Raw genomic sequence first — 55051 nt, forward strand, 5'->3', positions numbered from 1 at the left:
GTCGCGCATGATCTGCGGCGCGAGCGGCATCACCAGCCAACGATCGAGCCCGACCAGCCCGAACCCCAAGGCGAGCAGCGCGATCGCGCGAAACTCATAGCGGCGGTCGCCGCTCAGGGCGCCGCCATCGGCGGTGGGGGAGGGGGTCATAGCGCCTCCCATGTGCCAGCGTCGGGCAGCGCCGCGCCGAACGGCTCCACCGGGCGGCGCGGCCGGGCGTTCAGCAGCAACCGCGTCGCATCGGCGCGGCAATAATGGCCGGTCGGATCGAGTGCGCTCTTGGCATGGACGATCGCGTCGAAATCGGCATCGGCATAGAGCAGCCCTTCCTCGTCCTCCGGCATCGGCTCGGTCAGCGAGCGGCCGTCGGGGCCGAAGATCATGGAATTGCCCCCGCCCTGCACCGCACCGGCCGCGTTGAGCAGCGCCACCTTGTCGGGCGTGTCGCACAACATGTCATAGACATCGGGCGACATCACGCCGGTCGCATGAAGGACGAAGCAGCCCCCCTCCAGCGCATAGACGCGGCTGGCGGCCAGGTTCGCCTCCGCGCTCAGACCATAGGCGATGCCCTTGTAGAGCGTGAAGGACGGCCAGGAGGCGACATGGATCTGTTCGCCCTGCGCATAGAGGGCGAACTTGCTCAGCGGCTGGACATGCTCGGCGCAGCATAGGGCGCCCAGGCGACCGATGGCGGTGTCGACGACCTTCAGGTCGGACCCGTCGCCCTCGCCGAACACGGTGCGCTCGACATGGGTCGGCTTCAGCTTGCGCCGGTTGAACACCGTCGTACCGGTGTCGTCGATCAGCATCTGGCTGATGTAGAGCGTGCTGTCGGCGCGCTCGACATAGCCGATGACGCAGTGGATGCCGTGCCGCGCGGCGGCCTCGCGGATGCGGCCCAGTTCGGGGCCGTCGGCGGCCAGGGCGTTGCGGTGGTAGCGCGGCAGGAACTGCGCGCCCCATGCCGGTGCGCCCAGCCATATCCACCAGGGATAACCCGGTATCCAGATTTCCGGAAAGGCGATCAGCTTCGCGCCGTTCGCCGCCGCCTGGGCGATCAGGCCGATGGCCTTGTCGGTGGACGCCTGCGCGTCGAGATAGACTGGCGCCGCCTGTACGACGGCGAGCCGAACCATGGGCTTCGTCAACGCACTCTTCCCCCTCGCTGATATGGAATGAAGGCTAGCGGCGGCATCGAACCGCGCTTGCCGCCTGCGGCCCGAAAAATGGCCCGGACCGGCATGGCGCGCCGCCGCATGCGGGCTATTTCGCGGCGGGCGAGGCCGCCCGCCGATAGGGATGAAGCTTTTCGTAGAACGGCCCCACCGGCCAGATCGAGCGCCGGTCCTTGGGCGTGATCATGAAGCATTCGATGTCGAGGATTCGGCCGTCGACGATCTTGAAGATCTCATAGATCACGAAGGTGAAGGGCGCATCGGCCCTGGGGCCGTTGTTGCTGCTGATGCCGGGCACCACGTCCAGATGGCTGATCCCGATGACCAGGCCGCGCGCGGTGTCGACGATCGGGAAGCGGCGTTCGCGGACCACCGGGATCCAGCCGAACTTGGTGACGCCGATGTCGCAACTGTCGGAGGTTATGACGTCGGGCCGGTTGGTATTGGTGGTCGGCGTCCCGTTTTCGGTCCTGTTGCAGTCGGGATGGAACGGCACGATCGTCGGATCATGCTCCTGGATCGACTGGAAATAGAGGTTGGCGATGCGCCGCAACTCAGCGGCGGGGACGCGTTCCTCCGGCGGCAGGACGTCGGACCAGATCGGCTTGGGGAAATGAACGCCGTCCGGATTGAACAGCAGGTCGTCCTTGCCAGCCGTCAGCTGCTCGACCTCGGTGATCCGGCCGCCCGCCACCTTCAATCGGGCGACGTACAGCGCCTGCCCGGCATCCTTGCGCCGGACGATTCCGAAGAAGATCGCCTGCCCGGCCTCGGGGTCGACGATCGTCGATCGGCCGGTGATGATCGTCGCGTCCTTCCACACGCCGTCGTCGAGCCGGCCGGGCCGGCCATTCTCATACACCATCGCGCCGGGGGCGAGGGGCAGGCGGGCGGCGTCATGCGCCTCCAGCGCCAGCAGATAGCGGTTCGTCATGTCGAGCAGGCACCCGCGATCGCAGCCCGAACGGGCGGCGGGCGCGGGGGATGCGGGCGTGCGGGGCGTGGCGGCAGCGGGTGTCGCCGCCGCCGCCACCGCCGCGATGGCCGGGAACCATGGTTTCATCGAATGATCCTCTCTGGCGGACAGGAAGGGGGCCGACGCGCGATCGGCCCCGATGCTTCAGAATTTGCCGCGAATGCCGAAGGTGACGTAGCGTCCGACGACGTCGTGCAGGCTCTGGTTGGCCGGATAGGACAGGCCCGGCAGCGCGCTGGCGTAGAGCGGGGCCTGTCGATCGAACAGGTTGCGCACGTTGACGAAGGGCGAGAACTGGCCGCCCGCGACGTCGTAGCTGATGTTCAGATCGGTGTAGAACACGTTCGGCATCCGGTTGGACGCGTCTGCGATCACATAGCTGGCCCGCGTCGAGCGGTCATAGCGGCCGATCCAGCGTTCCTGCACGTTCAGGTTGAAGCCGCCGTTCGCGTAGTTCACCGACAGGTTGCCCCGCCATTTGGGATAGCCCGCGCCGTTGCCGCCGACGGAGGTGTTCGCGGTGCCCGCCAGTTCCTCGGCCGGCTGCGTCGCGCTCGTCTGCAACCTCAGCACCGGCACATAGCTGGCGAAGGCGCGCAGGGCCAGTTGCCCCTGACCCACGCCGAAGGTGTAGGAGGATTCGAAATCGAACCCCCGCGTCCGCAGCGAGGCGCTGTTCAGCGGCGAGACCAGGATGGCCGTGGGGACGGTCGAGCCGGACGTGCGGACGATCAGGTTGCACACCGGGGCGTTTCCACCGCTGGCCTGGCAATCGTCATAGGCCTGTTGCGCGTCCTGTACGGTGATCGCATCGCGCAGCTTCAGGTCGAAATAGTCGATGGCGAGGCGCGCGCCGGGCAGCCAGGAGGGCGAATAGACGAAGCCCGCGCTGGTGGTCAGCCCCTTCTCGGGCTTGAGCGCGGCGTTGCCGCCGGAGATCGCCTGGGTGGGGAAATTGCCCACGCCGGGGATCGACAGGCCGAAGACGTTAATCGAGCGCGAGGCGAACAGGTCGTACAGGGTGGGCGCCCGGATGTCGCGCGAACGCGTCGCCCGGATGACCAGGTCGTCGACCGGCTGATAGACCAGGCCCGCCTTCCACGTCGTCACGCCGCCGCTGGTGCTATAGCCGGTATAGCGGACCGCGCCGTTCAGGTTGAGCGAGCGGCCGAGCGCGCTGTCCTTGGCCAGCGGAATGTCGACCTCGCCGAACACCTCCTTGACGTCGTAACGGCCCTTGGCGCTGCCGACGTTCGTGAAGCTGTGGCCGAGCGTCCCGCTGGGCACGAAACGGATGCCGGTGAAGTCGGTCGCCACGCCGGGATCGGAATTGCTGGTCTCGACCAGCGACTGGCGCCGATATTCGCCGCCGATCGCCACCGACACCGGCCCCGCCCATGACGAGAAGGGCGAACCCGAGATCGAGCCGCTGACCACGTCCAGTTCGTTGACGACGCGGTAGCGCGAATAGTCGTTGACATAGGCGACCGCCGCGGCCGACGGCGAACCCTCTCCGAACAGGTTGAGCGGAACGCAGCCCGGATACAGGCCGGGATTGGTGAGGCTGACCCGGCAGACGATATTGCCGCTGCCGTCCCTCACCGCGTCGAGCGCGGCGTAGAATTTCTGGTTGTTGACCTCCAGCCCCTTCACGTCGAGCTGGGTGCGGCCATGGGAATAGGCCAGGTTCCAGCGATAATCGCCGAAGCGCCCGTCGACGCCCGCCGTGACATTGTAGCTGCGGTTGAACGCGTCGGACACGCGCTGGCCCAGGTCGCGGCTGTAGCGCGACATCGTGATCGGCGCGCCGCCCGACGCGGCGGTGAGCTGCGCCTGTTGCTGCGCCGACAGGAAGGCGTTGGTCGGCGAGAACAGGATGCTGCCGAAATGGAAGTCGGAGCCGTAATAGCCGATATTGCGCGAGTCGGCGTAGCTGCCCTGGACGAAGGCGTTGACGCCCGGCGCGACGTCCATCGACAGGCGCGCAAAGGCCTGGTTGGTCTTCAGGCTGCCGGTCAGGCCCAGCTGATCGAAATAGGCCCCGTCGCCGCCGATATTGATCGACGGATTGCCCGTCGCCGTCCCCCCGTTGAACGCGGTCAGCGCGCCGCCCGGCTGGAAGGCGAGGCCCAGGGCTGGCAGCAATCCGCCGAACGACGAGAAGCTCAGCCGGGTGTTGGCTGCGGTGACATAGGGATTGGCGGCGGTCCCGGCACCCACCAGGCTGTAGAGATTGCCCGCATAGCGTCGGTCGTAGCGGCTGAAGATACCGGCCGAGTCGTAATGTTCGAAGCTCGCGATCAGGTGCGCCCGGTCGCCGAGCAGCCCCGTCCCGACCGCCACGCCCGCGCGCAGGCTGGGCGCGTCGCCACGCGTCGAGACGCCCTTTTGCAGCGTGTATTTGACGCCCGTGAATGTCTTGTCGAGGACATAGTTGACCACGCCGCTGACCGCGTCCGAACCATAGGTCGCCGACGCACCGGCGGTCACGACATCGACGCGCTGGACCAGCATCTGGGGCAGGGTGTTGACGTCGACGCTGCCGTCGAAGCTGGTCGGGGGCAGTCGCCGCCCGTCGAACAGGATCAGCGCGCGCGCGGGCCCGATGCCGCGCAGGTTCAGATAGTTGCCGTTGCTGGGCGTGTTGGCGTTGGTCTGGCCATAGCTGGTCTGGCTGACCGAATTGCTGAACTGCGGCAGCTGGTTGAGCCCGTCGGCGATGTTGCTGGGCGCGGCGCGGGTCAGTTCGCCCGCGCTCAGGACGGTCACGGGGCTGGGCGACTTGCTGCCGTCGCGCACCACGCGCGATCCGGTGACGACGATGTCCTTCTGCCCATCGGTGTCGTCGTTCGCCGGGCTGGCCTGGGCCTCGATCCCGGTGGCGGTCGTGGATGTCGCCTCCTGCGCTAGTGCCGCGTGCGGCAACGCCATCAGGGAAACACCGGCCAATAACATCGAACTATATTGCACGCGCATAACGCCCCCTTCCTATGAACCAGGACCTCCTGACGGCGCCGCTCGAGCCTCTTTCGGGCTGGATGTCGGCCTATGGTGCGAACCTGCAAAGCCCGACCCACAAGACGGATAGTCTGCGAGGACGATCGGAAAAACTTGTACGGGACGGCCTGTTTTCAGGTTTGGAGCGGCGCAGGACAGGGGCGGCATCGTCGCTGAGGGCCGGTCGGGGCTCTCGCGGTCGGGCCATGGAATAAGGGCTTGCGGCCGAACCGGTCCCTATGAGAGCATCGATCCCTTGAGCCCTCCGGCACACGAGGATGCATCGTGGACGTTGAAAGCATGAAGCGCAGGCAGGTCGATGCCGTCAGCTTTGCAGCTTGGCGGGAGACGGTGCGCGAGCAGATCGTCGATCTCGATTGCGCGCGCGCGGACGATGGCCCGTTCCACGCCTCGATCAGCAGTTGCGACCTGTTGGGAACCCGCATCGCCAAGGTCGCCGCCGGGCGCCACCATGTCTCGCGCGATCGCCGCCGGATCGCATCCGACCATGACGAATATGTTCTGCTGACCGTGCTGGTCGAGGGCCGGGTGACGATCTGCCAGGGCAGCCGCGAGGCGCGTCTTCAGGTCGGCGACATGGCGATCTACGACAGCACGCGGCCCTATGATTTCTTCGTGGAGGAACCCTTCGTCCAGACCGTCCTGCGGCTCAGCCGCAAGGACATGGCCCGCCAGATCCGCAGCCTGGACGATCTGACCGCTTGCCCCATCTCGGGCGCGCGGGGCACCGGACGGCTGGCGGCACGCTTTATCTGCGATCTCGAGGATCAGCTGGGCCATATCGATCCCCGCAGCGCGCCCGCGCTCCACGGTGCGCTGATCGACCTGGTCGGCGCGGCCTTCACCGAACAGACCTCCGACCGGCGCCCGCCGCTGCGCGAACAGCGACACGTGCTGATGACTCGTATCGTCCAGTTCGTCGACACGCATTTCTGCGAAGAGACGCTGACGTGCGAGCGCGTCGCGGAAACCTTCGGCTTGTCGGAACGCTATCTGCGCAAGCTGTTCGCGGAGAGCGAACGGTCGCTGTCGGAACGGATCTGGCACCTCCGGCTGGAAAAGGCCAAGCGCGACCTTCGCGGCAATCTGGCCTATCGGTCGTCCGTCACGTCGGTCGCCTATGATTGCGGGTTCAAGGATCCCGCGCATTTCAGCCGCGCCTTCAAGGAGAAATACGGCATGACCCCGCGCGATTACGCACGGGGCTGACTGCCACTCCGCCGGAATGGCCGATGCCGCGTCCGGGCGTCAGTCGCCCGCGGCCTTGCGATAGGCGCTGGGGGACACGCCCGCATGGCGGCTGAAGAAGCGGGTGAAATAGGCCGGGTCGGAAAAGCCGATCGCATAGCCGACCTCCGCCACCGACATATTGGTATAGAGAAGAGCGCGCTTGGCATCGAGCATGGCACGCTGGTCCAGCATCGCGGCGGGTGAAAGCGCCGCGACCCGCGCGCAGGCGACGCGCAGGCGGCTTTCGCTGGTCCCCAGCGCCTCGGCATAGTCGGCGATCGGCTCGCGCAGGCGGAAACGCTCGTCGATCCTCGCGCGGAAGCGGGCGACCAAGCTGTGGTGATGGCCGGGGATGGCGGGGGCATGGTCGCGCATCCTGTCGAGCGAGCGCAGCGTCTCGACCAGGATCGTCAGCAACGCGGCATCGACCGCCGCGCGGTGCCCCGGTCCCGACCATAGCAGCTCGCGCATCAGCGTCGCGATCTGCGCGCCGATCCGGTCGGCCGGCATATCGTCCGAACCGATGACGCCGGCCTGCTCGAAGACGGCGGCAAGCCCCGGATAGCGGCTGTCGAGCAGCGTCAGATGCCGGACCGACAAGGTCACGACCGCGCCCGCCGACTCATGATGCCAGTCGAAACCATGCACGATCCCCGCCGGTACGATCACCAGCGCGGGCGCACTGACGGCCAGGCTCTTCGTCTCGGCGCGCATGGTGCCGCCGCCTTCTTCGAGCAGGAAGAGCTGGACCAGATCGGCATGGGCGTGGGGCAGGATCGTCCATTCGTGGGGGCGCGAGCGGCTGTCCAGCCGTTCGGCATGGACGAAGCCCTCCTCCACCGCGCGGTGCGGTTCGCCATAGAGATAGAAGCTGGGAATGGCCGCGGACACCATCCGGCCATGCTATTGCGCGGCAACCGGATCGTCCAACTTTTTGCGCGCCCCGTCCATCGCACGCCGCCATCGCAAGGCGCATGATCGGCACAAGTCGGCGAACAGGCCGACAGTCGAGAGGATGGATATGAGGCACCGGACACAGGTGGCGATAATCGGGGCGGGACCGGCGGGCATGTTCCTGGCCCATCTGCTCCACGCCGAAGGGATCGACGCCGTCGTGATCGAACGACGCGACCGTTCCTATGTCGAGGGGCGGGTCCGCGCGGGCGTGCTGGAACAGGGGACGGTCGCGCTGATGCGGCGGCTGGGCCTGTCGGCGCGGCTGGAGCGCGAGGGGCTGGTCCATGGCGGCACCAATCTGGCGCTCGACGGCGAGGTCTTCCGCATCGACATGGCGGCGCTGACGGGCGGATCGACCGTCACCGTCTATGGCCAGCAGGAGGTGATGCGCGACCTGTTCGACGCCGCCGAGGATCGCGGCGTGTCGATCGTCTGGAACGCGGCGGACGTCGCCCTGTCCGGGCTGGACGGCGATCGGCCGAGCGTGACCTGGCGGCAGGATGGCGCGGAACACCGGCTCGATTGCGACTTCGTGGTCGGCTGCGACGGCTTTCACGGCATCAGCCGCGCGGCCATCCCGGCCGACGTCCTGCGGGTGTTCGAGCGGGTCTATCCCTTTGGCTGGCTGGGGGTGCTGGCCGATGTGCCGCCCGCCGATCACGAGCTGATCTATGCGAATCACGAACGCGGCTTCGCGCTGGCGTCGATGCGCTCGACGACGCGCAGCCGCTATTATGTCCAGTGCGCGCTGGACGAGGACCTGGCGCAATGGTCCGACGATCGCTTCTGGGACGAGCTTTGCGTCCGCCTCGGCCCGGACATGGCGGCCAGGGTGACGCGCGGACCCTGCTTCGAAAAGGCGATCGCGCCGCTCCGTTCCTTCGTCGCCGAGCCGATGCGCTGGGGGCGGCTGTTCCTGGCCGGGGACGCGGCGCATATCGTGCCGCCGACGGGGGCCAAGGGCATGAACCTGGCGGTGTCCGACGTGACGATGCTGGGTCGTGCGCTGACCGAACATTATCACGAACGGTCGGATGCGGGGATCGACCATTATTCGGCCCGTGCGCTGGCGCGGGTGTGGAAGGCGGAGCGCTTTTCCTGGTGGTTCACCTCGGTGACCCACCGTTTCCCGACCATGGATGGCTTCGACCGGCGCATCCAGATGGCCGAGCTGGACTATCTACGCGGTTCGCCCGCCGCGCAGCGGACGCTCGCCGAGAATTATGTTGGCCTGCCCCTGGAGATGGCATGAAGAGCAAGATCTATGACAGCCCGGCGGCGGCGCTGGCCGGGCTGCTGTTCGACGGCATGACGATCATGTCGGGCGGTTTCGGCCTGTCGGGCAATCCCGAGAGCCTGATCCCGGAGGTCCGCGCGAGCGGGGTGACGGGCCTGACCGTCATTTCCAACAATGCGGGCGCGGACGGGTTCGGCCTGTGGATGCTGCTGGAAAGCCGCCAGGTCGCCAAGATGATCTCGAGCTATGTCGGCGAGAACAAGCTGTTCGAGCAGCAATATCTGTCGGGCGAACTGGCACTGGAACTGAACCCGCAAGGCACGCTGGCCGAGCGTATCCGCGCTGGCGGTGCTGGTATCCCCGCCTTCTTCACCAAGACCGGCGTCGGTACGGTGGTGGCCGAGGGCAAGCCGGTCGAGACGTTCGACGGGCAGGACTATGTCCGCGAGACCTGGCTGCGCGCCGACCTGTCGATCATCAAGGCGTGGAAGGCGGACCCGGCGGGCAACCTCATGTTCCGCAAGACCGCGCGCAACTTCAACCCGAACATGGCGACCGCGGGCAAGGTGACCGTGGTCGAGGTGGAGGAGATCGTCGAAGCCGGCGCGCTCGACCCCGATTGCATCCACACGCCCGGCATCTTCGTCGACCGGATCGTCCGCTCGACCATCAACGAGAAGCGGATCGAGAAGCTGACGACCCGCGCACGGGAGGATGCGGCATGAGCTGGACCCGCGACGAGATGGCGGCGCGCGCCGCGCGCGAGCTGCAGGACGGATTCTACGTCAATCTGGGCATCGGCATTCCGACCCTGGTCGCCAACCATGTCCCCGCCGGGATCGACGTGACCTTGCAGTCGGAGAACGGACTGCTGGGCATCGGACCCTTTCCCTATGAGGGCGAGGCGGACCCCGACCTCATCAACGCGGGCAAGCAGACGGTGACGACGCTGCCGACTTCCAGCTTCTTTTCCAGCGCGGACAGTTTTGCGATGATCCGGGGCGGTCATATCGACATGGCGGTGCTGGGCGCGATGGAGGTGTCGGCGGGTGGCGACATCGCCAACTGGACGATTCCGGGCAAGATGGTGAAGGGCATGGGCGGCGCGATGGACCTGGTCGCGGGCGTCAAGCGCATCGTCGTGGTGATGGACCATGCCAGCAAGTCCGGCACCCCCAAGATCCTGCCCGAATGCACCCTGCCGCTGACCGGCAAGGCCTGTGTCGACCTGATCGTCACCGACCTGTGCGTGATGGCGTGCGACAAGCCGGGGCTGCGGCTGATCGAACTGGCGCCCGGCGTGACGCTGGACGAGGTGCGCGCCAAGACGGGTGCGCCCTTCGCGGAGCAGCCGGCATGATCGGCTATGGCAGGGACGATGCGGGCGCGCCGCCGCTGCTGGTGCCCGACTATCGCTCCACGGCGACGCGGGCGCCGCTTCGGCCGCCGATCGCGATCCCGCCGACTTTGACCGAGACGACGGGCCCCGGCGGCTGCTGGGACCGGCTGATGGGATCGGCGCTCGCCGATCTGACGAAGCAGCATAAGGCCGAGCCGCTGGGCCAGCGGATCATCGTCGCGGGCCGCGTGCTGGACGAACAGGGGCGCGCGGTGCCCGATACCGTGATGGAGATATGGCAGGCCAATGCCGCCGGACGCTATATCCATGCCAAGGACCAGTGGGACGCGCCGCACGACCCCAATTTCACCGGGGCGGGGCGGGTGGTGACCGATGCGGAGGGGCGTTATCGCTTCGTCACGGTTCGACCCGGCGCCTATCCCTGGGGCAATCACCGCAATGCCTGGCGGCCCGCGCATATTCATCTCTCGCTGCTCGGCCCCGCCTTTGCGACGCGGCTGGTGACGCAGCTCTATTTCCCCGACGATCCGCTGATCGAGATCGATCCGATCGCCAATGCGGTGCCCATGCCCTACCGCCAGCGGCTGGTCGCGCGGCTGGACATGGATGTGACCGAGCCCAACTGGGCGCTCGGCTATCGGTTCGACGTGGTGCTGAAGGGACGCGAGCAGACGCCCTTCGAGGAGGATCATCATGACCATTGATCCCGCCGACCTGCGCCCCCAGGCGCGCGCCGACAATCAGGATCCGGCGCTGTTCGGCCAGACGCCCAGCCAGACGGTCGGGCCGTTCTTCCATTACGGCCTGCCCTGGCGGGGCGGCGCGGACCTGGTCGGCCGGTCGGACATGGGCGCGCGGCCCGAACTGATGCCCGAGGCGCATTATGTGCTGAACCTGTCCTCGCCCACCGGCACGCCCGAGGGGCAGGTCATCGAGGTCACCGGGCGCGTGCTCGACGGACAGGGCGCCGTGGTGCCCGATGCGATGGTTGAAATCTGGCAGGCCAATGCGGCGGGTCGCTATCGCAGCAGGGACGATGCCCGGCAGGAGGTGCCGATCGATCCGCATTTCGTCGGCTTCGGCCGGTCCGCGACTGATGAGGAAGGTCGCTACCGCTTTCGTACGATCATGCCCGGCCGGGTGCCGGGACCGGCCAATGGCCTTCAGGCGCCGCATCTGGCGGTGTCGATCTTTGCGCGCGGGCTGCTCAGGCGGCTGGCCACCCGCATCTATTTCGAAGGGGCGGACGGCAACGACACCGATCCGGTCCTCGCGCTTGTCCCGCCGGAGCGTCGCGCCACGCTGATCGCGGTGCAGGGCGCGCCGGGCGTCTGGTCGCTCGACCTCGTCCTGCAGGGAGAACGCGAAACGGTGATGTTCGACCTGTGACCAGCCTGTTGCGCCTGCGCCCGGCCGCGACGCCGGAGATGATCGCGATATTCGACGACGCGGCGACCATCGCCCATGCCTGCGCCTTCGAGGTGGCCCTGGCACAGGCGCAGGCCGCCCATGGCCTGATCCCGGCAGCGGTGGCCGAGGCTATTGCCAAGGATGTCTCCCAGGTCCGGATCGACCCGGCCGTGCTGGCGGATGCGGCGGCCCTGGCGGGGACGCTGGCCATCCCGTTGGTCGAGCATCTGCGCGGCGTGCTGTCGGGCGAGGCGGGCAGGGCGCTGCATCGCGGCGCGACCAGCCAGGATGTGGCGGACAGCGTGATGATGATGCAGGTCCGCGCCGCGCTTCCCCTGGTCGCGCGCGATGGCCGCCGGGTGGTCGCGGCCCTGGCGGACCTCGCGGCGACGCATCGTGCGACCCCGGCGATCGGGCGCACCCTGCTACAGGACGCGATCCCGGTCGCCTTCGGCCTGCGGTTGGCGCAGGCTGCGGCGGGGATTGCCGAGGCGCTCGATCAACTGGAAGAGGCGGTGGCGCGCCACGCCATCATCCAGTTCGGCGGCGCGGCGGGGACGCGCGCCGGATCGGGCGGGCAGGGTGCGGCGGTCGCGGCGCATATGGCGCAGGCCCTGGGGCTGACGGCAGGGGCGCCCTGGCATGCGCGGCGGACGGGCGTGGCGTCGATCGGTGCGGCGATCGGCATCCTGATCGGGGCGCTGGGCAAGCTGGCGCGCGACGTGTCGCTATTGGCGCAGAACGGCGTCGGCGAGGCACGGGAGCCCGCGATCGCCGGACGCGGCGGCTCCTCGGCGATGGCGCATAAGCGCAATCCGACCGGCTGTCAGGTTGCGCTGTCCGCCGCGATCCGCGCGCCGGGCCTCGTCGCCGCGCTGTTGGCGGGGATGCCGCAGGAACAGGAACGCGGGCTCGGCGGCTGGCAGGCGGAAGGGCCGGTCCTGGCCGAGCTGTTCCTGCTCGCCTCGGGCAGCGCCGCCGCGATGGCGGTGGTGGCCGAGGGGCTGGAGATCGATCGCGCGGCGGTGGCGCGCAATCTGGCCAGCGCGGGCATGGGCGACGACCTGGGCGAAAGCGCGGCCATCATCGCCGAATTGCTGGGGTTCGAAGGGAACTGATATGGCGTTCACGACACGCGGCGGCACCCGCCTGCACTGGCGGCTGGAGGGCGCGGACGATCGTCCGGTGCTGGTGCTGCTCAACTCGATCGGTACGGATATCGGCCTTTGGGACCGGACCGTGCCGCTGCTGCTCCCCGCCTTTCGCCTGTTGCGCATCGATGCGCGCGGGCATGGCGGATCGGACGCGCCGGACGGTGACTATAGCCTGGCGATGCTGGCCGCCGATGTCGCCGCGATCATGGACGATGCGGGCGTCGGGACGGCGGCGGTGGCGGGCGTGTCGCTGGGCGGCATGGTCGCGATGCAACTGGCGCTCGACCATCCGGAACGGGTGTCGGCGCTGGCGCTGATCTGCACCTCGGCGACGATGGACCCGGCGGCGTGGCGCACGCGGATCGACACGGTGCGCACCCAGGGCACCGGCGCCATCGCCGAGATGGCGGTCGGGCGGTTCCTGTCGCCCGACTTCGCCGCCCAGCATCCCGACATCGCCGCGACGCTGCGCGACGGCATCGCGCGCCAGGCCGATACGGGTTATGCCGGGGCGGGCGCGGCGATCCGCGACATGGCGCTGATCGATCGGATCGGCTCGATCGCGGTGCCGACGCTGGTCGTTACCGCGATGCGCGACGTTTCCACGCCCTATGCCGGGCATGGCGAGCATCTGGTTGCGGCCATTCCGGGCGCGCGGCATGTCGGAGTCGACGGTGCGCATCTGCCACCGATCGAGGCTCCCGCCGCGCTGGCCACCGCGCTGCGCCGCTTCCTGACCGCTGACGACGTGGTCGAGGCGGCCAGCGATACGCTGTTCGAGGCGGGGCTGGTCAATCGCCGCCGGGTGCTGGGCGATGCATGGGTCGAACGCAGCCTGGCCAGGCGCACGCCCCTGACCGCCGATTTTCAGGCGATGATCACCCGGATCGCCTGGGGCGAGATATGGGGGCGGCCGGGGCTGGACGATCGCACCCGCCGCCTGATCGTGCTGGCGATCACCTGCGCACTGGGGCGTTGGGAGGAATTCGCGCTGCATGTGCGCGCCGGGCTGACCCAGGGCGGCTTCACGCGCGACGAGCTGAAGGAAGTGCTGATGCAGGCCGCCATCTATGCGGGCGTACCCGCCGCCAATACCGGCTTTGCCGAGGCGCAGAAGATAATCGACATGCTGGAACAGGACGCCTGATGCCCGACGCTTATATCTGCGATGCGATCCGCACCCCCATCGGCAAGCTGAACGGCGCGCTGGCGGGCGTTCGGGCCGACGACCTTGCCGCCATTCCGCTGCGTGCGCTGATGGAGCGTAACCGCCACGTCGACTGGCAGGATGTGGATGACGTGCTGCTGGGGTGCGCCAATCAGGCGGGCGAGGACAATCGCAACGTCGCGCGCATGGCGGTGCTGCTCGCCGGTCTGCCGGAGGTGGTGCCGGGCGGAACGGTCAACCGGCTGTGCGGGTCGGGGCTGAACGCGGTCGGCATCGCGGCGCAGGCGATCCGCAGCGGCGATGCCGAACTGACGATTGCGGGCGGGGTCGAGAGCATGACCCGTGCGCCCTATGTGCTGGGCAAGGCGGCGGGCCCCTTCGACCGGGCCCAGCAGATCGAGGACACGACGCTCGGCTGGCGCTTCGTCAATCCGGCGATGAAGGCGGCGTATGGTGTCGACACCATGCCGCAGACGGCGGAAAACGTCGCCGACCAATGGCGGATCGGTCGCGAGGACCAGGACGCCTTCGCGCTTGCCAGCCAGCAAAAGGCGGCGGCGGCGATCGCGAGCGGTCGCATGGCCGTGGAGATCGTGCCCGTCACCATCCCCCAGCGAAAGGGGGAGCCGATCGTCGTCACGCAGGACGAACATCCCCGCGCCACCAGCCTGGAGGCGCTGGGGAAGCTGAAACCCGTCGTCCGCGCCGACGGCACGGTGACGGCGGGCAACGCCTCGGGCCTCAACGACGGCGCGGCGGCGATGCTGGTCGCCTCGGAAGCGGCGGCGGCCCGCCATGGCCTGACGCCGCGCGCGCGTATCCTGGGGCTGGCATCGGCGGGTATCGCGCCCCGGATCATGGGGGCGGGGCCGATCGAGGCCGCGCGCAAGCTGTGTCGGAATACGGGCATCGGCCTGGACCAGCTCGACGTCATCGAACTCAACGAAGCCTTTGCCGCGCAGGCGATCGCGACCTTGCGCGACCTGGCCATCGCGCCTGACGACCCGCGTGTGAACCGCAATGGCGGCGCGATCGCGCTCGGCCATCCGCTCGGCATGTCGGGGGCGCGCATCGCGATGACGGCGGTCGAGGAGCTGCATCGCACCGGCGGCCGCTATGCCATGGCCTTCATGTGCATCGGCGTGGGGCAGGGGATCGCCCTGATGATCGAGCGAGTCTGATCGAGTATAGGACATCGGCCCAGGGCAGTGATGGTCCCGTTTTGAAGAACACCGAACGACAGAGGATCATAGCGTGCGTCAACATCGCGTCGCCGTCGTGCAGGCTGGAACGACCCTGTTCGACACCCCCCATACGCTGGAGCGGATGTCCGCCCATTGCGAGGCCGCCAGGCGTGACGGCGTCGAACTCGCGGTATTTCCGGAAGCCTATATCGGCGGCTATCCCAAGGGCCTGGACTTCGGCGCGCGCATCGGCTCGCGCACGGTCGAGGGCCGGGAGGATTATCTGCGCTACTGGCGCGCGGCGATCGAGATTGACGGGCCGGAAGTCCGTACGATCGGCGGCTTCGCGGCCGATATGAAGGCGAATCTGGTGACCGGCGTGATCGAGCGCGACGGCGCCACGCTCTATTGCACCGCGCTGTTCTTCGGGCGCGATGGGGCGCTGATCGGCAAGCATCGCAAGCTGATGCCGACCGCCAGCGAACGGCTGGTCTGGGGGCAGGGCGACGGATCGACGATCCCGGTCCTCCAGACGCCGGTCGGCCGGATCGGCTCGGCGATCTGCTGGGAGAATTACATGCCGCTGTTGCGCCAGTCGATGTACGCGCGCGGCGTCGAAATCTGGTGTGCGCCGACGGTGGACGAGCGTGACATCTGGCAGGCGTCGATGCGCCACATCGCCTATGAGGGGCGCATGTTCCTGCTCAGCGCGTGCCAATATATGACCCGCGCCGACGCACCTGCGGACTATGCCGCATTCGCCGGGGAGGATGCGACGGCGGAACTGATCAAGGGTGGCAGCATCATCGTCAATCCGATGGGCGAGATCGTGGCGGGGCCGCTTCACGGCCGCGAAGGCGTGCTGGCCGCGACGATCGACTTGGATGACGTCGTGCGCGGTCGATATGATCTCGACGTGGCCGGTCACTATTCCCGGCCGGATGTGTTCGCGCTGCGTGTCGATGCAACGCCCCGGTCGGCGCTCTCCGTGGAAGCGGAGGACGGCGCTCCGCCCGCATGAGGCTTGGCGATGCCCTCCTTCCCTCGCCCCTCGCAGAGGGGAGAGGGAAGGAGGGCATCGCCGAATGTCGATCGGCCTTAGTAGCCGACGGTGAAACGCCGCCGGATATGGGCCGGAACCTCGAGTTCGTCGACGAGCGCGATCGCATAATCCTCGAACGAGATGCTGCTGCCGTTCGCGTTGGTCAGGAGCGCGTCGCCGCCGAGCCGGAACGTCCCGGTCCGCTCGCCGGGGGCGAAGACCGCCGAGGGCGACAGGAACGTCCAGTCGAGATCCGTCTCACCCCGCAGCTTGTCGAGAAAGGCCGCCCCGGCCAGCGCCTCGTCGCGATAGGCGGCGGGGAAATCGGGGCTGTCGATCAGGCGCTGGCCCGGCGCGACCTCCAGACTGCCCGCGCCGCCGACGACCAGATAGCGGCGCACGCCGGATGCCTTCACCGCATCGATCAGTGCGTCGGGGCCGCTGGCGAGGAAATGGACCGAGCTGATGACCGCGTCATGGCCGCGCAGCACGTCCGCCAGCGCCGCGCCGTCGTGCAGGTCGACACCGACCGCGCGGACACCGGGAGCGGTCGCGATCCTGGCGGTGTCGCGTGCGATCGCGGTCACCATGTGATTGCGGCGGACGAGTTCGGCAAGGATGCGCGAACCGGCATTGCCGGATGCGCCGATCAAGGCGATGTTCATGATGTTACGTCCCTTCTTGTGAAATTACGCCGCGCGGTCCAGCGCGGCCAGAGCGGTGAGCAGGCGATCGCCGCCCGCATAGAGATCGTCCCCGCGAACGATGACGTGCCGACCGCCGACGATCGCGACCAGTTGCGGCACCCCGCTGATCCGCAGCGCCGCCATCGCCCGCTGCGTCTCGTCGATCCGCGCGTCGGTCCGGGCATGCAGGTCCGCGTCATCGCGCAGGCGATCGGCCAGCGCCGCGGCGTCGAGCGCGATCCCCGCCTGGCCCGCCACCGATGCGGCGACCCGCGCCACCACCATCGCATCCGACGTATCCTCTCCCCCGACATAGCGAGCGATCTGCGCCTGATGCAGGAAGCGTGGCTCCAGGCCATGCTGCCACTCGCCCAGCGCCACCAGCGCATGGGTCAGAGCAGAGGAATCGAACACGCCGCCGGGCGCCTGGAGGACGCGCTGGTGATAGGCTTCGCTGAACGGCTGGCCCGTCATGCTCGCGATGCGCTGGTCGTTGTGCCAGGCATGATCCGCGATCGACGCGGTCGGCCGGGGCGCGGCGAACAGGCCGGAGGGCATCATGTCCAGCCGGTCGCCCGCCTGCTCGGCGAGCGCGGCGAGGGCAGGCGCGCTGGCATAGCACCAGCCGCACAGCGGATCGAAGAAATAGCGGAACTGCATGTCGCCTATGCCGGTCATGGTCATCGTCCTGTGGCTCGGCAGCAAGGGGCTGCCCTGTCGATGACCGAGATAGGCGGTTCGATGACCTGGATAAATCGGTACAAATCATACACACTGTAAGTCCAAATAGGACAATCATGCGATGGACGCCCCCAATCTCAATCGCCTCCGCTATTTCACCGCGACGGTGGAGACGGGCTCCTTCACCCGCGCGGCGGAGCGGCTGGGCGTCGCCAAGACGGTCGTCAGCCATCAGGTCGCCCGTCTGGAGGAGGAATTGCGTGTCGCGCTGCTCAAGCGTACCACGCGCAAGCTGCACCTGACCGACGCCGGACGGCGCTTCCACGAACGCGCGATGGCGATCCTGCGCGATGCGGACGATGCGTTCGCCGAGGCGGCGCAGGGGGTGGAGACGCCGACCGGCACGCTGACGGTGACGGCGCCCAGCGATTATGGCCGGGCGGTGGTCGCGCCCGCCATGGCGGCGTTCCTCGCGCGCTTTCCGGCCGTCCGGGCCGAGGTGACGTTCGACGACGCCGTCCTCGATCTGATCGATGCGGAGGTCGATGTCGCCATCCGGCTCGGCTGGTTGCCGGACAGCGGATTGCAGATGCGTCGGCTGGGCAGCTTTCGCCAGTTGCTGGTCTGCACGCCCGATATGGCGCGCCGCGCTGCGGATGCCCTGTCGCCGGACGCGCTTGGGGCGATGCCGTGGATCGGCAACCGCCTGCTGCGTCATCCGCTCGACTGGACATTTTCCCGCGAGGGGGAGGAGCGTCGCTGCACCGGGTCGCCCGTGGTCATGGCCGACAAGACACCCGCCACCCATGCCTGTGTCCTGGCCGGGTGCGGATTGGCCGTGCTGCCGGACTTCGTGGTCGCGGCGGACCTGGCGGCGGGGCGGCTCGTCCATCTGCTCCCCCAATGGTCGCTGCCGGACGGGGGCGTCCATGCGGTCTTCCCCGAGGCGCGTTTCCGTTCGGCGCGGGTGCGGCATTTCATCGACGTGCTCGCGGACATCGAGCGCAGGCGATCGGCCTAGCCCGGCTCAGCGGCCTGCGGCGCGGAAAATGGCGCGCAGCGGCGCCAGCATGTTGCGATGGTCGACACGCGCGCGTTCGGGCCTTCGCCCCAGCCGGGCCGACAGCCGCCGATGCGCCGTGCCGAGCGCGTGATAGGGCACCGACGGCAACAGATGATGCAGCGCGTGATAGCGGAGACCGACCGGCGCCCAGAGCGCAGGCAGCAGCGCGGGCGGCGGCACATTGACCGAATCCAGATATTGCGCGGTCAGGCTCATCGGCGTGCCCGCCTCATTCTCCCACAGATGCGCGACGAGCGTGCGCAACTGGTTGATGCCCGCCAGGCCCGAGCCGAGGAGGAGCGCCAGCCCCGCCTGTGTCACGCCGACGCTTCCGGTGGCGACCAGCAGGATGACCGCGACGGCCCATGCGCCGGCCGCGATTTCGAGGCGGAGCCATTCGCGACGCGCCTGTCCTTGCGGCTCCGTCCGGCGAAAGGCCGGGTTGATCGCCAGCGCGGAATAGCGGGCGACGGTCGCCCGGCGCAGGCGGGCGCTGCCGATGCCGAGCGGCGCCAGCAGGCCGAAGCGGATCAGCAGGCCCAGCGGGGCCAACCCCGCCGCCATGAGGAAGAGGACCAGATGCTGCGGTCGCATCGACGCCAGCGGCAGATATTCCGGGTCGCGCGTCGTGCCATAGATGGTTCGGGCATGATGCCGGACATGGACGTCGTCATAGAGGAAGGACGGGGTCAGCAACGGAATGCCGAACAGGAGATTCCAGGCGGCGGCGAACCCCGGAAGCTGCGACCGGCGGAGATGCGCCAGTTCGTGGATGAAGCTGAGCCCGCGATAAAAGGCGAGCATGGCGACCAGGCCCAGGACGATCGTCGCGCCGCCGAGCGGAAGCCGCATCATGCCCGCAAGGCTGGCATAGGCCACCATGGCGGTCAGCAGCAGGTCGGCCCAGTAGATGCGCGGATCGGGCCGCATGAGGTCGCGGCCGATCGCGGCGGCGGCCGCCAGCAATTCGCGATCCTCGGGGCACTGCGCCGTCGGGTCATCCATGAAGCGTCTTCCAGCGCGATACGAAGGCGGCCGCGCGGACGGCAACATCCCCGGCCGTGTCGCCGGGGCGGTAGAGCGCGCCGCCCAGCCCGAAACCATCGGCACCGGCCGCGACATAACGGGCAAGGTCCTCGGGCTCGATGCCGCCCGTCGGACAGAGCGGAACGCCGGGGCCGATCACCGTCCGGAACGCCTTCACCGCGCTCGGCGGGATCATCTCCGCCGGATAGAGTTTCAGCCCGTCGGCCCCGGCATCCAGCGCCGCGAACGCCTCGGTGGGCGTGGCGACACCGGGCAGGGTGACGAGCCCGCGCGCGCAGGCGGCGGCGATCAGCGCGGGATCGCAATGAGGCGTGACCATCAGGCGGCCCCCCGCCTCGATCAGCCGGTCGAGCTGGTCGACCCTGCGCACGGTCCCCGCGCCGATGATCGCGCTTTGTCCCCATCGCCCGGCCAGACGCGCGATGCTGTCGAACGGATCGGGCGAGGTGAGCGGCACCTCGATCAACCGGAAGCCCGCCTCGACAAGCACGTCGCCGACCGCCTCGACCTCCGCTGGCGTGATCCCGCGCAGGATCGCGACCAAGGGAAGGTCCGCCATGATCTCGGAAAAAAGCGTCTTCATGCCGCCGCCTCCATGTCGATGGTCGGCCAAATCGTATCGCCGGTCATGTCGTTCTCTCCGTCGCAGCGTTCGGTGTCAGGGGAGGAGCCAGTGGCGGATGATGCTGGCGACGATGCCGAGCGTCAGCACGCTCGCCAGCCAGATCGCGGCCATCCAGCCGAGGCGGCGCCACAGCGGCGCGGGGGGCTGGCCGACCATCAGTGATAGCCTTCCGTGACGGTCTTCCCGCGAAACACATAATAGGCCCATGCCGTGTAGGTGATGATGATCGGCAGGATGAAGACGGTGCCGACCAGCATGAAGATCTGGCTCTTCTCCGGCGCGGCCGTGTCCCAGATGGTCAGCGCCCGGGGCACGATATAGGGGAACATGCTGATCCCCAGGCCGACAAAGCCCAGCGCGAACAGGATGAGCGTGACCAGGAAGGGCAACGTCTCGCGCCCGCGCTTCAGGCTCCAGAAGAAGATGAAGCCGAAGACGATCGTGGCCAGCGGCACCTGCGCGGTGAAGAGGACACCCGGCATCCGGAACCAGCGATGCCAATAGTCGATCGCCAGGAACGGCGTCGCGGCACTGACCGCCGCCATCGCGACGAGCGTGGCGATGCCGAGGCGGAACGCCATGCGGCGCGCATGGTCCTGAACGTCGCCATGCGTCTTGCCGATCAGCCAGCTCGCGCCCAGCAAGGCGTAACCCGCCAGCAGCGCGACGCCGGTCAACAGGCTGAACGGCGACAACCAGTCGAACGAACCGCCCGCATAGGCCCGGCCCGCGACCCGGATGCCCTGCAACACCGCGCCCAGCATCACGCCCTGGGCCAGCGTCGCCACCACCGAACCGCCGCAAAAGGCGATGTCCCAAAAGGCCCGGTGCCGGGGGTCGCGCCAACGAAACTCGAAGGCGACGCCGCGAAAGATCAGGCCGAGCACCATCGCGATGACGAGCGGATAGGTGGCGGGCAGGATGATCGCATAGGCCAGGGGAAAGGCCGCCATCAGGCCGCCGCCGCCCAGCACCAGCCAGGTCTCGTTCCCGTCCCAGACCGGCGCGATCGAATTCATCGCCTGATCGCGCTCTTCGCCGACTTTCAGCGTCGGAAACAGGATGCCGATGCCCAGGTCGAAGCCGTCCATGACGACATAGGCGAACACGGCGAAGGCGATGATGAACGCCCAGATGGTGGCGAGATCATAATCGTAGAACATCGCCGGTCACTCCTTGTCGAGCGCAGGGGCGGGGGTGATGCCCGCCGCGCGTTGCGGGGTGGAGGCGGGCTCGGTCTCGTGCGCCTCCGGCGGCTTGGCCATCAGGCGGAGCAGGTAATAGGTGCCCGCCCCGAAGACGACGAAATAGACGACCACGAAGGTCAGCAGCGACGTGGCGACCGCCGATGCCCTGAGCGGCGAATGCGACTGGGCGGTGAGCAGATAGCCATAGACGGTGAAGGGCTGGCGGCCGACCTCGGTCGTGATCCAGCCCGCGATCACCGCGACGAAGCCGGACGGCCCCATGGCGATCGCCAGGCGGTGCAGCGGCGTCCAGTCATAGAGCTTGCGACGGAACCGGGCCGCCAGGCTGGCCAGCCCCAGCAACAGCATGACCATGCCCAGCCCGACCATCACGCGAAACGACCAGAACAGGATCGCCACGGGCGGCTCGCGGTCGTCGGCGACGGTGTCCAGACCGGCGAGCGGCGCGTTCAAATCGTGCTTCAGGACGAGCGACGACGCCTTGGGCACCTCTATCGCATAGTCGATATGCTTCGTGGCCGGGTTCGGAATGCCGAACAGGATCAGCGGCGCGCCGTCGGGATGGCTGTCATAATGACCCTCCATCGCCATGATCTTGGCCGGCTGATGCTCCAGCGTGTTCAGCCCGTGCGCGTCGCCCGCCAGGATCTGGGCGGGGGCGGCGATCGCGACCATCCACATCGCCATCGAGAACATCTTGCGTGCGCCCGGATTGGTCCGGTCCTTCAACAGGTGCCACCCGCCCACCGCGCCGACGACGAGCGAGGTGGTGAGATAGGCGGCGATGACGACGTGCAGCAGGCGATAGGGGAAGCTGGGGTTGAAGATGATCGGAAGCCACGATCCGGCGGGAACGAACTGCCCCTGCGCGTTGATCGCGAACCCGGTCGGGGTGTGCATCCAGCTGTTGGTGCTGATGATCCAGGTGGCGGAAATGAAGGTGCCGAGCGCCACCATGCAGGTCGCGAAGAAATGGAGCCGCGGGCCGACCTTGGTGATGCCGAACAGCATGACGCCCAGGAACCCCGCCTCCAGGAAGAAGGCGGTCAGCACTTCATAGGCCATGAGCGGGCCGACGATGGGCCCCGCCTTTTCGGAGAAGACCGACCAGTTGGTGCCGAACTGGTAGGACATGACGATCCCCGACACCACGCCCATGCCGAAGGCCACGGCGAAGATCTTCAGCCAATAGCGATAGAGATTGGCATAGACGCCGCGCCCGGTCCGCAGCCAAAGCCCCTCCAGCACCATCAGGAAACTGGCCAGCCCGATCGAAAAGGCCGGGAATATGAAGTGGAAGGAAACCGTGAACGCGAATTGCGCACGGGCCAGTAACAGGGCTTGGTCACCCATGGCGAACTCCTTGTCTCGGGCGCGCCGTCGGGGCGCGTGACAACACGGCATGGCTTTCGCCACGCGGCAAAGAAAATGCGTCGGTACGTTCGGTCCGGCGGACCGGATCGAATCAAATCAACTCAGATCAGCGATATCTTTCGCGTGGCGTCCGGCGCGATCATCGCACCGAGCAACCGCAAGCCCCGCTCCAGCCGGTCGTGGGACAGCATCCCGCCGATCGACACCCGCAGCGCCGAGGACACCGCCGAACGATCGACCGCAAAGGCCTCGCCGGGAATGGCCGACAGGCCATGCGGGCGGACCGTCTGCGCGATCGATCCGGCGTCGGCATCGGTGGGCAGGGGGACCCACAGATGATAGCCTTCGTCCTGCATATGATAGCTCCCCCTGGGCAGGCATTTGCGCACCATCGCCTGGCGGGCCTGCGCCTCCCTTCGCACCGCCGCCACCAGGCGCGCGAAGGTGTCGCCGCCCACCCAGTCCGCGACCGCCGCGGCATTGAGGGGCGGGGCCATGATCGCGGTTTCGTGCATGTCCGCCGCCAGTCGCCAGGCCTTGGCGATGTCGGGCACGTGCAGCCAGGCGACGCGCAGGCCCGGCGACAGGATTTTCGACACGCTGGCGATATGCCATGTCCGGTCGGGGGCGAAGGATGCGATCGGCGCGAGCGGCCGTTCCGGCAACAGTCCATAGGCATCGTCCTCGATCACCATCAGTCCGTGCCGTTCCGCGACCTCGGCGATGGCGCGGCGACGATCCAGGCCCATGGTCGCGGTCGTCGGATTGTCATTGGTCGGCACGATATAGACGGCGCGTATCGTTCCCGCGCGGCAGGCGGCGTCCAGCGCGTCCGGGAGCATCCCCTGGGCATCCACCGAAACCGGCTGGAGCAGCACGCCGTAGCGCCGCGCCAGTGCCAGGAGGCCCGGATAGGCGAACGGCGCCACCGCCACGCGATCGCCCGCCGCCAGCTCGGCCCCGAAAAACGCATGCAGCGCCTGTTGGCCACCGGCGGCGAGCAGCACCATGTCCTCCTGCGTGGCGATGCCGCGCCGCCGCAGCAGCGCCGCCCCGGCTTCGCGCAGCGACGGCAGGCCGCCGGTCGGCTGATACTGGAACAGCGCGCCGCCGTCAGGCCCGCCAAGCAGGGCGGCGGTCGTCTGGCGAAAGGCATCGACCAGCTCTCCACCGGGGAGTTCGGGCGGCGCATTCATGCCCGGATCGATCCGCTCGACCAAAGGGGGCCGCGCCATGTCGGGTGCAGCGGATCGGACGGGCTGTTCGCGCACGAAGCTGCCCCGGCGGCCATCCCCCTCGATCAGCCCGAGCCGCTGCGCCTCGCCATAGGCCCGCGTCACCGTCGTCAGGTCGACCCCCAGCGTCTCGGCCAGCGCGCGTTGCGGCGGCAGGCGATCCCCCGGTCCCAGCATTCCGGCCTCGATATCGCGGGCCAGCGCGTCCGCAATCGCCAGATATTTGGGTCCGGATGACGAATCGATATCGGGTGTCCAGCTTTGCATGGTAATTTCCTTATTCTTCGATCCATGCAATGTCCATGCATAATTCATGCGCTGGACATTTTGTCCGGTCAGTCGCGGTGCAGCTCGAACGCTTCACGACCCGCCAGCGCGGCGCGAGCCATGGCGCCCCCGTCATGCACGGCCAGCGGCTCGCTATGCGGGTGCGCTTCCCACAGGGTTTTGTCGGCATAGCATCGCAGGGCGCGTTCCAGCCGCTGGACCTTTGCGGCCATGCCGCAGAGCGCATGAAGCGCGACGCGGACTTCCGGGAAATCGTCTCCGCCGCCCGCCCGGATGATCCGTGCATCCTCGTGGCGACCGAGGCTTTCCAGCAGTTGTGCCGCCGCGCGACGGGCATCCTCCCGCAATGCGCCGGTCACCCGGTCAGTCGCCGAAGCGGTTGTCATCCCGTCCATCCATCTGGTTCCAAAGCGTTTCGGTGCCTGCTTCCACCGACCGGTTCACATATTGCGATGCGACCAGCCACCCCTTGATCGGGCGCAGCGGCAAGAGGCAGCCGAGCAGCATCAGCGGCATGGAGGTCAGCAGATGGACCCACCAGGGCGGGCTATAGGCGACCTGTATCCACACCACGACGAAGGTCAGCGGGAAAGCGACGATGCACAGCGAGAAGAAGGCCGGTCCGTCATCGGGGGCGGCAAAGCGATAGTTCAGGCCGCAGCATTCGCATTGGGGCGCGAGCTTCAACCAGGACGCGAACATCCGGCCCTGGCCGCATCGGGGGCAGAGCCCCTTCCAGCCACTCTTCAGGATACGGCGAAAGCCGTCGGAAAGGATATTTGCAGGCATAGTAGCACCATCGCATGGTCGTTTGTCCATGCATAATGCATTATGTATGGTTTGTCGAATCTTATGTATGGTTGGACGGATTTCCCAAGGAAGCGAACGGGACCTGCATCCACTTGGCGATCGCCCCTTGAGATTATCGGGACGCCATCGCCGAGTGGGTGCAAATCATAAACCCTGGCCCTAGCGCGCCGGCACGCCGACGATAATGGGTGCGGGGGTGCTCAGTGGCGGCGGTTCGCCTCCTCCCACAAAGCGGAACAATTCTGCCATTTTCTGCAATACCCGGAGGCCGCTGACCTGTTTCTGCGTATAGTTCGAAAGCTGGTTCTGCTTCGCTTGGAATAGCGCCTGCTGGCTATCGAGCAGATCGAACACGGACCGCTGACCGGATCGAAACTGTTCGCGGTAGAGCGTTACCACCTTTTGAGCAGCATCGATCTGTGACTCGATCGTCGCCATTTTCTCATTGGCTGCCTTGAGCGACTGGAAATCGACTCTCAGATCCTGTTCGACGTCGCGCCGAACTTTCAGCAACTGGTAATCCGCCTCGCGCAGCCTTGCTTCGATCCTGCGTTTCAGCGCCATGTCCGCGCCACCGTTGAGCAGATTGTAGCTGATCGTGACGACGGCGCGTGCATCGTCGGCGCGTCCCGTGCGACCCAGCACCTCGTAGCGATGGTTGCCCTGGAGATCGAGGCCGATGCGCGGGAAGAAATTGCCTTTTTGACTGGCAAGCTGACGCTCGATCGAGCGGCGATCCTGGCTCGCCTGCGCCAGATCGGGGTTTCGCTGTTCGATCACATCGACGGCGGAATCGGGGTTGGGCGGCAGGGCGGAGTCGACGGGGGGCAGATCGGTCGCCCGGTCGGGAAGGCGCCCTGTCAAACGGCGATAGGCTTCGCGCTGCTGTTGAAGCTGACTCTGCGCGTCGAGCAGCAACTGTTGAAGATTGTCCTGTCGGACCTGTGCGCGGCTGACATCCGCGCTGGTCGTGAGACCCAGATCCTTCTGGACCGCGATCATCTTGGACATTTTCGCTTGCGTCTCGATCTCCTCGCCGATCAGGTCGACAAGCTTCTGCTTTTCCAGAACGCCGAGATAGGCGGATGATATTTCGAACGATATCTGTTCGATCTTCTTGCGCGTGCCCCATCGCGCACTGGCATAAGCGGCGTTCGCGCGCTTGATGTCATTGATCGTGACACCGAAGTCCCATAGGTTCTGATGAATATTCAGCACGCCCTCGCGTCGCTGGAGCAGCGAGTCGCTGGCCGCATTCGGTTGGACATATTCGGGACCGCTGGCCAATGTCATGTCGACCCGGGGAAGATATGCCGCGCGTGCTTCGTTTACGCCGTATTTTGCGTCGTCCTGCTGCGCGAGGGCGATCTGGATATCCGGGTTCTGCTTGAGCGACGCGACGATGGCGTCACGAAGCGACTCCTTCGCTACGGCACTCGGCTGAGCATCGGGCTGAACGGTGGTCGTGAGGGCGGCGACAGCGCTGCGCCTCCCTCCCTGCTTGGTCGGCGAGCGTGTCTCCGCGCCACCGGCCTGTGCGGCTATCGCAATTGCAACCCCAAGAACAAGCCCGTTCCCGGCATACCACGACGGCTTGGATTTATTCGTCATTGTCGCATTCCCCCCGGAAAGAAAGATTGATGGATCATCGTTATTCGCGGAAAGCCCCATCCCGCACGCGGATCAGAGGCCCTAAAATATAGCTGAGCACCGTCTGGTGACCGGACCGGATATCTACTTCTGCGGTCATGCCTGGCAGCACGGGCTTTGTTTTGTCGAACCGGCGCGTATCGGCGCGCAGTCGTACCCGGTAGTAAAGCTCGCCCTTGGGATCTTGCAGGGCGTCAGCGGAAATATCCTCGACCCTGGCATCGAGTCCGCCGAAGATGGTGGAATCATACGCACTGATCTTCACGACCGCCGGTAGGCCAATCCAGATGTTACCGCGGTCGCGCGGTGAAACGCGCGCTTCGATCATCACGGCGTCGTCGACGGGCACGATCTCGACAAGAGGCTCGCCCGGCTTGGCGATGCCGCCCAGGGTCTGGACAAGCAGCTTGTTGACATAGCCGTCGGTCGGGGCGCGAACCTCCTCGCGAAAATTGCGATCCTGAAAGGCGTTAAGCGCGTGCCCGGCCTTGGTCATTTCCAGCCTCAGGGTCGCGGCTTTCTCGCGAGTGTCGGACAGATATTTCGTCCAGGCTTCGCCGCGCTTTGCCGTCGCCTCCGCAAGCCCGGCCTGGGATTTGGGAATTGACGTGATCGTATCGGAGATACGGGTGCGGACCTGCTGCAATTCGCCCTGTTTCTCGAGCACGGCATTTTCCGACACCGCTTCGGACGCCAGGGCACGCCGCAGCCGCTCCAGTTGCGTTTCGACCGTGCCCTCTTCTTTGCGGAGGCTGGCCAGTCGCGCCGTGGAACTCGCGATGTCGGCACGGAAACCCTGGATTTGATGGTCGTATACGCTGATTTGCTGCTGAATATCGGCGCGCTGCGACGCAAAGAATGCCTCTTCCGACCGAGCGATATCAGGAGCCAATCGTGCCAGTTCGGGCGGCGCAGTAAAATGATCTGCGCCGGATGCTTCGGCTTCAAGGCGAAGGATGCTGATATGTTTCGCCGCAACGTCGGTCTGGGCGTTGTCGAGTTCGGCGTTCGATTGCTGGTTGGATAGGCGCAGAAGAATATCGCCCTTGCGGACGCGTTGTCCTTCGCGAACCAGGATCTGCTTCACGATCCCGCCTTCCAAATGCTGGACCACCTGGTTTTGAATCGAGGGCAGGACGCGACCAGTGCCGCGCGTGACCTTGTCGATCTGGAACAGCGCCGCCCATAGCAGGAGGCTCGCAAGAGCAACGGCCAGCACTTTCAAGATGTTGAAAGACTTGGAAGTTTCAATCCTTGCACTCCAAGGTTGAAGTCCGTCTATCCTTGTAAAATTTAGGTTTTCCTGCGTTAGACCGCCATCGGCATGGAATATCCTGCTGATAGAGCATGATAAATTAGTCAGAAATCGAGTCATGCGTCTTAGCATTGTTCGAATATGCCCTTGCGGTATCCTGTTTGTCTGTGATTTACGCTTAATATATAAAAAGAGTGTAGATGTGGAGATGCAATGAGGGAATCGTGCTTGTTATGAGGAAGCGAAAGTCATACTTTCAAATGGTTATCGCGACTGTGATGCGGAGTCGCGTGAGCTTCCGGGGCACGAAACTTAACGGCGTCGTTGGGCTTGGGCTGGTCGATGCAATTGTAAAAATTGCCGAAAATTCGGGTATTACTGTCGGCTCTGTCGATTTGAGCGCGTCACTGCCGATGAGCGGTGGTGATCTCGATGCCCGGTTCGCACCGTTCGCATGCGCGCGCGTGGATCTGGACGCCAGATGGGAACGGCGCAACGTGCGGAAGCTGACCGAGGCGCATCTGCCTGCGGTGCTTTGCCTGATCGATGGGGGCTATCTGGTCGCCAGGGCGAGATCCAGCGTCGGAGAATTGACGATAATCGACGGTACGGGCGAACGGCTTGTCCCGATCGATGAGGTTGCCGCAGCAACAACCGATCAGATGCTGATCGTGGGCCATGTCGATTCCGTCAACGGTAGTTTGGCCTGCGACCAGCGTGAACGCATACGGGCCAATCCCCGCACTTGGCTGTTCTCATGTTTTCTTTCGGAACGGCGAAATTTTGCGCAATTGTTGCTGGCCGCGTTGCTGCTCAACATGTGCGCTTTCGCTATCCCATTGTATATGCGGGCCATTTACGATCGGGTAGTGCCGAACCTGGCCGTCGATACCCTGTGGGCGCTCTCTTTCGGCGCTCTGCTCATCCTGGTCTTCGAATGCCTGTTCAAGCAGACGCGGTCGGTTTTCATCGACGCGATCGGTCTGCGCGTCGGTCAGGGCATACAGCATCGCGCCATGGCCTCGGTGTTGCACGCGCGGATCGACAAGTCGAACTGGACCGTCGGAAGCCTGATGACGGCGCTTCGCGACATCGAATCGATGGCGATGCTTGCACCGCATGCGGCGGCCACCTTCTGCGTGGAAATTCCCTTTTTCTTCGCCTTCCTTGCCCTGATTGCCATGATCGGCGGCTGGGTGGCGGTGGTGCCGCTATTCGGCGCGCTTGCGATGTCCCTGATCGGACTGGCCTCGGCCTATGGACTGAAGTTCGGCAGCCATCGGTCCAGCAAGTTGGTGCAGGCGCGCAGCAACCTGGTCGCCGACGTCGTCGGCAGCCTCCATACGATCAAGAGCAATCAGGCCGAAGGGCGCTTTCTGCGCCGATGGGATATCCTCTCCGACCATGTCGGCATGAATGGCAAGGCCACCCGCCATTGGCAGGAGATTCCGGCGGTCGCCTCGGCCTTCATCGTCCAGGCGGTAACGATCGGGATCGTCGTCATCAGCATCTATCAAATCCGCGCCGGGGTGATGACGGCTGGTGCGCTGATCGCCTGCAACATGTTGGCGGGTCGCGCCATGGGCCTCGTCTCGTCGGCGATCGGAATCATCGGCAAGGGCTATCAGAGTCTGACGCAATTCGGGGCGCTGGCCAATCTCCTGGCGCTCGAGCCAGAGGTCGAAACGTCGGACATGGCAGTCAAAGCCCGTCCCTTTGTCGGGCAATTGGCCTTCGAGAATGCAGGCTATGTCTATCCCGATACAAACGCGCCGGTTCTGCATGACATAAACCTGGAGATTAGGCCCGGCGAGAAGATCGGGATCATCGGGCTGGCCGGCTCCGGCAAATCCACGCTGCTCAAACTGCTAGGGGGCCTGGTCTCGCCCACCTCGGGCGCGTTCCTGATCGATGGTCATGCCGTAGAGCAATATGCGGCCTCTCTGCTGCGGGAAAACATCGCGTTCGCAACGCAGGATGCAACGCTTTTCGACGATACGATCTATGAGAATATCGTGCTGGGGCGTGCGGCTCCCGATCCGGCATTGCTGGAGCGGGCCCTGAAGACTTCGGGCGTCCATCAGTTCGTCATCCAGTCGAAGGAAGGCCTGAGCCGCACGGTCGGGGGCGGGGGCTGCCGGCTTTCCGGTGGTCAGCGCCAGGCGGTGGTGCTGGCGCGTGCCTTCATGCGCGACCCCCGCATCCTGTTGCTGGACGAACCCACCGCATCGATGGACATCGATGGGGAACAGGCCGTGATCCGCGGACTGCGGGAATTCAGCACCGACCGGACATTGGTCATCGCCACCCATCGGTTCGCCGTGCTCGACCTCGTGGACCGGGTACTTTGGATGGAGAACGGACGCATCCTGGCCGATCAACCCAGGGACCAGCTTCTGGCGCACCTGCGCCAGCGTCAGACGGCACGCGCCGCGTGAAGGGCGCCATTCACGGGCAAGCAACCGGACAATCAGGGAAAGGGGTAACGTGGCAGGGGCATCTGAAGACGGCGAAGTCAATCACTGGCCGGCATTCGTGGACGTACTGACCGCGGTGATCATGGTCGTGACCTTTCTGCTGGTCATCATGAGTGCGGCGGTCATGGAACTGTCCAAGCGGACGGTTCAGGTCATGCAGCAGAAGATCAATGAGATGCAGCAGAGCAGCGGGCAGCGGGCGGTGGCAGGGGAAACGGCACCGACGGCGAGCAATCCTGCGAATAAGGCGGCCAGCCGGGGTGTCGAGGGCATGCGGCCTGTCCAATCCCCGTCCGATGCGGCTGCGGGCAGTTCCATCGCGCAGCTCGGCTCTCCGCTGATGTCTGAGACCGCGACGAACGGAAAGGACCAGTTGTCCATCCTGACCCGGGATACGCCCGATACGATGCGGATCGCTGCCAAGTCGACGGAGCGGCCCAGCGAGACAAAGGGCATGCGCATCACCACCGCCTCGACGCTCCTACGGGTCGACTTCGATCCGAACGCTGTTCGATACACCGATGAGGACGCGGCAAAGGTGCAGTCTTTCCTGAAAGGCGCGGCACAGCCAGGCCGGAAATATGGGATCTGGTCCTTGGTCAGCAGTACCGGGGCGATCTCCGAGCCGATGCGGATCGCATATTATCGGGCTGCGGCGACCCGCAACCTGCTGATCCAGGCCGGTATCAAGCCCGACGATATCGTCACGGAAACCCGCGTGGTGGACCCCAAGTCCGATGACGCGAACTCCGTCCGCATCGTCGTCAAGAATTGAGGGGCATGGCCATGAAACGCCAGATACGCGACGAACTCATCAAGATGTCGGCGGTCATGACGATCATGATCGGCGTCGGCGTCTATGCGCACGACTTCGTCATCGCGGGCATCAAGGCCAAGATGGCGCTGAACCTGTCGATATTTGCGTTGTTTTCCGTCGCAGCGATCATCGCCTTCCGCAACGTCCTGGCGCTGAGCAACGAAGTGCAGGCCCTGCGCGCGCTGCAACAGAGCAGCGCGATCCTGGAGGCGGACGACAGCGTCTACGAAACGCCCGCGAGCATCTTCCACGAGCCGCACCTGCTGGGACAGGGCTATCGCCTGATCGCGGAACAGCTCGCCAAGGACGGGGTCGTCAATCTGCCGTCCAAGGTGGCGGAATCGCTCGTCCACAGCGTCGACCAGCGCATCAACGAACAGAAGTCGGTCATTCTCTACTTCTCGGGCCTGATGGTCTTCATGGGCCTGATCGGCGCGTTCATGGGCCTGATGCATACTGTCGGGTCGGTGGGCGACCTGATCGGGGGTATGGATGTCTCCGGCACGGCGGGCGGCGACAGCTTCGGCAAGATGATCGAAGGCATGAAGGCCCCGCTGCGCGGTATGTCGGTGGGTTTCAGTTCGTCGCTCTTCGGCCTGTCCACATCGATGGTGCTTGGTGCGCTCGAGCGTTGCATGACCAAGGCGGCCAAGTCGCTGAGGGACGATTATGAGCATTGGCTGTCGAGCGTCACGACCCTCGAAGGTGCCACGGAAGTGGAGTCGCGAGGCGTCGTCGGCGCCGGGGCTCCTTCATTGGTGCGCGCGATGGACGTGGCGGCGCGTCAATTGTCGACCTTGCACCAGGCGGTGGAGCAGGGGCAGCGGAATGACCTCGGGATACAGGTGACATTGTCCCGTCTGCACGACGCCATGGCTGACCTGTCGAACATGGTGGCACGCGTTACCGACCCTACACCGCTGCTTCAGCCGATCGCCGATGTCGTGGCCGATCTGGGGCGGCACCAGGTTCGGTTGGCGGCCGATATGGAATTGCTCTTCGCTGAGGTTCGGTTCGACCGCGCCCACTTGCATGACGTGATGACGTCGCTGCGCGAAATGGCCTGGCAGCAGCGTCATGCCGAGAATGAGCGCGAGGATCGTATCGTCCGAACGCTCGACCAAATTCTCGCATGCGGGGAAGCTTTGCTCGATCGGGAACCCGTAACCCTGCAATGGCCGGTCATGAAGGACGATGCATCCACGCGCTTCGATGCGCGAATGCTGCATCATCGTCTTCTGGCGGCTTTTGGCAGACGGCGGGACGAAATCCGGACGAAGCGTGACTATCGCCGGTTCGCCATCGAGATCCGGGAGACGATGGAACGGCAATATCGTCTCCAAGAGGAATTGCAGCGGGAAGTCGCCCGGTTTCGGAATGCCGTCTCGGCCGACCGCGTCAAGGCCGCCACGCTTCTCGATGCGCTGGCGCAGGAGAGCGAACGTCTTTCCGCACTGGCCGGGATGATCGAAGCCAGCGGAATGGCGGCGACCGTGCGGGGCGAGCTTGAGCATGCCCGTGCGCATATGAATGTTTTGACCGCGCGTGCGGAGCGTCTGCGTGACGATATCACCGAGACGCGTATCAACGACAATCTGGGGAAAAATTGATGGGCATGTCTCGCGCCAAGGCGGTCGTCTGGAAAGTCTTCCACCGGGATTATGCCGCCGCCCGATCTCAGCGTCGGCTCGAATGTCGGCTGGATGCCAGCCTGACACTGATCGAGAGCGGTATCGTTCTGAAAGGAAAGATACTGGATATTGCCAGCAAAGGGGCGTTGTTTCGTCCGCCGCAAGTCTATCTCCTCAATCGCGCGGGAGGCTTTGTGCGATTGTCGGTAGGAGAAAGTGTCGTGGAAGGTGTGATCGTCAATACCACCCCGCGCGGCTATGGCGTTCATTTTAGAGAGATGTTGTCACTCGACGCGATCATATCCTGATCCGGGTCGAAGGCGGCGTCTTCTCCAAAAGCCTATTGGACTACACGGGCGACATTGTCGGAATGATGACGAACTCACCCGTTTTATTTGATATTTAACCTCAATCGGTCTGGCAGGGCAAAAATGGTTCAGGCGAACAAGGCAGCGCAGCAGGGCGCAGGCAAACCGGACAAGACCAGCAAGGCGTCGCAAACGGCGATGCCGGGTAACGGTGAAGCGGCGATGCTGGGCGATATCCCGTCCCTGGGTGCCTTGAAGGTCGTGCAAATGGGCCCCGATGGAAAGGCGCTTTTGGGAATTCCCTATGCGTCGTTCACGGCCCAGATCGCCGATGTCGACCTCATTCTGGTGTTTGCCGATGGTAGCCGGGTCGTCATTCCCGGCATGGCCCTGGCGACCTTCTCCGGGCAAACGCCGACCTTGGTCTTCAACGATAAGACGATCACGTCCGCGCAGGTCATCAATACCGTCGGCGAGATCAACGATAAGAGCGCGCTGATCAACGTCAGCCTCTCGTCGGATCAGGCCGATGAGAAGGCCGCAAAGCCGCGCAAGGAACCGTCCGCCACCAAAGAGGATCAGGCGCAGTCTCAGTCCCAGATCCAGCCGCAGGATGCCACCCAGACCCAGCAGGCCGAAGTCCAGAAGCAGCAGCAACAACACAAGTCGGACGAGGATCGCCAACGGCTGACGCAGAAGATCAGCGACACCAACGCGTCTTCCTCGCCCCCACCCAGCAGCGGCAACCCGGCTGGTACTTCGCAATCCAAGGACACTGTCGACAAGGGCACGGGCATAGGGCTGGGCAAGCTCGTGCCGACGCTGACCTTCACCCTGTACAATCAGGAGGGCGTCAAGACGACGTCGGAGAGCGGGGCGAACCACATCACCGGATCGACGGGCGGGGCCAGTTCGTCCACCGACAAATCCTATGGAGCGCAATCGGCGCGGGAGACGATTGCGGGAACCGGCAGCGACGACGTGATCGTCGTGGACAGTGCGGCGCAGGCGCCGTCCGGCACCAGCTCGCGCACTCTGCATGTCGAGGCGATGGTGCCGGCGGGCAGTCTCGCCCTGCAGCAGGTCCTCGTTCCCACCCTGCCGGACGGCTATTCGGTCCAGAATGCGACCAAGACCGACAAGGGCTGGGTCATCTCGATCGACCGGGGCAATATCAAGGTCGTCACCTCGGGCGTCGACGCGACGGGCGCGACCGTGACCTATCCGTCGACGGAAACGCACTTCACCTTCGACGTTCAGCTGACCTACGTTCTGCCGAAACTCGGTACGCCGGTGGCGTCCAGCGGATTCCAGAACGAATTCTTTCTGCCGATCGCGCTGGGCCTGTCCACGGGGGGAGCCGATTACACCTATTCCGTCGACGTTTCGACGCACTTCGGCATCCACATGGTGTCCGGCGAAGCCGACATGAAGGCGGTCGATCCAGTCACGGGCGCGCCGATCTATGTGCTGTTTTCGAACCCGCCGGGCAATATCGTCAACGCGGGCGACGGCAACGACCTGATCGTCGCGGGCGCGGGCGGGGACCAGATCGATGGCAGCGGCGGCACCGACACGGTCAGTTACACCATGTCGAACGCCGCGGTGACGGTCGACCTGAAGGCGGGGACCGGCAAGGGCGGCTATGCCGAGGGCGACAGCTACACGTCGGTGGAGAATGTCATCGGCACCGCGTTCGACGACACGCTGACCGGCAGCGACGCCGACAACGTGCTGAAGGGCGGCGAGGGCGCGGACAAGATCGATGGCGGCGGCGGTTTCGACACCGTGTCCTATGCCGATGCCTTCGCCAACGAGAAGACCCCGCCCGCCGATAAGACCAAGGGCGTGGAAATCCACCTCGACGGCACCGCCAGCCATGGCGGCGATGCCGAGGGCGATATGATCGTCAATGTCGAGCATGTCATCGGCTCGGATCGCAACGACGCCCTCTATGGCGCGGCGGCCAACGACACGCTGGAGGGCGGTAAGGGCGATGACCTGCTGGTCGGTGGCGGCGGTGCCGACACGCTGATCGGCGGTGATGGTATCGATACCGCGAGCTACGCCACCGCGAGCGCGGGCGTGACGGCCTATCTGGACGGTACGCCGGGCAGGGGCGGCGACGCGGACGGCGACAAGCTGTCGGGGATCGAGAATTTGGTCGGGTCCGCGTTCGACGACAATCTGTACGGCGATGCGGGCGACAATGTGCTGACCGGCGGGGCCGGGGCGGACCATGTCGACGGCGGTGCTGGCATCGACACCGTCAGCTTTGCGGATAGCAAGGTCGGCGTCAGCGTCTATCTCGACGGGCGGGTCAGCCATGGCGGCGACGCCGAGGGCGATACCTATGCCAATATCGAAATCCTGGTCGGCTCGGACCTGAACGATCGCCTGGTCGGCGATGCCGCCGACGATATTCTGAGCGGCGGCAAGGGCGACGACATTCTGGAAGGCGGGGCCGGGGCCGATACGCTGAAGGGCGGCGACGGTTTCGACATCGCCAGTTACGCCGGTGCGGCGTCTGGCGTGCAGGCATCGCTCAACGGATCGCCGATGACGGGCGATGCGGTGGGCGACACGTTCGTCTCGATCGAGGGACTTGAAGGCTCTGCCTTCGATGACGTGCTGACCGGTGACGACACGGCCAACACGCTGATCGGCGGCGCGGGCAACGACAATCTCGTCGGTGCGGGCGGTGCGGATGTGCTCGACGGCGGCGACGGGGTGGATACCGCCGACTATAGCGGCTCGCGCGCGGGCGTGACGGCCTATCTCGACGGAACGGCCGGTGTTGGCGGCGACGCCGACGGCGACAGGTTGCGCAACGTCGAGAACGTCACGGGTTCCGTCTTCAACGACGTTCTGACCGGCGACGCGGGCGCGAACCGCCTGAGCGGCGGGGCCGGTGACGACGTGCTGGTGGGCGGCGCGGGCGCCGATACGCTCGACGGCGGGGCGGGCCATGACATCGCCGACTATGCGAACAGCGCGGCGGGCGTGCAGGTCGCGCTCGACGGGTCCGTGTCCCATGGCGGCGATGCCGATGGGGATATGCTGACCGGCATCGAGGAAGTGCATGGTTCCGCATTCGACGATGTGCTGAAGGGCAGCGCCGGAGACGACGTGCTGGTCGGCGGTACGGGCGACGACATGCTGGTCGGCGGCCTGGGGGCCGACGTGCTGGACGGCGGCGACGGGTTCGACACCGCCGATTATTCGGACGCCTCGGCCGGCGTGAACGTCTATCTGGACGGCCGTGCCTCCACTGGCGAAGCGATGGGCGACCGGCTGATCAACATCGAGCGTGTGTTGGGCGGTCGATATGACGATCTGCTGGTCGGTAACGCGGGGGCGAACGACCTGGCGGGCGGTGATGGCGACGACGTCTTGGTGGGCGGCGCGGGCGCCGACACGCTGGAAGGCGGGGCGGGCGAGGATATCGCCGATTATTCCGCCTCCAGCGCCGGGGTGACGGTCGACCTGTCGACGGGGCAGGGGCATGGCGGGGACGCCGAGGGCGATCGCCTGAGCGGGATCGAGGACATCATCGGTTCCGCGTTCGACGACGTCCTGATCGGCGACGACCAGAACAACCGGTTCGTCGGCGGCGCGGGCGCCGACCAGATGGTCGGCGGCGGCGGCATCGACACGGCGGATTTTTCCGGCTCGACGGCGGGCGTGTCCGTCTCGCTGGACGGCAGCGTCGGGCAGGGCGGCAGTGCGCAGGGCGACACATTGTCGGGCATCGAGAATCTGATCGGGTCCGACCTGGACGATCACCTGGGCGGCGACGGCGGTGCCAACACGCTGACCGGCGGCAAGGGCGACGACGTGCTGACCGGGCGTGGCGGGGCCGACCAGCTGATCGGTGGCGCGGGCTTTGACACGGCGGATTATTCGGACTCGACGAGCGCGGTCGACATCGGGCTGGACGGTGGCGCCAACCATGGCGGCGACGCCGAGGGTGACGCCTATGACAGCATCGAGGCACTGGTCGGTTCGGCATGGAACGATCGCCTGCGCGGTTCGGACCGCGCGGACGAGCTGCACGGCGGTGGCGGCGACGATATGCTGACGGGCTCGCTCGGCGCGGACGTGATGGACGGCGGTGCCGGGTTCGATACCGCGGACTATCATGCGTCCTCCGCCGCGATCACCGTCGACCTGCAAGCGGGGACGGGTGCCGGCGGGCTGGCGGGCGGCGATACGCTGATTTCGATCGAGCATGTGGTCGGCACCGACTTCAACGATATATTGAAGGGCAGCGCCGCGGACGAGACGCTGGAGGGCGGTGCGGGAGACGATATGCTGTCCGGCGGCGGGGGTGCCGACACGCTGGACGGCGGCGCGGGCTTCGATACCGCCAGCTATGCCGATTCGAGCGCGGGCATCACGATGGCCATGGACGGCTCGGTCGGCAGCGGCGGTGACGCGCAGGGCGATTGGCTCGTTTCGATCGAACATGTCATCGGCTCCTCTTTCGACGATCGCATCACCGGCACGGCCGGGGCCGATACGATCGACGGCGGGGCGGGTGCCGACGAGCTGATCGGCAACGACGGCGACGATATCCTGTCGGGCGGCAGCGGCGACGACCGTCTGATGGGCGGCGCTGGCGCGGACACGCTGACCGGCGGCGAGGGCGACGACGATCTGGTCGGTGGCGAGGGCGCCGACGTGCTGACCGGCGGCAGCGGCAGCGACACGGCGGACTATGCCACGTCCGCAGCGGCGGTTCGGGTGAACTTGGCGACGGGCCTGGCCCATGGCGGCGACGCCGAAGGCGACACGCTGTCGGGGATCGAGAACCTGACCGGGTCGGCGGGCAATGACGTGTTGACCGGCGATGGCGGCGCCAATGTCCTGACCGGCGGGGCGGGGGACGACCTGCTGACCGGCGGGGCGGGCGCGGACACGCTGGTGGGTGGCGACGGCATCGACACGGCCGATTATGCCGCCTCGTCCGCCGGCGTTGCGGTCGACCTGACGACCGGCTTCGCGCAATATGGCGATGCCGAGGGCGACCGACTGAGCGGGATCGAGAATGTCATCGGCACCGCCTTCGCCGATCGGCTCCGCGCGGCAGCGTCGGGCAGCAGCCTGACCGGCGGGGCCGGCAATGACGTGCTGATCGCGGGCGCGGGTGCCGATCGGCTGGATGGCGGCGCCGGTATCGATACCGCGAGCTTCGCCAATTCCGCGGCGGGCGTGACCGTCGACCTGAAGGCGGGCCGCGCGGATGGCGGCGATGCGACCGGCGATACGCTGACCAGCATCGAAAGCCTGATCGGATCGGCCCATGACGACGTGCTGACCGGCGGGGACGGCGGCGCGGTCATCGACGGCGGCGCGGGCGACGACGTCGTCACCGGCGGTGCGGGCGCGGACACCCTGATCGGCGGTTCGGGCGACGACTTTCTGGTGGGGGGCGCCGGGGCGGATAGCCTGCAGGGCGGCGCGGGCTTCGACACTGCGGACTATCGCGCATCGGGTGCGGGGGTGACGGTCGATCTGTCGGCGGGCACCGGCCGGGGCGGCGATGCCGAGAGCGACCGGCTGAGCGGCATCGAAGCCGTCCTGGGCAGCGCCTATGGCGATGTGCTGACCGGCAATGCCGGGGCCAATACGCTGGTTGGCGGCGCCGGCGACGACGTGCTGATCGGCGGCGCGGGGGCGGACGATCTGCAGGGCGGTGCGGGCATCGACGCCGCCGACTATAGCGCGTCGAGCGCGGCGGTGACGATCAACCTGACGACCGGCGTCAACAGCGGCGGCGATGCGCAGGGCGACGTGCTGGACAGCATCGAGTGCATCGTCGGGTCGACGTTCAACGACACGCTGACCGGATCGGACGCGGCCGACACGTTGCAGGGCGGCGCGGGCGACGACGTGCTGACCGGCGCCGCAGGCGCGGACGTGCTGGACGGCGGCGATGGCCGGGACACCGCCAGCTATGCGCAATCGGCCGATGGCGTGCGCGTCGACCTTGGCACCGGTGTCGGCCATGGCGGGGATGCCGAGGGCGACGTCCTGATCTCGATCGAGAATCTGACCGGGTCCGACAATGATGACGTGCTGATCGGCGATGCCGCGGCGAACACGTTGTCGGGCGGAGCGGGTAGCGATCGGCTCGATGGCGGAGCGGGCAATGACGTGCTGCGCGGCGGTTCGGGCGACGACATCCTGGTCGGCGGCGCCGGTGCCGACGCGCTGCAGGGTGGTGACGGGGTCGACACCGCGGATTATTCGGCCTCCGGAGCGGGCGTGTCGGTCGATTTGTCGTCCGGCACGGCGCTGGGCGGCGATGCCGAGGGCGACACCCTGTCCGGCATCGAAGCCGTGGTGGGCAGCGCTTATGACGATGTGCTGGTCGGCGCGTCAGGCATCAACAGGCTGTCGGGTGGAGCGGGCAATGACGTCATCCGCGGCGGCGCAGGGGCAGACGTGCTCGACGGCGGCGTCGGTAACGACACGCTCGATTATACCACTTCCGCACAGGGGGTGACCGTCAACCTGGCCACCGGCGCGACAGCGGGCGGCGATGCGCAGGGCGATCAGATCAGCGGGTTCGAGAACGTCACCGGCGGCAGCGGCAACGACGTGCTGTCGGGCTCCAGCGGCGCGAACGTCCTGCGCGGCGGAATGGGCGACGACGTGTTGGCGGGCCTGGGCGGCGCGGACGTGCTGGATGGGGGCGACGGCAGCGACACGGTGGATTATTCCGGCTCGTCCGCTGGCGTGACGCTCGACCTTGCGGCGGGGACGGCGAGCGGCGGCGATGCGACGGGCGATGTGCTGGCGTCGATCGAGGATGCGATCGGATCTGCGCATGACGACGTGATCCGCACGGCGGCAGCGGGGTCGGTGATCGTCGCGGGTGCCGGTAACGACGTGATCTATGCCGGGGCCGGTGCGGATACCATCGACGGCGGTGCGGGGAGCGATCGTATCGATTATTCCGCTTCCAGTGCGGGGGTCAGCGTCAGTCTGGCGACCGGCACGGGTACGGGTGGTGACGCGGCGGGGGATCGCATCTCCGGCGTCGAGGATGTCACCGGCTCGGCCTTTGCCGATCGGCTGACCGGTGATGCGGGCATCAACCATTTGGTCGGGGGCGCGGGCGACGACGTGCTGGTCGGCGGTGCGGGGGCCGACACGCTGGAAGGCGGCGTGGGCTTCGACACGATCGACTACAGCGCGTCGACGCAGGGCGTGACGCTGGATCTTGCGAGCGGCACGGGCCAGGGCGGCGATGCGGAGGGCGATAGCTTCTCTGGCATCGAGGCCGCGATCGGCAGCAACCAGGGCGATGTGTTCGTCGGCGACGCCAATGCGCATGTCCTGTCTGGCCAGGGTGGCGACGACCGGCTGGAGGCGGGTGCGGGGGCGGAGAGCTTCGACGGCGGTTCAGGCACCGACACGGTCGACTATTCGCGCTCCACTGCGGCGGTGACGGTGGACCTTGCCGCGGGGACGGCGAGCGGGGGCTATGCCACCGGAGACGTGCTGCGCAGCGTAGAGGCGGTGGTCGGCAGCGGGTTCGACGACGTGCTGAGCGGTACGGCCGGGGCCAATACGCTGCTGGGTGGGGCCGGCAACGACGTCATCCGCGGCGGGGGCGGGGCGGACCAGCTCGATGGCGGGGACGGCATCGACACGCTCGATTATGCGACGTCGCAGAGCGGCGCGACGGTCAATTTGACGACCAACACGGCGAGCGGCGGCGACGCGAGCGGCGACCAGATCGCGAATTTCGAGAATGTCACCGGCTCGGCAATGGCCGATACGCTGACCGGCACCAGCGGTGCGAACACCCTTACGGGCGGTGCTGGCGACGACGTGCTGGCGGGTCTGGGCGGTGCCGACGTGCTGGACGGTGGCAACGGATTCGATACGGCGGACTATAGCGCCTCGGGCGCCGGCGTGACCGTGGACCTGTCGACCGGCACCGGGGCCGGCGGCGATGCGGCGGGGGATCGCCTGATCTCGATCGAAAAGGTCATTGGTTCCACCTTCAACGACCGGCTGGTCGGCGCCGCCGGTGCCGAGACCCTGCTGGGCGGCGCGGGCGACGATATCCTGGTCGGCAGCGACGGGGCGGACACGCTGTCGGGTGGCGACGGTAACGACACCGTCGATTATTCTCGCTCCGCCGCTGGCATCGTCGTCGGACTGGACGGATCGGTCGGGCATGGCGGGTACGCCGAAGGCGACGTGCTGCGCGATGTCGAGAATGTGATCGGCACCGCGCAGGCGGACGCGATCACCGGCAATGGCGCCGCCAACACGCTGACCGGCGGTGCGGGCAACGACATGCTGGACGGCGGCGCGGGCAATGACGTGCTGGACGGCGGCATCGGCGACGACGTGCTGCGGGGCGGTGTCGGCGCGGACGTGTTGCGCGGCGGCGACGGCTTCGACACGATCGATTATGCGACCTCGGGCGCCGGGGTGACGATCGACCTGCGAACCGGCACCGCCAGCGGCGGCGACGCGACCGGGGACAGCTTCTCCAGCATCGAACGGGTCGTCGGCTCGGCCTATGACGACAGCCTGTCGGCGGCGGCAACGGGATCGACGCTGGACGGCAATGCCGGCGCGGACGTGCTCAGAGGCGATGCGGGCACCGACGTGCTGCGCGGTGGCGATGGCGACGACCTGCTGGTCGGCAGCGGCGGCGCGGACGTCATGGACGGCGGCAGCGGCGTCGATACGGCGGACTATTCCGCCTCCACGGGGGCGGTGACGGTCGATCTGGCCGCAGGCACCGGCCGGGGCGGCGATGCCGATGGCGACACGCTGACCTCGATCGAGCGGGTCATCGGTTCGGCGGGCGACGACGTGCTGATGGGCGACAGCAATGCCAACACGCTGATCGGTGGCGCGGGCGACGATCTGCTCACCGGTGGAACCGGTGCCGACGTGCTGGACGGCGGGTCCGGGAGCGATACGGCGAACTACGCCGGGTCGGCGGCGGCGGTGACCGTCGATCTGACCAGCGGCACGGGCATCGGCGGCGATGCGCAGGGCGATACGCTGCTCCGCATCGAGAATCTGGTCGGCTCGTCGATGGCCGATACGCTGACCGGCGATGCGGGGGCGAACCGGCTGACCGGCGGTGCTGGCGACGACATGCTGGCGGGTTTGGGCGGCGCGGACGTGCTGGACGGCGGTGACGGCAGCGACACGGCGGACTATAGCGCATCGGGTGCGGGCGTGACGGTCGATCTGCTTGCCGGGACGGCGCAGGGCGGCGACGCGCAGGGCGATACGCTGGTTTCGATCGAGAATGCGATCGGCTCGGCCTATGGCGACGTGCTGACCGCGGCGGCGGCGGGCGGTCGGCTGACCGGCGGCGCGGGCGACGACCGGCTGGTGTCGGGCGCGGGCAGCGACACGCTGGATGGCGGCAGCGGCACGGATATCGCCGATTACGCCCGCTCGAGCGCCGGGGTGACGGTCAATCTGGCGACGGGCGCCAATAGCGGCGGCGATGCGCAGGGCGACACGCTGGTGTCGATCGAGCAGGTCGTCGGCTCCGATTTCGCCGACATTCTGACTGGCGACAGTGGTGCCAATATGCTCGTTGGCGGCGCGGGCGATGACATGCTGGAAGGCGGCGTGGGCGCGGACGTACTGGACGGCGGCGCGGGCAATGATACCGCGAGCTATGCCAATGCGACGGCGGGCGTGGCGGTCAGCCTTGCATCGGGTCAGGGCAGCGCGGGCGAGGCTACCGGCGACGTGCTGGTCGATATCGAGAACCTGACCGGATCGCGCTACGCCGACACGCTGACCGGCGACGCGGGCGCCAACGTGCTGATGGGTGGTGCCGGCGACGACGTGCTGGCCGGCTTGGGCGGTGCGGACGTGCTGGATGGCGGCACTGGCAGCAACACGGCGGACTATTCGGCGTCTGTGGCGGGTGTTCAGGTCAACCTGTCGACTGCGACGATCACCGCCAACCAGCTGACGGGCGGTGCGATCACGGCGGGTTCGGGGCAGGGCGGCGATGCGCAGGGCGACACGCTGCGCAATATCCGGAACGTCATCGGCACCGCGTTCAGCGACTATCTGATCGCAGGGGCGTCAGGTGGCCGTCTGTCCGCTGGCGGTGGGAATGACGTTCTGTTGGCGGCCGTCGGCGCGGACGTGCTGGACGGCGGTGACGGCAGCGACACCGCGAATTACTCGCTCTCCACGGCAGGGGTGGTGATCGATCTCTCGCTCGGCACCGCCAGCGGCGGCTATGCGGCGGGCGACACGCTGATCGCGATCGAGGCTCTGTACGGCTCGAATTTCGCAGACACGCTGACGGGCACATCGGGCAGCAACGATATCCGTGGCGCCGCTGGCGACGACGTGATCGAGGGGCTCGGTGGCGCCGATATGCTCGACGGCGGCGCGGGGATCGACACGGTGTCCTATGCCCGGTCGGGCGTCGGTGTCACCGTCGATATGGGCCTGGCCACCGCGCAGGTGTCCGCAGGCGATGCGTCGGGCGATATCCTCAGCGGGTTCGAGAAGGTGCTGGGCTCGGCCTATGCCGACCGGCTGACGGCGGCGGCGACGGGCAGCACGCTGATGGGCGGTGCGGGCAACGACACGCTGGTCGCAGGCGCCGGGGCTGACACGATCGACGGCGGCGCCGACAATGATACCATCGACTATTCCGGCTCGACGACGGGCGTAACGGTCGATCTGGCGACGCAAACCGCATCGGGCGGCGATGCGCAGGGCGATGTCATCACCAATGTCGAGAACGTCATCGGCACGGCCTATGCCGATACGCTGACCGGCGATGGCGGCGGCAACATCCTGCGCGGCGGCGCGGGCGACGACGTGCTGGCGGGTCTGGGCGGTGCGGACGTGCTGGACGGCGGCGACGGCACCGATATGGCGGATTACAGCGCGTCGGCCAATGGCGTCACCATCAACCTGACGGCCGGCACGGGGTCGGGCGGCGATGCCGATGGCGATACGCTGATCGCGATCGAGAACGTCACCGGCGGCAGCGGCAACGACGTGCTGACCGGCACGGCGGGCGTCAACGTGCTCAAGGGCGGCGGCGGAGACGATGTGCTCGCGGGCCTGGGCGGCGCGGACGTGCTGGATGGTGGCGCGGGCAGCAACACCGCCGACTATAGCGCCTCGGGTGCGGCGGTCTATGTCACGCTGGGTAATCTTCAGATCGCGACCCCGTTGGGGATGGTCACCAGTGCGGTGGGGCGTGGCGGCGATGCCGAGGGCGACACGCTGGCCAACATTCAGAACCTGATCGGATCGGCCTATAACGACATTCTCGCCGCGTCCACAGGCGGAGGCAAGTTGCAGGGCGGCGGCGGCGACGACAATCTGGTCGCCAATGCCGGCGCCGATCAGATCGACGGTGGCGCCGGCTTCGATTTCGTCAACTATACGTACAGCAACGGCGGCGTGACCGTGAACCTCACCACAGGTGTCGGGTCGGGCGGCTATGCGCAGGGCGATACCTATACCGGGCTCGAAGGCATCTATGCCTCCGGTAACGCCGACACATTGACCGGCACCGGCGGCGTCAACATCATCAAGGGCTTTGCCGGCAACGATATCATCGAGGGGCTGGGCGGCGCGGACACGCTCGATGGCGGGGACGGCATCGACACCGTGTCCTACGCCAATTCGGCGCAAGGCGTCACGGTCAACCTGAACCTGACCACGGCGCAGCTGTCGGGCGGGGACGCGTCGGGTGATATCCTGAGCAATTTCGAGAATATCCTCGGTTCGGCGCAGGCGGACATCCTAACCGGCAATGCGGGGGCGAACACGCTGACCGGCGGCGCGGGCGACGACGTTCTGGAGGGCGGCGCAGACGCGGATACGCTCGATGGCGGCACGGGCAGCGACACGGCGAGCTATGCCGGGTCCGGCGCGGGCGTGACCGTCGATCTGAGGGTGGCGACGGCGCAAAGCTCCACGGGGGATGCGTCCGGTGACGTGCTGACCGGGATCGAGAACCTGACCGGCTCGGCGCTTGACGACATGCTGACCGGCAATAGTGGCAACAACGTCCTGCGCGGCGGCGCGGGCAACGACACGCTTGTGGGGCTGGGCGGAGACGACACGATCGACGGCGGCGACGGGACCGATACCATTACCTATGTCGCCTCGCTGACCGGGGTCACCGTCAACCTGACCACCAACGTCAATCTGGGCGGCGACGCGCAGGGCGACCTGATCCAGAATGTTGAGAATGTCACCGGCTCCGCCTTTGACGACACGCTGACCGGCGACGCCAACGCCAACGCCCTGCTGGGTGGCGACGGTAACGACGTGCTGGCGGGCCTGGGCGGCGCCGATACGCTGGACGGCGGCGCGGGCAGCAACACGGCCGATTATTCCGCATCGGGTGCGGCGGTTTCGGTTAATCTGAGCCTGGTCAACGGCACCTATGCCAATGCCGGTCAGGGTGTCGGTGGCGATGCGCAGGGCGACACGCTGGTCAATATCCAGAACGTCATCGGTTCGGCGTTCAACGATTATCTCTACGCTACTGATTCGGGCGGCATGCTGACGGGCGGCGCGGGCGACGACGTCATGGTCGCAGGCGCGGGGAATGACGTCTTCGATGGCGGTGCGGGCAATGATCTGGTTAATTATATGCGGTCAAATGCGGCCGTTACGATCAACCTGACCACCAGAACCGCATCCGGCGGCTATGCCACTGGCGACACGTTGACCGGCGTCGAAAGCCTGCTCGGATCGACGTTCAACGACACGCTGACCGGCGATGCGAATAACAACAGGATCAGCGGCGACGCAGGCAACGACGTGATCGACGGCGGTGCGGGCGACGACATCCTCGACGGTGGCACTGGCACCGACACGCTGAGCTATGCCAGCGCGACCAGCGCCGTCCGGGTGATCGCGAACTATTGGGTGTGGGTAAATGGCGTCGGGCAGGCCGCGTCATACAACACCGTCGGCGCCGGCGCAGACATCACGAGCAGCTTCGAAATCCTGGTCGGTTCCGCATACAGCGACATTCTGAAGGGGACTCGGGAACTCTATGGGTTCCAGGCTGGCGCGGGCAACGACCTGATCTATGCGAACAACAACCAGAATACGAATCTGGATGGAGGCGCGGGGATCGACACCCTGAGCTATATCGAAACGAGTAACTGGGGCGGCGTCTCGGTCGACCTGTCCACCAACGGCAATAGCGCGACCAGGGCATGGGGCGGATGGGCCAATAACGATGTGATCGCGAATGTCGAAAACCTGATCGGGTCCAACTTTACCGACTATCTGGCGGGTGATGGCGGGGTGAATGCGCTGGACGGCGCGTCGGGCAACGACACGCTGGTCGGCGGCGGCGGCAACGACGTGCTGTTCGGCGGCGACGGGGACGACACCCTGATCGGCGGCACGGGAGCGGACGCCCTCATTGGTGGCAGGGGCACCGATACCGCGAGTTGGGCGGGGTCCAGCTCCGGCGTGAACGCGAGCCTGGCGACGGGCGTCGCCTCTGGCGGCGATGCGGGCACGCCCGGCGCGGCAACGCCCTATGCCAATGCCAGCCTGATCGCCGGCTGGAGCTTTTCGGAAGGATCGGGCACTACCGCCACCGCGATTGGCGGGACGCAGAGCATCGTGCTGAGCAACGCCAACTGGGTTGTCGACGATCATGGCGGCAAGGCGGTCGATTTCGCGGGGAACGGCAACAGCAATGCAAGGGTCGGCGCGCTGACCTTCGGCGAGAGCTTCACGATCGCTACCAAGGTCAATTTCGATCAGCCTGCTGGCTCGACCGAGGGAATATTCCGCTTCGGGATCAGCAACTCCACCAGTTCCGCCGGCCAGATCTTTCTCAGCCGCACCACGTCGGGGGGGCTGTACTATGAAATTCGTGACGGTGTGACGGGCGCCATCTACGGGGCGCAGACGGCCGGCGGTCTTACCGCCGCAGGCAATTGGTACGACGTGGCGGTCACCTATCAGGCGGGCCGCTTGATGATCTACCTGAACGGGGATGTGGTCGCCAGCGCGGATACCGGGGCCAAGCTGACGAACGCCACCTACAATGACAACTATATCGGTCGGGATTATTCGAGCGCTCGCCCGCTCGATGGGAAGATGGACGATTTCGCCGTCTTCAACTCCGCACTGACCCAGGCGGAAATCCAGCAACTCGCGATGCAGACCAAGGGGCTGGAAGGTTCCGGCTTGGTGACCGACACGCTGTCGGCGATCGAAAACCTGACCGGCACCGATTATGCCGACACGCTGACCGGCGATGCCGGTAACAACGTGCTGGACGGCGGGCTGGGCAACGATACGCTTTCCGGCGGTGCGGGGGACGATGTCCTGATCGGTGGCATCGGCGCGGACCGGCTGGACGGCGGGGCGGGCTCCGACACCGCGTCCTACGCCGGGTCGACGGCGCCGGTCACGGTCAACCTCGCCACGGGCGCTGTCCTGGGCGGGGATGCGCAGGGTGACACGCTGGTCAACATCGAGAATGTCACCGGGTCGGTCGGCCATGATACGCTGACCGGTGACGGCAACGCCAATGTCCTGACGGGTGGGCTGGGCAATGACACGATCGCCGGCGGCGATGGATACGACACCATCTATGGCGACGGGGCGACCTCTGCCGATCTACGGAACCTGATCACCTTTGGGAACCCGGCCAATTTGTTGGTGAATGGGGGTTTCGAAGCCTATACGGGCGCGGCGCGCAATTCCGCTACGTCCTTTACGGCTACCGCTGCGACGGGCTGGACCAGTCCGATCGGAAGGATCGACATATTCAGCAACTATACCAATTCCGATGGAACGCCGCAGAACCAGGCGATGCGCCTTCAGTCGGGTCAAGTCGCTGACGTTTGGCAGAACGTCACGACGACCGCCGGTGAAACCTATATCCTGAAGTTCGATCTGGGAAACTGGAACGGAGGCTCCGCCGGATCGATCAATGTGCTGTTCAACGGCACGATCATCGATACGATCAATTCCGTCGTGGCCGCCAATGGCTGGCAGAGCTTCGCCTATCTCGTCACCGGTACGGGGGGCAGCGACAAGATCGAATTTACCACCAGTAGTAACGGCCTGCTGGTGGACAAGGTCGTTTTCGCCAACGCTGGCGGCAACGACACGCTATCGGGCGGCGGCGGCGGCGACGTCATCGATGGTGGGTTCGGCAACGACCGGATCGATGGCGGCGATGGAGACGACTCCATCATCGGCGGCACCGGCAACGATCGGATCGATGGCGGCGATGGGGACGACTCCATCATCGGCGGCACCGGCAATGACATGATCGACGGTGGTGCGGGCGACGATCGCCTGTATGGAGACTCGCTGCCACTGACATCGCTTGCGCCGGTCGAGACGTTCGAAGGCGGTCTCAATGGCTGGACCGGCGCGACGGTCACTGCCGCCGTGGATGGTAGCGGCAATTATCTGGGGCCGCTGGGCGGATCGGGTAACAATGCGATCGTTACCGAACAGATTTCGAAGACCTTCGCGATCAATAGCGGCGGTGCTCAGCAGGTAACGTTGACCTTCGACGCGCTTCGGATCGACTCGCTTGACGGAGGTGACAATCTCTCGGTCTATGTCAACGGCAAGGTCGTCGCGACGATCACGTCGACAGCCACGGTCTTGCCCAATGCGGGGGTGACCGCGACGTTGAGCAGTGGCGCGACCACGCGGATCTATTCCGCCGGCTGGGGCGGTGACACAGCCAACGATACGATCTACCAATTGACGGTGAGTGCGCCGATCGCGGCGGGGGATACATCCGTTCGCATCGGTTTCGGCAGCAACGCCAATTCCCCCATTAGCGATGAAAGCTGGGGCTTCGACAACATCCTCGTTCAGGTCGGGGGGGCGGGGGCCACCAACGCCGTCGGCGGCGACGATGTCATCCGGGGCGGTGCGGGCGACGACGTGATCGATGGCGGCGGCGGCACCGATACGGCGGTCTATTCGGGCAATCGTTCCGCTTATACGGTCACCTATTCGAGCTCGACGCAGACCTATACGCTCAATGGGCCGGACGGAAACGACACCGTCACCAATGTCGAAAGGTTCCGGTTCGACGACGGCACGCTAAGCGCGGCGCGGTTGATTGCAGGCATGACGATCACGCCGACCGGCACCATCGCCGAGAACAGCGCCGCCGGCACCGTCGCCGCGACGCTGGCGATGGCGGACGGCAACAGCGCGACCTATGCGATCACCGGGGGTGCCGATGCGGCGTCCTTCACGGTGTCGGGCAACACCATCGTCCTCGCCAACGGGGCGTCGCTGGATTACGAAGCAGGGGCGACCCGCAGCGTCCAAGTGACCGCGACCGATGCGGACGGATCGACCCATATCCAGACGGTGACCATCGCCGTCACCAACGTCAACGAAGCGCCCGTCATCACCTCGCCAGCGACCCTCTCGATGGCGGAGAACGGAACGGTAGTGGGAACGCTGACCGCCAGCGATCCCGATGCGGGCACGACGCTGAGCTGGGCGATCGCGGGCGGCGCCGATGCCAATCTCTTCACGATCAACCCCACCACGGGGGCGTTGACCTTCCGCACCGCGCCCGATTTCGAGGCACCGCAGGATGCGGGCGGCGACAATGTGTACAACCTGACGGTGTCGGCGAGCGACGGCACCAACGTCGTGACGCAGAACCTGGGGGTGACCCTCACCAACGTCAACGAGGCCCCGTCGCTGACGCTGAGCGGCGTCGGCACGGTGATGGAGAACCAGGTTGCGGCGACGGTGGCGACGTTCGTGGCCAGCGACCCCGATGCCGGGGATACGCTGACCTATACGCTGGGCGGTGCGGATGCGGCGCTTTTCGTGGTGGACGGCAATACCGTACGTCTGAAGGACGGCGTCAGCCTCGACTATGAGCAGGCGGCGACGCGCAGCCTGACGCTGACCGTGACGGACTCGCACGGCCTGTCGCAGATGCGGGCGCTGACCTTCAATGTCGGCGACGTCAACGAAGCGCCGGTGTTCACGACACCGACGACGGTCTCGATGGCGGAGAACGGCATGGCGGTGCAGGTGGCGCATGCCAGCGACCCCGATGCGGGCGCGGTCCTCACCTATTCGCTGGGCGGCACCGACGCGGCATTGTTCGCGATCGATCCGCAGACCGGCGCGATCACCTTCCGCACCGCCCCCGACTTTGAGGCACCGCAGGATGCAGGCGGCGACAATGTGTACAACCTGACGGTGTCGGCGAGCGACGGCACCAACGTCACGACGCAGAACCTGGCCGTGACCCTCACCAACGTCAACGAGACCCCGTCGCTGACGCTGAGCGGCGTCGGCACGGTGATGGAGAACCAGGTCGCGGCGACGGTGGCGACGTTCGTGGCCAGCGATCCCGATGCCGGGGATACGCTGACCTATACGCTGGGCGGTACGGATGCGGCGCTTTTCATGGTGGACGGCAATACCGTACGCCTGAAGGACGGCGTCAGCCTCGACTATGAGCAGGCGGCGACCCGCAGCCTGACGCTGACCGTGACGGACTCGCACGGTCTGTCGCAGACGCGGGCGCTGACCTTCAATGTCGGCGACGTCAACGAAGCGCCGGTGTTCACGACACCGACGACGGTATCGATGGCGGAGAACGGCATGGCGGTGCAGGTGGCGCATGCCAGCGACCCCGATGCGGGCGCGGTCCTCACCTATTCGCTGGGCGGCACCGACGCGGCATTGTTCGCGATCGATACGCAGACCGGCGCGATCACCTTCCGCACCGCCCCCGACTTTGAGGCACCGCGTGATGCGGGCGGCGACAATGTCTATAACCTGACGGTGTCGGCGAGCGACGGCACCAACGTCGTGACGCAGAACCTGGCCGTGACGGTAACCAATGTGAACGAGGTGCCCCAGATCACCTCCGCCACGGCGGCTACCGTGGTGGAAGGGACGACGGCGGTCGCCACCGTGGCTAGCACGGACCCGGAAGGACAGACGCTGCGCTATGGCCTGTCCGGCACCGACGCGGCACGGTTCACGATCGACCCGACGACGGGCGTGTTGCGGTTCATCGCTGCGCCCGATTTCGATCACCCGACGGACGTGGGCGGCAACAACCGCTATGACATCGTCGTTTCGGCCAGTGACGGCACCAATGTCACCACACAGGCGATGACCATCGACGTGGTGCGCGATCAGCGGCCGCCGACGATCACCTCGCCAGCGACGTTCACGATCGCTGAGAATGGGACCAGTGTCGCGACGGCCACCGCGACCGATCCCAATGCGGGCGATACGATCAGCTGGTCGATCGCGAGTGGAGCGGATGCGGCACGCTTTACGATCGACAGCAGCACGGGAGCTTTGCGCTTCGTCGCGGCACCGGATTACGACACCCCCTCCGATGCGAATCGCGATAATCAGTATCAGGTCGTGTTGCGTGCGACGGACCAGACCGGGCTCTTCAGCGACAAGGCGGTCACCGTGACCGTGACCGATATCAACGAGGCTCCCGCTTTCGTGACGGGCGCAGCGCTCAGCGTGCCGGAAAACAGCACGGCGGTCGGGACGATCCTGGCCGTCGATCCAGAGCATGGCGCGGTCAGCTATTCGATCGTCAATGGCGGTAATTCCGCCCTGTTCACGATCGACAGCCGGACAGGCGCCTTGTCGCTGGTGTCGCCACAGGACTATGAAACCGTCGGAGCGGCCCATTATCAGGTCACCATCGCGGCGTCCGATGGCACGCTGAATGCGACGCAGACCTTCGATGTGGCGATTACGAACGTCAATGAAGCGCCTGTGCTGACCCCGACCGCGACGGTGACGGTGGCGGAAAACCAGACGGCGGTGACGACGATCGTCGCGCATGATCCCGATGCGGGTGCGCAACTGGTCTACGCCATCGCAGGCGGCGCGGACGCCAATGTCTTCGCCATCGACTCGCGTACCGGCGTGCTCAGCTTCCGCACCGCTCCCGATTACGATGCCGGCCAGCATAGTTACGAGGTGAAGGTGCTTGCCTCCGATGGCTCGCTGGCGACGACGCAGACGCTGACGGTCAACGTCACCGACGTGGACGAAGCGCCTGTAATCACCTCGCCCAATAGCGCGTCCGTGGCGGAGAACGGCACGACGGTCATGACGATCGCGGCGCGCGATCCCGAAGGGCATGCGCTGCAATATTCCATCACGGGCGGGGCGGATCGGTCACTGTTCTCGATCTCGTCCACCGGCGTTCTATCGTACAAGACCGCGCCGGATTATGAGACCGGCAGCCATTTGAACGAAGTGCAGGTGTCCGTATCGGACGGCACGCTAACCACCAGCCAGATGATCCGCGTTGCCGTCACCGACGTCAACGAGGCTCCGGTCATCACCTCCGGCGATTTCACGATCGACGAGAACCAGCTTGTGGTCGGAACGATCCAGGCGCGTGATCCAGAGGGCGCGTCGTTGATCTACGCGGTGGGCGGCGGCGATGATGGCGCGCTCTTCAATGTGGACTCCGCCACGGGGGCGATTAGTTTCCGTAACGCCCCCGACTTCGAGGCGCCCAGTGACGCTGATGGCAACAACGTTTATAACGTCGATGTGCTGGTGTCGGACGGCACGCTGGTGACGATCCAGCATGCCCATGTCACCGTGCGTGACGTGCAAGGTGAGGTGGTTGTCGGCACCAGCGGCGACGATTTCCTGAATGGCGGCGTCGGCAACGACAGCCTTTCGGGTTTGGGCGGAAACGATATCCTGATCGGCGGTGTCGGCGCGGACCGGCTCGATGGCGGAGATGGCAGCGACCAAGTGGATTATGGCCAGTCGTCCGCGGGTGTGACGGTCTATCTGGACGGAACACCGGGGGTCGGCGGCGATGCCCAGGGCGACGTGCTCGCGGGGATCGAGAACATAAACGGATCGTTGTACAACGACGTCCTGCTCGGCAGCAGCGGTAGCAACGTCATCGATGCTGGACCCGGAGACGATGTGCTGAACGGTCATGGCGGGCGCGACACGCTGATCGGCGGTACCGGTACCGATACCGTCAGTTACGCCGATGCCACGACCGGCATCGGGATGACGCTCGGCATGGGGCCGGGGCAGGGTGTCGGTACGAGCGGAGCCGCCAATGGCGACACGCTGAACGGTATCGAGCGGGTCATCGGGACGGATTATGACGACCAGTTCGCCCTCAGCCTGTCGGGAGGAATTTCGATCGACGGCGGGGCGGGGAACGACATGGTGACGCTTGCGCCCGGAAGCGGTTCAGTCACGAACACCGATCTCACCTCCGTGCTAAGCCATGTGGAAGAGATATCGTTCACGCAGAACAATGTCAGCGCGAACCTGACCGTGGATGCGGATTTCATTCGTGCCCTGGCTGGTGCAGGCAATAGTTCTCATTTGACGTTGCATACGGACGGGAACGACACCCTGACGATGGGCGGGAACGTGGTTCAGAACGGCAACGAATACACCTTCTATAGCGATAGCAGTCACCTGCATCAGATCGCATCCTTGACACTTGCGGGATAAATCGAATGCCTGTTGCTGCGCCTGCCGTTCGAAGCCTCGGCAATTCGCCGTGACGTTCTTCATCAGCGGCCGTGTGCCGGGCGTCGATCGACTCTATGATGCGATACGCGGCACCACCACTGTTCCGACGAAAACTTCGCCCGCCTATGCATCCTGTGGTGCGATCCGCGGGACGATGCGGGCGAGCGCTTCAGGGATCCTTATCCGGGATACGGATATTCTGGGCCGGGATCGCAGGTTGGCGAACCTGTTCGATCGCTCGAAGCCGAACAATCGGGATGAGGAGAGCCGCGAAATAGAGGCTGGTGTGGAGTTGCGTGGATTGCTGCTCATCCGTGATGGGATAGGCGTTTGTCACAAGCCATATCCCTCAGACATATGCGGCGAGAATGGCCGCCGAATGTGCCATGCCCGCTATTTTACACAAGGCTGTCGGCCAGCAGGAGGCACGACCTGTGTGAGGTGTTCAACGTGCTTTGCAGCATCGTGAAGACAATCGCCCCGTGGCGGTGGATGCCCAACGATCTGCCGCCTGGGTAACGGTGTAACAACGCAGGGCTGGTTGACGGCCGGGCCAAGCCGAAGAAGACCTCGAAGATCCACATGGCCGTCACCTTGCCGGGTCATCTGCTGGCTGTCCTTATAGCGCGGCTTTGTCCGTCTGCCATAAGGTTGGGGCGAGCGGTGATTTGCATCGGCAACCCGCTTCACCGCCTCGTCGAAGACTATAAGCGTTACGCCGAAGCTTGACGGACTGCATCATGATGAACCAGGCTGCCGCCCTCGCCGCAGGTGCATAACAACCTTCAGGCCGAGTGGCATAATTCGGTCAGGATCAACCTGTTCTCGAACATGGCTAGCGCGGGAATGTGAGACGCAATGGCATGCCCCTAAGCGAGAAATTTCGATCGATGAGGGGCGAGCTTCGAGCCATCGCGGTCAGATTGTTTTAAATGGACCAGACGATGTCGCTAATCGCACCATGTCCGCAAAAAGTGCAGTTATCTGCCGCTCTTGCCTTGGAAATGGTGACCCCTACGGATAGAGAACAGCTTTAGCAAAGCGTACCAATTGGTCTCAACATATTGAGATTTAATTGGGCGCTGTGCTGTGATTGTTCATAGCTGTTCCACTGTTATTCCTAGAATTGCAAACAATATGGGGGAGGGCGGGGGGGTACAGGATTTGTAGGGAATCCTGATATGCGCTTGACTGTAATGAAGGTGAAGACCCTTGGGCCCGGGCGACACTTTGACGCACACGGGTTATGTCTTGTCGTGCGCCCAACGGGATCGCGATCCTGGGTGCTGCGGATGCAGTTCAAAGGTCACCGCCGGGATTTCGGCTTGGGGCCTGTTCACGATGTTTCGCTAGAGCAAATTCCGATCAGTCTGCATCGTAACCGGCTGCGGCGAAGTAGTTGGCGCATTCGGCAGGCGTGAAGGTGTCGATGGCGGCACCG

34 protein-coding genes (1 of these 34 running past the window's edge) are annotated in these 55051 nt (G+C 66.0%); 17 read left to right on the forward strand and 17 right to left on the reverse strand.

What is annotated here, in order from left to right; genetic code table 11:
* The 4 genes from ABIC44_RS09320 to ABIC44_RS09335 all read right to left on the reverse strand — a co-directional run.
* Nucleotides 1–150: the 5' portion of an MFS transporter gene (locus ABIC44_RS09320; protein ID WP_354295054.1), read on the reverse strand. 1128 nt of this gene lie to the left of the window's left edge; the window shows 150 of its 1278 coding nt (coding positions 1–150); it begins with the start codon at nt 148–150; the stop codon falls past the left edge of the window.
* Entirely contained in the window at nt 147–1151 is a 1005-nt protein-coding gene (locus ABIC44_RS09325; protein WP_354295055.1) for a carbon-nitrogen hydrolase family protein, read from the reverse strand. The genes ABIC44_RS09320 and ABIC44_RS09325 overlap by 4 nt, the downstream gene beginning before the upstream one ends.
* A gap of 115 nt (nt 1152–1266) precedes the next feature.
* Nucleotides 1267–2241 (reverse strand): DUF8021 domain-containing protein, encoded by a 975-nt coding sequence (locus ABIC44_RS09330; protein ID WP_354295057.1) that lies wholly within the window; start codon nt 2239–2241, stop codon nt 1267–1269.
* Nucleotides 2242–2298: 57 nt separating this feature from the next.
* The gene (locus ABIC44_RS09335; protein ID WP_354295059.1) at nt 2299–5130 is read right to left on the reverse strand and encodes a TonB-dependent receptor plug domain-containing protein; all 2832 of its coding nucleotides are present in this window, start codon (nt 5128–5130) and stop codon (nt 2299–2301) included.
* A 306-nt stretch (nt 5131–5436) separates the two neighbouring features.
* Here ABIC44_RS09335 and ABIC44_RS09340 point away from each other — a divergent pair, with 306 nt between their 5' ends.
* Entirely contained in the window at nt 5437–6381 is a 945-nt protein-coding gene (locus ABIC44_RS09340; protein ID WP_309698294.1) for an AraC-like ligand-binding domain-containing protein, read from the forward strand.
* 39 nt (nt 6382–6420) lie between these two features.
* On the opposite strand, the gene ABIC44_RS09345 is transcribed toward ABIC44_RS09340, so the two are convergent.
* A complete protein-coding gene (locus tag ABIC44_RS09345; protein ID WP_354295060.1) occupies nt 6421–7296 on the reverse strand; it encodes a helix-turn-helix domain-containing protein in 876 nt (291 codons plus the stop codon).
* Between the two features lie 127 nt (nt 7297–7423).
* On the opposite strand from ABIC44_RS09345, the gene pobA reads away from it, so the two are divergent.
* The 9 genes from pobA (at nt 7424) to ABIC44_RS09390 (ending at nt 15893) form a co-directional block, all read left to right on the forward strand.
* Entirely contained in the window at nt 7424–8611 is a 1188-nt protein-coding gene (gene pobA / locus ABIC44_RS09350; protein ID WP_354295061.1) for a 4-hydroxybenzoate 3-monooxygenase, read from the forward strand.
* Nucleotides 8608–9321: a CoA transferase subunit A gene (locus ABIC44_RS09355; RefSeq protein ID WP_354295062.1), complete on the forward strand. Its 714-nt coding sequence runs from the start codon at nt 8608–8610 to the stop codon at nt 9319–9321. Before pobA ends, ABIC44_RS09355 begins: the two co-directional genes overlap by 4 nt.
* The gene (locus ABIC44_RS09360; RefSeq protein ID WP_354295064.1) at nt 9318–9956 is read left to right on the forward strand and encodes a 3-oxoacid CoA-transferase subunit B; all 639 of its coding nucleotides are present in this window, start codon (nt 9318–9320) and stop codon (nt 9954–9956) included. Before ABIC44_RS09355 ends, ABIC44_RS09360 begins: the two co-directional genes overlap by 4 nt.
* Nucleotides 9953–10660 carry a protocatechuate 3,4-dioxygenase subunit beta gene (gene pcaH / locus ABIC44_RS09365; protein WP_354295065.1) on the forward strand — a complete coding sequence of 236 codons (708 nt, stop codon included), beginning with the start codon at nt 9953–9955 and terminating at the stop codon, nt 10658–10660. Before ABIC44_RS09360 ends, pcaH begins: the two co-directional genes overlap by 4 nt.
* Nucleotides 10650–11345, forward strand: coding sequence for a protocatechuate 3,4-dioxygenase subunit alpha (gene pcaG, locus ABIC44_RS09370; RefSeq protein WP_354295066.1), 696 nt, complete (start codon nt 10650–10652; stop codon nt 11343–11345). Before pcaH ends, pcaG begins: the two co-directional genes overlap by 11 nt.
* Nucleotides 11342–12484, forward strand: coding sequence for a lyase family protein (locus ABIC44_RS09375; RefSeq protein ID WP_354295068.1), 1143 nt, complete (start codon nt 11342–11344; stop codon nt 12482–12484). Before pcaG ends, ABIC44_RS09375 begins: the two co-directional genes overlap by 4 nt.
* A gap of 1 nt (nt 12485) precedes the next feature.
* Complete coding sequence (gene pcaDC, locus ABIC44_RS09380; RefSeq protein ID WP_354295069.1) at nt 12486–13667, forward strand: bifunctional 3-oxoadipate enol-lactonase/4-carboxymuconolactone decarboxylase PcaDC; 1182 nt, start codon at nt 12486–12488, stop codon at nt 13665–13667.
* On the forward strand, nt 13667–14869 hold the full coding sequence (gene pcaF, locus ABIC44_RS09385; protein ID WP_354295070.1) for a 3-oxoadipyl-CoA thiolase: 1203 nt from the start codon (nt 13667–13669) through the stop codon (nt 14867–14869). Before pcaDC ends, pcaF begins: the two co-directional genes overlap by 1 nt.
* A gap of 73 nt (nt 14870–14942) precedes the next feature.
* A complete protein-coding gene (locus ABIC44_RS09390) occupies nt 14943–15893 on the forward strand; it encodes a carbon-nitrogen hydrolase family protein (RefSeq protein ID WP_354295072.1) in 951 nt (316 codons plus the stop codon).
* Nucleotides 15894–15970: 77 nt separating this feature from the next.
* Here ABIC44_RS09390 and ABIC44_RS09395 read toward each other — a convergent pair whose 3' ends face one another.
* Both ABIC44_RS09395 and ABIC44_RS09400 read right to left on the reverse strand, forming a co-directional pair.
* Nucleotides 15971–16579, reverse strand: a complete 609-nt coding sequence (locus ABIC44_RS09395; RefSeq protein ID WP_354295073.1) for an NAD(P)-dependent oxidoreductase — start codon at nt 16577–16579, stop codon at nt 15971–15973.
* 24 nt (nt 16580–16603) lie between these two features.
* Complete coding sequence (locus tag ABIC44_RS09400; RefSeq protein WP_354295075.1) at nt 16604–17278, reverse strand: DsbA family protein; 675 nt, start codon at nt 17276–17278, stop codon at nt 16604–16606.
* A gap of 124 nt (nt 17279–17402) precedes the next feature.
* On the opposite strand from ABIC44_RS09400, the gene ABIC44_RS09405 reads away from it, so the two are divergent.
* Nucleotides 17403–18302 (forward strand): LysR family transcriptional regulator, encoded by a 900-nt coding sequence (locus ABIC44_RS09405; protein WP_354295077.1) that lies wholly within the window; start codon nt 17403–17405, stop codon nt 18300–18302.
* Between the two features lie 6 nt (nt 18303–18308).
* Here the strand turns inward: ABIC44_RS09405 and ABIC44_RS09410 are convergent, their stop codons facing one another.
* The 10 genes from ABIC44_RS09410 to ABIC44_RS09455 form a co-directional block, all read right to left on the reverse strand.
* Nucleotides 18309–19349 carry a fatty acid desaturase family protein gene (locus ABIC44_RS09410; protein ID WP_354295079.1) on the reverse strand — a complete coding sequence of 347 codons (1041 nt, stop codon included), beginning with the start codon at nt 19347–19349 and terminating at the stop codon, nt 18309–18311.
* Nucleotides 19342–19974 (reverse strand): 2-dehydro-3-deoxy-6-phosphogalactonate aldolase, encoded by a 633-nt coding sequence (locus ABIC44_RS09415; protein ID WP_354295080.1) that lies wholly within the window; start codon nt 19972–19974, stop codon nt 19342–19344. The genes ABIC44_RS09410 and ABIC44_RS09415 overlap by 8 nt, the downstream gene beginning before the upstream one ends.
* A 75-nt stretch (nt 19975–20049) precedes the next feature.
* On the reverse strand, nt 20050–20172 hold the full coding sequence (locus ABIC44_RS09420; protein ID WP_309694150.1) for a DUF2474 domain-containing protein: 123 nt from the start codon (nt 20170–20172) through the stop codon (nt 20050–20052).
* Complete coding sequence (gene cydB, locus ABIC44_RS09425) at nt 20172–21179, reverse strand: cytochrome d ubiquinol oxidase subunit II (protein WP_309703970.1); 1008 nt, start codon at nt 21177–21179, stop codon at nt 20172–20174. The genes ABIC44_RS09420 and cydB overlap by 1 nt, the downstream gene beginning before the upstream one ends.
* Nucleotides 21180–21185: 6 nt before the next feature.
* Nucleotides 21186–22577 (reverse strand): cytochrome ubiquinol oxidase subunit I, encoded by a 1392-nt coding sequence (locus ABIC44_RS09430; protein WP_307104326.1) that lies wholly within the window; start codon nt 22575–22577, stop codon nt 21186–21188.
* Between the two features lie 122 nt (nt 22578–22699).
* Nucleotides 22700–24100, reverse strand: a complete 1401-nt coding sequence (locus ABIC44_RS09435) for an aminotransferase-like domain-containing protein (protein ID WP_354295082.1) — start codon at nt 24098–24100, stop codon at nt 22700–22702.
* 68 nt (nt 24101–24168) lie between these two features.
* Complete coding sequence (locus ABIC44_RS09440) at nt 24169–24507, reverse strand: hypothetical protein (RefSeq protein WP_354295083.1); 339 nt, start codon at nt 24505–24507, stop codon at nt 24169–24171.
* Nucleotides 24485–24910, reverse strand: coding sequence for a DUF983 domain-containing protein (locus ABIC44_RS09445; RefSeq protein ID WP_354295084.1), 426 nt, complete (start codon nt 24908–24910; stop codon nt 24485–24487). Before ABIC44_RS09445 ends, ABIC44_RS09440 begins: the two co-directional genes overlap by 23 nt.
* A gap of 180 nt (nt 24911–25090) precedes the next feature.
* Nucleotides 25091–26542, reverse strand: coding sequence for a TolC family protein (locus ABIC44_RS09450; RefSeq protein WP_354295085.1), 1452 nt, complete (start codon nt 26540–26542; stop codon nt 25091–25093).
* Nucleotides 26543–26582: 40 nt separating this feature from the next.
* Complete coding sequence (locus ABIC44_RS09455; protein ID WP_307104822.1) at nt 26583–27800, reverse strand: HlyD family type I secretion periplasmic adaptor subunit; 1218 nt, start codon at nt 27798–27800, stop codon at nt 26583–26585.
* Nucleotides 27801–28126: 326 nt separating this feature from the next.
* Here ABIC44_RS09455 and ABIC44_RS09460 point away from each other — a divergent pair, with 326 nt between their 5' ends.
* The 6 genes from ABIC44_RS09460 (at nt 28127) to ABIC44_RS09485 (ending at nt 55031) form a co-directional block, all read left to right on the forward strand.
* Complete coding sequence (locus ABIC44_RS09460; protein ID WP_354295086.1) at nt 28127–30274, forward strand: ATP-binding cassette domain-containing protein; 2148 nt, start codon at nt 28127–28129, stop codon at nt 30272–30274.
* Nucleotides 30275–30323: 49 nt separating this feature from the next.
* Complete coding sequence (locus ABIC44_RS09465; protein WP_354295087.1) at nt 30324–31088, forward strand: hypothetical protein; 765 nt, start codon at nt 30324–30326, stop codon at nt 31086–31088.
* A gap of 5 nt (nt 31089–31093) precedes the next feature.
* A complete protein-coding gene (locus tag ABIC44_RS09470) occupies nt 31094–32740 on the forward strand; it encodes a hypothetical protein (RefSeq protein WP_307104340.1) in 1647 nt (548 codons plus the stop codon).
* A gap of 5 nt (nt 32741–32745) precedes the next feature.
* On the forward strand, nt 32746–33069 hold the full coding sequence (locus tag ABIC44_RS09475; RefSeq protein WP_309694170.1) for a PilZ domain-containing protein: 324 nt from the start codon (nt 32746–32748) through the stop codon (nt 33067–33069).
* A gap of 123 nt (nt 33070–33192) precedes the next feature.
* The gene (locus tag ABIC44_RS09480) at nt 33193–53589 is read left to right on the forward strand and encodes a cadherin domain-containing protein (protein WP_354295088.1); all 20397 of its coding nucleotides are present in this window, start codon (nt 33193–33195) and stop codon (nt 53587–53589) included.
* Nucleotides 53590–54806: 1217 nt separating this feature from the next.
* Nucleotides 54807–55031 (forward strand): Arm DNA-binding domain-containing protein, encoded by a 225-nt coding sequence (locus ABIC44_RS09485; protein ID WP_354295091.1) that lies wholly within the window; start codon nt 54807–54809, stop codon nt 55029–55031.
* Nucleotides 55032–55051 lie beyond the last annotated feature (20 nt).

The organism is Sphingomonas sp. 1185, assembly GCF_040544655.1.
Taxonomy (GTDB): Bacteria; Pseudomonadota; Alphaproteobacteria; order Sphingomonadales; family Sphingomonadaceae; genus Sphingomonas.

Bases quoted from the DNA above. Each gene is read 5' to 3' on its own strand.
- ABIC44_RS09415 (WP_354295080.1), bottom strand. From the start codon at position 19,974: ATGAAGACGCTTTTTTCCGAGATCATGGCGGACCTTCCCTTGGTCGCG.
- ABIC44_RS09335 (WP_354295059.1), bottom strand. From the start codon at position 5,130: ATGCGCGTGCAATATAGTTCGATGTTATTGGCCGGTGTTTCCCTGATG.
- cydB (WP_309703970.1), bottom strand. From the start codon at position 21,179: ATGTTCTACGATTATGATCTCGCCACCATCTGGGCGTTCATCATCGCC.
- pcaDC (WP_354295069.1), top strand. From the start codon at position 12,486: ATGGCGTTCACGACACGCGGCGGCACCCGCCTGCACTGGCGGCTGGAG.
- ABIC44_RS09410 (WP_354295079.1), bottom strand. From the start codon at position 19,349: ATGGATGACCCGACGGCGCAGTGCCCCGAGGATCGCGAATTGCTGGCG.
- ABIC44_RS09405 (WP_354295077.1), top strand. From the start codon at position 17,403: ATGGACGCCCCCAATCTCAATCGCCTCCGCTATTTCACCGCGACGGTG.
- ABIC44_RS09430 (WP_307104326.1), bottom strand. From the start codon at position 22,577: ATGGGTGACCAAGCCCTGTTACTGGCCCGTGCGCAATTCGCGTTCACG.
- ABIC44_RS09475 (WP_309694170.1), top strand. From the start codon at position 32,746: ATGTCTCGCGCCAAGGCGGTCGTCTGGAAAGTCTTCCACCGGGATTAT.
- ABIC44_RS09395 (WP_354295073.1), bottom strand. From the start codon at position 16,579: ATGAACATCGCCTTGATCGGCGCATCCGGCAATGCCGGTTCGCGCATC.
- pcaF (WP_354295070.1), top strand. From the start codon at position 13,667: ATGCCCGACGCTTATATCTGCGATGCGATCCGCACCCCCATCGGCAAG.
- pobA (WP_354295061.1), top strand. From the start codon at position 7,424: ATGAGGCACCGGACACAGGTGGCGATAATCGGGGCGGGACCGGCGGGC.
- ABIC44_RS09330 (WP_354295057.1), bottom strand. From the start codon at position 2,241: ATGAAACCATGGTTCCCGGCCATCGCGGCGGTGGCGGCGGCGGCGACA.
- ABIC44_RS09355 (WP_354295062.1), top strand. From the start codon at position 8,608: ATGAAGAGCAAGATCTATGACAGCCCGGCGGCGGCGCTGGCCGGGCTG.
- ABIC44_RS09470 (WP_307104340.1), top strand. From the start codon at position 31,094: ATGGCCATGAAACGCCAGATACGCGACGAACTCATCAAGATGTCGGCG.
- ABIC44_RS09400 (WP_354295075.1), bottom strand. From the start codon at position 17,278: ATGACCGGCATAGGCGACATGCAGTTCCGCTATTTCTTCGATCCGCTG.
- pcaH (WP_354295065.1), top strand. From the start codon at position 9,953: ATGATCGGCTATGGCAGGGACGATGCGGGCGCGCCGCCGCTGCTGGTG.
- ABIC44_RS09435 (WP_354295082.1), bottom strand. From the start codon at position 24,100: ATGCAAAGCTGGACACCCGATATCGATTCGTCATCCGGACCCAAATAT.
- pcaG (WP_354295066.1), top strand. From the start codon at position 10,650: ATGACCATTGATCCCGCCGACCTGCGCCCCCAGGCGCGCGCCGACAAT.
- ABIC44_RS09360 (WP_354295064.1), top strand. From the start codon at position 9,318: ATGAGCTGGACCCGCGACGAGATGGCGGCGCGCGCCGCGCGCGAGCTG.
- ABIC44_RS09480 (WP_354295088.1), top strand. From the start codon at position 33,193: ATGGTTCAGGCGAACAAGGCAGCGCAGCAGGGCGCAGGCAAACCGGAC.
- ABIC44_RS09440 (WP_354295083.1), bottom strand. From the start codon at position 24,507: ATGACAACCGCTTCGGCGACTGACCGGGTGACCGGCGCATTGCGGGAG.
- ABIC44_RS09345 (WP_354295060.1), bottom strand. From the start codon at position 7,296: ATGGTGTCCGCGGCCATTCCCAGCTTCTATCTCTATGGCGAACCGCAC.
- ABIC44_RS09420 (WP_309694150.1), bottom strand. From the start codon at position 20,172: ATGGTCGGCCAGCCCCCCGCGCCGCTGTGGCGCCGCCTCGGCTGGATG.
- ABIC44_RS09485 (WP_354295091.1), top strand. From the start codon at position 54,807: ATGAAGGTGAAGACCCTTGGGCCCGGGCGACACTTTGACGCACACGGG.
- ABIC44_RS09450 (WP_354295085.1), bottom strand. From the start codon at position 26,542: ATGACGAATAAATCCAAGCCGTCGTGGTATGCCGGGAACGGGCTTGTT.
- ABIC44_RS09445 (WP_354295084.1), bottom strand. From the start codon at position 24,910: ATGCCTGCAAATATCCTTTCCGACGGCTTTCGCCGTATCCTGAAGAGT.